This is a genomic window from Lysinibacillus sp. LK3 (genome assembly GCF_001043675.1).
Lineage (GTDB): Bacteria > Bacillota > Bacilli > Bacillales_A > Planococcaceae > Lysinibacillus > Lysinibacillus capsici.
The window spans coordinates 1-57,671 of the sequence record NZ_LDUJ01000035.1 but is presented as its reverse complement, the minus strand read 5'-3'; the positions used below and the strand labels follow the sequence as shown (position 1 = coordinate 57,671).

The following is a 57,671-nucleotide window of genomic DNA, read 5'->3' as shown; positions in this document are numbered from 1 at the left end:
TTCGTTGTGACAGCCAATCCTGAAGTTGTCATGCAGGCAAATGAAAATCCAAATGTCATGAATTACTTAAAGCAGGCAACATACATTTGTGCAGATGGCATTGGTGTCGTTAAGGCTGCACAAATCCTTGGAGATTCACTTCCAGAGCGAGTAACTGGCTATGATACGATGGTACGTCTGTTAGAGGTTGGTCAGCAAAAGCATTTTAAAATCTATTTACTAGGTGCTCAAAAGGAAACTATCGAAAAGACGGTTGCTAATATTCATAAGAACTATCCAAACGTTGATGTCGTTGGCTATCATGATGGCTACTTCGACTGGAATAATAATGATTTTGCAAAAGAAATTGCAACTTTACAGCCTGATCTTGTATTTGTGGCATTAGGTGTACCAAGACAGGAAAAATGGATAACAGAAAATCTTGATAAATTTTCAAAGGGTGTATTTATCGGTGTAGGTGGCTCCTTCGATGTCATCGCTGGTACTGTAAAACGTGCACCAGTAATTTGGCAAAAGTTAAATCTTGAATGGCTCTATCGACTGTTACGCCAGCCGAGTCGGTTTGGAAGAATGCTTGTGCTCCCTCGCTTTGCTTTAAAGGTATTTGCATTAAAGTTTAAAGGTCAGGGCAAAACAAAATGAGTCAGTCAACATTTGTTAAAAGCACACTCATCCTGACGATTGCCACCTTACTTTCCAAAGTAATCGGAAGTATCTTCCGTATACCACTTCAAAATATTGCTGGTGATGAAGTACTTGGTATTTTTAGTCTTGTCTATCCTGTTTATATGGTAGCACTTTATTTATCCGTTGCGGGTATCCCTATCGCTATTTCTAAGCTAATAGCCGAAGCTAGGACGAGTCATGATACTGCTAAAATTAAGAAAATTTATGTGACTGCAAGAATCCTTGCATTATCCTTTGGCGTCATTAGTTTTACAATCATTTACGGCTTTTCAGAGCAGATAGCGAATGCACTTGGTGGACCTTCAACAGAGATTGCCTTAATTATTGTTGCCCTTACATTACTGGTAGCCCCCTATATGGCTGTCTATCGTGGATTTTTCCAAGGATTTGGGGATATGCGACCTACTGCCATTTCTCAAGTGATTGAGCAGTTAGTACGTGTTGCATTAATTTTAATTGTTGCGTATTTCCTAGTAGCAATGGATTATTCAAATGATATCGTAGCTGGTGGAATTATGGCAGGCTCTGTATTAGGAGCCCTCGGTTCACTTTTCTATTTACTCTTTAAATATTTCCGTTCTTCGGTAAAAGTGACGAGTAAGGAAAAATATTCTGGTAAGGATTTCTCTAAATACAGTAAAACCATTTTAAAGATTTCTATTCCCATTGCGATCGGTTCTGTGACAATGGCACTCTTTAACTTTGTAGATTCCTTTACGGTTACATATGGCTTAAGAAGTGCTGGTGCAGATGCAAGTGAAATTAGCTACCTTTATGGTATTTATGGTCGAGGACTTACATTAGTTCAAATTACGACTGTTTTTGCTTCTTCAATTATCTTGCCGCTTGTGCCTTTGATTACAACGAAGCTAGCTGAGCGTAAATTGGATGAAACACGCACTATTATTGAGCAAACTCATCGTATGACACATCTTATTTCATGGCCAGCTGCGATTGGGCTACTAGCCTTAACCTTGCCTTTAAATCTAGCTCTTTTTAAAGACTTAGAGGGAAGCTTAATGTTAGCCATCATCAATCTAAGCTCTGTCTTTACATCACTAACTTTGCTAGGAACAGGTATTCTACAGGGCATGAATGCTGCCAAAACAGGAGCTCTCATTATTTTGAGCGGTGTTGTCCTTAAGGTCTTTTCTAACATCTTCCTTATTCAAGCATTTGGTTTAGATGGTGCTGCCTATGCAACTTTGCTAGTGTATTTTGTGTTATTTATTGTGAATTCTGTCTTTATTTATCGTACGATTCGCTTTACTGTCCTTGGAAAAGATACGGTGAAAATGATTGTGTCTTCCATTGTAATGGGAGCAGCAGTTGGATTACCAACACTTTGGCTTGACTTTACACATTGGTCAAGAATGTCGGCAATGGGCTATCTAACTGTCGCAATCGTAGTTGGTGGAGCTCTTTACTTCCTTCTACTATGGCTGATGAAAGCTATTCATAAACAAGATTTAAAGAAAATCCCTGTTATCGGAAAAAGATTTTCATAAATAAGAGAGGTAGGACACTTATGTCAAAACAGAAATGGCTTTGGGGAATCATTGTTCTTTTACTCGTCGTTTCCTCTACAGGTATTATGAAGAGGTGGAATGCGGAGCAATCGAATGATGCTTATGAGATTGTTATTCCCTATGATGAAATACAAACCGCAGAAAAAAATAGCGACCTAACAATGGATGAAATTCTTTCCTCCTTAAAGGATGCTGGGCTGAATACTGTGAGTCTAGAGCCCTTAACATTAAAGGAAATGGAAAAGCAAAACCTAATTACCGTTTATAAAGAAAGTGAGTTAGCAGCCCAATTATTGTTTACACCTTATAAAGATGCTGTTGATATCACTAATAGCGGCTATTATATTCGAGTGCCTGAAAACGAAAGCTACCAAAAACTGATCATGGAGAGCGTTGAACCAGAGGAAGTACAAATAGGAGAAGAAGCTTTCTATTTCCTTCCTGCTTCTAACCACAATTTTGATTTAAAAACTCCAATTGGCTATGATCAGCCTGCTATTGACATGATTAGTAAGCATGGACTAGCTCACATCTTTAAGGTGGAAAATGCAGATAATGAAGTAGCTAACGAAAAGTTGGTCAATCAATTAGTCGATTTAAAAGAGGCTTCAGCAGGCCGCTTACTTGGTCAAGGTGATGAAGCTATTGGTTTTGGACAAGAAGACGGCAATCAATTAGTTGAAAAATTAAATGATGCTGGCTATTACTTCTACACAATTGAAAGTAACCCACTTAAAGGCGAAAGTAAAATCGCTCAAATGACGGATTACAAGATGATTCGTTTGCATAGCATCAATGTCAATAGAGAGACTAAATTAAAGCTAAATGCAAGTATTGACCGTACAACACGCGCTGTCAAAGAGCGTAATATTCGCTCTATTTTCTATCATATTAAAACATCAGGTAATGCCAAAGAAAATGTAGAAGAAACGATTGATTATCTAAATGGTGTGCATGACACAATGCCAGATCATTTCAAAGCAGGTGAACCAAAGCTATTTGATAAAGTAATAGTGCCAGCTTGGGTCACAGCAACCGTATTAGTAGCAGGTATTTTATTTACCTTTATCATTTCAGAATTAGTAAAATGGATGCCTCTTCGTATCGCAGCTGCTGGCTTTATGGCTATACTAGCGATTGCGTACTTTATCCTGAAAAGTACTCTATTTTTACAAGCATTTGCACTCATTATTGCAGTCCTTGCCCCAACCTATGCAGTCATTAAATCAGCGCAAGGTTCTACGAAGGTGTCTAACATATTGGTCCAATACTTAAAGGCAGTAGCAATTAGCGTTATTGGCATTGTAATTGTTATTGGCTTATTGAATGGTAATGCCTTTATGACAGGCTTTGCTGTATTTAAAGGGGTTAAGCTTGTTTATCTTATTCCAATTATGGGTGTTTTACTATTTACAGTGATTGAGATAAACCGACTAGCTGAACAAAACATTAAGAACTCTTTATCAAATACGGTAACATTGTTAAATAAAGAATTAAAATATTGGCATGTGCTACTACTCGTTGTGTTGGCAGGTGTCGGATTATTTTACATTAGCCGAACAGGTAACTCTGGCTCTGTAAGTGATATGGAATTAGCCTTTAGACAATGGCTAGAAAATACATTGTATGTTCGACCAAGAACAAAGGAATTTTTAATTGGTTTCCCATTCTTCATATTAGCGCTTTATGTAATGGGGATTAATCGCAAATGGGGAAGTATTCTCCTAGTACCAGGTGTTATCGGTTTCTTATCCATCATGAATACATTTACTCATCTACACATCCCAGTAGCTGTTTCTGTATTACGTACACTATACAGTGTATCTCTAGGTCTTGTAGTAGGACTTTTGTTTATCCTAATCTTCAAAATCGGTTATCGTTGGGTTTCTAAGGCAATCGCGAGGTGGTCATAATGCACGTTGTTTTATCTGGCTATTATGGATTTGATAATGTCGGAGATGATGCCATTCTACTGTCCATTATCCAATCTTTAAAAAAGTGGCAAAGTGATATAGAAATCACGGTATTATCTAATAATCCAGCAGCTACTGAGCAAACATATGGTGTCAAAGCCATTAACCGTTGGAAAATGAAAGAAATTCGTCAATTACTTAAAACAGCAGATGGACTGATTAGTGGTGGCGGTAGTCTCATGCAGGATCAAACAGGCATGAAAACGATTCCTTACTATGCGGGCGTTATTCAAATCGCAAAATGGTTGAAGAAGCCAGTATTTGTTTACGCCCAAGGTATGGGCCCGATTAATCACCCACTTAGTAAATTTATTGTTCGTACAGTTTTTAATAAGGTCGAACAAATAACAGTCAGAGATAGAGCCTCTCTAGCTCTTTTAACAGAGATCGGTGTGCGAAAAGAAACAAAGATCGTACCAGATCCTGTTATGGGACTTAACGGTAATGACTTTCATTGTGAGTGGCTAGAAAATGTCTCTTTGTCAGCCGATAGCTATATCTCTGTAAGCGTTCGAGATTGGCCATCCGCTGTTGCCTACAAGGAAAAAATTGCACACAGCCTAGATGAATTAGTACGTCAGGGTGAGCAAATCGTTTTCCTGCCTATGCATGGTGAGCATGATTTTATTACTTCACAGGAAGTAGCAGCACTTATGAAGGAAAAGAGCTTGATTGCTCCTGCTGATTTATCTATTGAAGAAAAAATCGCAGTGATTGGTCAATCTCAACTATTAATAGGTATGCGACTGCACTCCTTAATTTTCTCGGCAATCTATGCGACACCGTTTATTGCCATTTCGTATGATCCGAAAATTGATGCGTTTGCTGATATCGTTGATCAGCCTGTCATCGGTCATGTCGAGGTTGATGATTGGAATGGTGTAACATTGTTTGAACAAGCTGTAGCAATTCTTGAATCCTATACAACAGTTCAAGAAAAAATGCGCCAGGCCGTCATCCCATTGCAAGATGAAGCAACTGCAACTGCTAAATTAGCAATTGATGCTTTGTCAAAATAAACATTAAAAAATGATGAATTTCAATGTTAATTGAAATTCATCATTTTTTTCCTACTTCTAATAATTTTAAAATGGACTGGGCCTGTTGCATATGCATCGCTAAAACATATTGACCTGCTTGCATTAAAATTTGCGCCTTCACCATATTCATCATCTCTTTTGCGATATCTGCATCTCGAATACGAGACTCTGCTGCTTGTAAATTCTCTGCCGTGTTCACATTAGCATTATAGGCATGTTCCAAGCGGTTCTGATAGGCACCAAGACGTGAGCGCTCATTGGAAACACGTTTTAAGGCTTCATCCATCGAAGACATGGCTTTTTCCGCTTCCTCACGAGTAGCAATAGAAGTATCCTTCAACCCAAGTGCCTCGGACCCCATCCCATTGATAAATAATTCTATACTCTGTCCTGCATTGGCGCCTGCTTGAATCTTGATGCCATTTGTTTCATAATCCCCATTAAGTAATGTCTTTGTATTAAATTCTGTATCGGTTGATGTGCGCTGGATTTCCTTTTTTAATTCTTGAAATTCCAAATCTAATTTTTTACGATCATCATCTGTTAATGTATCATTGGCTGCCTCCACTGCTAGCTCACGCATACGCTGAATCATGGCATGTGTCTCATTCAGTGCCCCCTCTGCCGTCTGCACAAGCGAAATACCATCCTGTATATTCTTAGCTGCCATATTCAAGCCACGAATTTGAGCACGCATTTTTTCAGAAATCGCCAGTCCAGCTGGATCGTCTGCTGCACTATTAATTCGATATCCGGAAGAAATTCGTAGCATGGCTTTACTCATCGCCCCATAATGACGATTCATATTATTCAGGATTGCCATCCCTGTTGCTGACCACTTACCAAGCATGATTTCACCACCTTCTTGTTTTTATATCGGTCCAACATCTCATCTATTGACCTTAATACTGGAAATGGTTTCTAATTTTTTTATGTGTTTTTAACATTTTATAGTTGATTAACTACATAATAAAAGCACCTGCTTGTCATTTATGATAAGTAGGTGCTTACTGGACATTCCATCTATTCAATTTTGAAACCCCCAAGTTGATGGCTCTTTTGCTGTAGCAATTCGAAAAAGAGTTCTTTATCATTCTCTAGTAATGCCTGATCAATCAAATGATCCAAATTTTTCTCCTCTAACTCTGCAATAAGCTGATCGATTTCACCAACCGTCACAGTAGAAACCATCGGAATTTGTTGCTTTGGTGTAGCGCTTTCAAGTATTGGTGCTAGATGCTCATGAACATTAGTAATAAGCAATAGTTGATAAAGTGGTAACCGAATAAAGCGATTTCCTTTTTGGAAAACAAAAACCTCAGATAAATTTTCAATCTGCTGTGTCTTCATGTTGATGATCATCTCTTTACCTTCTATGGGAATGAAATGGAAAATCTCATTCTCTTTTAAAATAGAGAAATATTGATAAGCAAATACGAGACGTAATTTATCTCCAGTAACTTTTGTGTAAAACGGCTTCATGTATTGAACTTGCATCATCCTTCATCCCTCCCTAGTTATCTGATTATTCAGATTTTAACACAAATCAAAAGCCTTGTTAACTATCTTTACCTCATTTTTTTCTTTCTGATCATTCAGCTTATCATTACTGCATTTTAATCGTATAATGGAAGGACAGTCTTTTTTTCCTTTTTACAATTAACAATGTTAACTATAGCCATACATGATGAAAGGAGTGAGGTTATGGCATTGTCTATATCGCAATTAGCTAAGGAACATCAAGCATTTGTGCTGACTAAATTAAAAGAAGCTGAACAAGGGTTACATCCTTCCTCTACCGAAGATGAGGAACTAGTGCGCCGTGCTGTCTTTTCAGTAAGGAATAAGTCCATTGTTTTTGAACGATTTAATGGAGCAAGTTCTATATTATATGCAAGTGTTCAAGATGTCAGACCCGCTTCTGTTGAAATTGATTTTTCAAAGGAAGAGCTACATTGTAGCTGTCCTCAAGCAAAATGGTGTCGACATCAAATAGGTGCTTTACTCGCTCTCTACCAATATTTTGATTCGGTTCAAAATTGGTCGAGTGCTTGGCGTGCACAAAAATCTGTTCAATTAAAATCTTTAGCAGATGAACGCAGCCCGCAAAGCTGGTCGATGATGGTGGATGAGGTGATGAAACGATTATTACCACCTGGGCGCATACTAGAAGGCTATGGGCTTTCCGCTGTAAGAACCGATGCTTTGGAGCGTCTTCGTCGACATATACCCTTTGAGCGTGAATGGCAACCTCTTTATAAGCTCTATATGGAGCTAGCCATTTTTAATTCGATATGGCGACATTTAAATGAAACACCTGGACATTCGTTAGATTCACCTTATATGATATATTTTATCGAACAAAGCACGCAATCTTTTGAGAGCATTCTTACAGAGCTTTCTAATCGATCACGACTATTTGCAACAGATCCATTTTATGATGCCATCCAAGAGCTAGTAAGAGAATTTTTATTAGAAAGACAAGGACTTTTTGCCAATCGCCTTCGTCTATATATGCTACTATGGGCAGTACTTTTTTATGAGAAGCCTCGTCGTGAACAGGAATTGGCATTTATAAATAATCTTGTTCACTCTTCAGCAGAAATTTCTCTACAATCACTAAAATTATTATTTTATGTGCTATTACAGAAAGAGGATTTACTGCTTGAAAAGTTGGCACAGGTTGATTTACCACAAATGCAGGATTTGTTTGAACTAGCTACTTTTGCACAACGTGCTGGAGAGTCCAATTCATTAGCAGTCATTTTACGAGCAATTTTACCTTTGACTGAAGTGTTTCTACAGGAGGTCGTTCCAGTCGTTCAGCGTGCCCAATACGTAAGGCAATTCCAACTTTTATTTGACGAGATTCAGCTTTCGGAGGAAGAGGAAGCAACGCTGTATAGTGCCTTTGGTGTGTATGGACTACAGCCGTTCTCAAGTTTTTTAATTAAAAAAGGTCGCTATCGGGAATGGGCAGCTTTGCATCAACTAAACCCATCATCCCTCTCTTACTTAGAAATGTGTGGATTAAAGGATGTATTACAGGTTGAACCTGCAACTGTTTTACCTTTATATCATGTCTATGCAATGGCTGAAATTACGCAAAAATCACGCTTAAATTATAAACAGGCTGTGCGTATTTGGAAAAGTATGCGTAGCGCTGCAAAGCGAGCTGGTAAAGCAGCTTATTTTGAAACATATATGCAAACCATTCGTGCAGAATATAAACGACTACGTGCGTTACAAGAAGAAATTGAGAAAGGAAACTTAGTATGATGACAATAAATGCTCCTTCCCCTTTTTCCAAAACACAACAGCTCCGTATTGAAGTAGCTCGGGAAGGATATTTTACGTTGCAGGGTTTTACTGCAAATGGTACAACAATCGATGTTGATACATTAATTTCTTCGCTATTCTTTACTTATGAGGCAAACGTTTATGGATTATTAACAAATCGAGCTGATTTTACAATTGAAGTTTCTACAGCTGAGTTACTCGATATTTTTTCAACAAGCTTCCAGCACCCTTTCATCAATTGGAGTGGTGCAAATGAAGAAAGTATAGAATGGTTAAAAAAAGTTTACGCATTACAAGCATACTGGCAAGAGCCAGCACTTTGGTCACATGCTGTGATTGCAGATGATTTTTCATCATTAACTTTCCCTATTGATCATATAGATTCAGCATTATTGGAAACAGCTGTACAGCAGAAGCTTTCACAGGTTGGGCTAATACTAGCTGATTTACCAAAGTTATTACCCTTTTTCCTACGTGGAGGCTGGCCATTGGATCAAGCTCGTCAAGCTGGAGCTGTTTCCGTTTCTTTACGGTTAAGTGAGCCAGAAGAAGATGCCGATGTATGGTTATTAGAAACGGTGCTAAGCACTGCTACAACGAAAAACTACTGGACACCTGCTATTCGTAAACAATCCTTACCTATTGAAGAGACACTACCTACAAAGTGGCGAATGTTTGCGACTGAAATTACACAGCAACAACAGCAAATTGTAGAACTTCTATCCATCGATACGATCAATAGTGATATCTTTATTCGTGTGACACTGGAAGATTTAGAAGTTCGCTCTTTTTTACGGGAGGATCTTGCTAGATTGCAGGCACTTGGTTTTGATGTTGTACTGCCAGCATGGCTAAAGGATTTAAAACAATCCAAAATCCGAGTACGTGTTACAACTAGTAATGTTTCCACAAGGAAGGTAGCAGGTTTAGATGATATTTTAACGTTTAAATGGCAGTTTTCTATGAACGGACAAACGATTTCAGCTGAGCAGTTTAAAAAACTTGTGGATGAGAAACGTGAATTTATTCGTATTGGTACTGAATGGTTCCGAGTAGATGCCAATTGGATGCAAGAAATGCGTGAATTGATGCAACAGGCAGAAGATGAAAGTTGGACTGTTCGAGAATTATTATTTAGGGAGTTACCAGAAGACCTGTCTGCACCTCTTGAGGAAGAAGATGCAGATGATGCACTGAGAGATGATCCAATCTTTGCATTGGAAATACAACAATCATTAAAAGCATACATGGAGCAACTTTTGGAGAAGAAAGGCTTACCTGCCGTCTCGATTCCATTGTCCCTACAAACCGAATTACGCCCTTATCAATTAGAAGGCTTTGAATGGTTAGTCTTTATGCGCCAACAAGGTTTCGGTGCATGTCTAGCTGATGATATGGGACTTGGAAAAACGGTTCAATTGATTACCTATTTGCTTCATATTTATGAGTCATCAACTTACACAAAGCCATCCATCATTATTTGTCCCACTTCAGTACTTGGGAACTGGCAAAAAGAACTTGCTCGATTTGCCCCGTCCCTGATTGTGCATACACATTATCAAGCAAATCGAGCAAAGGATGAAGAGTTTAAACAGCTAGTGACAGCAGAAAAGCCACATGTCATTTTATCAACCTATGGTACTGTGTCACAGGATACTGAATTTTTACAGGATATCGAATGGGCAACGGTAGTACTTGATGAAGCACAAAACATAAAAAATATGCAAACATTACAATCGAAAGCCATTCGTAAATTGCTAGGTGACCATCACATAGCTCTTACTGGGACACCTGTAGAAAATCGTTTATCTGAGTTATGGGCTATTTTTGATTTCATTCATAAGGGCTATCTAGGTAGTTTTGGTCGCTTCAATGAAGAATTTATTTTGCCTATTGAACGAGACGAATCAGAGTCGCATAAGCAGAAGCTTCGAGCTAAAATTCAGCCATTCTTATTGCGTCGTACAAAGCGAGATCCACATTTACAGCTTAACTTACCAGATAAGCTAGAATCGAATGAATATTGTCCATTAACAACAGAGCAAGCTTCACTCTATGAGGGCTATATTTTAGAGACGCTTGATCAGTTGGAGCAGTTAACAGGCTTTCAAAAAAAGGGTCGCGTCTTAAAGATGCTCAGTAAATTAAAGCAACTATGTAATCATCCTGCCTTATATTTAAAGGAACCTTTCGAGGATGCCGAAACAATGCTTGCACGTTCGACTAAGCTAGAGCGCATTGTACAAATGGCAGCTGAGATTGTGGACAATGGCGAGCAATGTCTCATCTTTACACAATATATTGGAATGGGACAATTGCTACAACATTGCTTTAGTGAAATATATAATGTAGATGCACCGTTTTTAACTGGTGCCATGCCTAAGCAGCAGCGAGACCGCTTAGTAGAGGCTTTCCAGGCAGGAGATTTCCCTATATTTATCCTTTCTTTGAAAGCTGGTGGAACAGGACTTAATTTAACAGCAGCTAATCATGTTTTACATGCAGATCGCTGGTGGAATCCTGCTGTTGAAAACCAAGCAACAGATCGAGCATATCGCATCGGACAGACACAATTTGTGCAGGTCCATAAATTTGTGACAATTGGCACGATCGAGGAAAAAATTGATAAGATGCTGGTGCAGAAATCTGCATTATCCGAAGAGCTTATTCAATCAAGCCAGTGGTTGACCGAGTTAGAAGATCAAGAACTCCGCGATTTAATAACATTAGATATATAATAATGAGATGCGCCAAGAGCAAATAGTTCTTGGCGCTCTTTTAGTGGAACTTGCTACTTCTTTTCCCTACTTACTTCATAATTCGTATTTAGTTGTGTTGAAAATTCCATTGCTGTGCGGTCTTCAGCAATGTTTATTATAGTGTTACACATCATTCCTTTCTGTTTGTTACGGTGCAAGAAATATAAGGAGAATGGCGGATCAGACAATGAAAGTACTCTTGCCCCGTATGTAAACTATACTTGCTAAGGTAAAACAAAATCCTTTAAGTGTTCCTGTTCATTCGGTGGCTGTGCCGGTACAGTAACTGCTTCGTCACTATCTCTTTGTTTAAGTTGATAAAATCTAACATCCTCAACCACTATCTCTGTCATAAAAATCTTTGTGCTTTCCTCATTTACAAATGACCTTGTTTGAATACGGCCAGTGGCACCGATTAATGAACCTTTTCCACAATATTTAACGATATTCTCTGCAAGCCTTCCCCAAGCTGTACAGAAAACAAAATCTGTATCTACTTCCCCTTGATTGTTTTTAAAATTACGATTAATGGCTAGTGAGAAATGGGTCTGCATACGATTTCCAGATAAGTAACGTAACACCGGGTCTTTTGTAAACCTTCCAACCAATCCGACTTGATTCATTCATTCACCTCCTTTGCTTTTGATTGCTCTCATCTTACAAAATGATTCCGGTATTCGCAAAAATCAATATTGTTAATTTCCTTCAGTTTTTGTGCATAAATTGGGTAAATCGGCATTTTTATTTTTCTATTTTTTATTAATTTTCTAGCTGAATGCTTTAGGCTGTAATGGCAAATGCTATTCCATGAAATCTGCAATCTCGCAGTTTTTGAAAAACCGTCACAGGTGCGCATCACAAACAACAACTGTCTCATGTGTTATACTAAAAGAATGACAGACTTAGGAGGAATATACATATTGAAAACCTTTAAAATGCTTTCCTTTGACCTTGTCACAAAAGATGGCGTGCAACCATTCCCTTTAATCGATGGCATCATTATTAATCAGGAAAATAGCCATCAATCTTGGGTACTTGAATTGTTTATGGAAAAACAATATCGCTCAACCTTTGATGAGCTCTTAGCAAATGCTACAGTCTTCAATGTACGTGCAGTTATTTCATTTCCAGATAATGAACCCGCTCCTTTCCAGGTGATCGTACATACTGTTGAAGAAATCGGTAATCATGTTTCAGTCCTATTAAAAGGTACGCTTAAAATTAAACGATCAAAATATGCAGAACAATTACTTTCCGAGCTACTTGCTGAGGGTGTTTCTTTAGAGGATTTACTGGATCGCTTTACACAAGATATGAAAAAGCGACCAAAATTAAAAAATGACTGACGATGCGAATTTTTGCATCGTTTTTTTATTGGACAAGCAGTAATTTTTTTGTACAATACAATTTGAAAAAGGAGGGTTTCATTTGGTGGTTGCTATGAGGGGGAGACCTTTAAGGCTGTTGGAGATGTTCGTTTTGTCATTATAGGAGTATAGGAATTTTCTCAGGGCCATGCTTGATTAGTGATTAGTTACTCTTCATGAGTACTCTGCTTCTGGCATTTCCCGCTTACATGGGTATAAAAAAGAGTGTTTTCCGCAGAGGAAACACTCTTTTTATGTTATCGGTTATTCATACCATCACGGTATTTTTCAGTGTTGTTTACTTTATCGTCGACAACATCATTATTATTGTTACCGTTCATGTTGTCATTACGTTCAACACCATTTACACCGTTTGCATTTGGTGTGTTGTCATAGCCGTTTGTGCTGTTGATATCGGCATTTGAACCAGGTGTTGTTGCTTCAGGTAATGTTGTATTATCGTTAACAGTACCTCGATCTACACCATTCCCATTTACATTATTGCGATCGTATGCATCGTCACGATTATTCGGATCTAATGCGTCCTCGACATCGTCGACTCCTCGACGTACGTCATTCTCGACTTCTCGAACAGGGTGATCTTCTACTGCATTATTTCCCCAGTTACAACCTCCAAGGAATGCAGTTGCAAGAATGATGGTTAAAAATGACATTTTCCACATAGTAAAAAACCTCCTTTCTTGGGTACTATGTCATCAAATACATCTACTGTATTTGTGATCCTACATAGATTGCCCGAGAAAGGAGGGAACTATCCGATTTTTGTACAAACTATTTTTGTTTTTCTTTTAATAACTGTTCAATATATGCTGCCTCTGCTTTACAGTCGTAGCTATAGTTTGTGCCTAGCTCTTTTTGCAATGCCTCGATTGTTTCGACTTGCTGTGCTGTTGGTTCTTCATTTAAAATTTTGGCAATAACCTCATCGATTTTTTGTGCCATTTCTTCATGAAACTGTGCGCTCATCAATGTATCAGCAGGGATTTTTTCGATCCACGCGGCATTCTCCTGAAAATAAGTCTGCCAGTTTGCAATGAAGTCTTCCATGGAAAAGCGCTCTTCATCCCAACCAATACTTGCTAAGTATGTTTCAAAAGATGTTGAAATCGAACGAGTAATGCTAATTTTAATACCTGAAGACAATTCCTTATACATCTTAATAATCCTCCTACGTTTGTAAAACCTAAAAATTACATCTATTTCAATTCACAATCGCTTATTTACCATCGCAATTTAAGAACCTACTAATCAATTTTTGACTTGACTTTATCTATTTTATATCTTTTGGTCTACAAATGCAAATTAAGCTTGTTTAGGCTGTTCAGGCCCAATTGCAAATAGAATATCGGCTTCACATACAAGTTCTCCATCTACAGTTGCTACACCATGACCTTTACCCATTGCGCCACGAAGTTTTACAAATTCTACTTCCAATTTAAGTTGGTCGCCAGGTACGACTTGACGCTTGAAACGACAATTATCAACACCCGTTAAAAACGCTAAACGACCCTTAAATTCTTCAGCATTTAATAAAGCCACTCCACCTACTTGAGCTAAAGCTTCCACAATTAACACACCTGGCATAACTGGATAACCTGGGAAGTGCCCATTAAAAAAATCTTCGTTAATTGAAACGTTTTTTAATCCTACTGCACGCTTCCCTTCTTCTAATTCAATGATGCGATCGACGAATAAAAAAGGATAGCGGTGTGGTAAAATTGCTTGAATTTGTTCTGCAGTTAACATGTCATTTCCCCCTCAAAAATAAAGTATGTATACACAAAGTAAGGTAAAGAATAATGTTATTCTTTACCATTCATAATATCAAATATATGCTGCCATGTTTCTCGTTTAAAAATATCCATAGCATTGCCTTCTCCAATAACGCTAAAGCCAAACATTGCGCCTAATGCTGCGGCAACAACGACTAAAATGAGAACAATTACAATGCGTAACCAAATCGGAATCAGTCGGATTTGCACCCATCGAACCTCGCGTTGCTCTCCAGTCGAGCGGCGTTCTTTCTTTCTTGGTTGCGGTTGCGTATCGGTTTCTTGTGTCGGCACAGAACGTCGACGTGAATCGTTTGTCATAGATTGTACTCCTCTTCATTCCTTACTATGCGTTTTTGGATAACTTCCTATCGAATGCCATTAATAAGTCCTAGCATTTGATCTGCTAATGTCACCGCTCTTGCGTTGAATTGATAAGAACGTTGTGTTTGAATGAGTTCTGTCATTTCTTTCGAGAGGTTAACATTGGACATTTCTAGTGTACCACTTTGCATGCCAATTTGCTGACGGTTGGCTCCCACAAGCTCTGTCAAAACTTCTGCCTGCGTATAGCCAAGTTCAGCTAAATTATTAGGTAATCCCATATAAGAACCGGCAACATGCTCCATTAATTGCGGTTTTTGGAATTCTGTTACAGCTAAATCCGTACGAATAATATCCCCATTTGGATAAGATGCTTCTAATACGCCACCATCTCGAACAGCAAACTTTTGAACCGTGTCTGGTAATGTAATAGCTTGTCCTGCAGCGTTAGCTACTGGATAACCCTCTGCTGTTACAAGCATAACTGTTCCATTATTCAATGGAGATAAATAAAAGTCACCTTGTCGAGTATACACTGTTTCAGTTCCATTTTCACCATCTGGCATCAAAATATTGAAATATTGTTTCGCTTTTGTGAAAGCTAAGTCTAAATCACGATTAGTTGTTTGTAATGAACCTTGCTTTTCATTGGATTTAATTTGTCCAATCATTGCGCCTGATCCATAGCGAATACCAACAGGTGTTTGTCGTTCTGCACGATCCTGCTTATCATTATTAAATTGCTGATAAAGTAATTCATTAAAGGATGCTTCCTTTGTTTTATAGCCTGTTGTATTACTGTTAGCAATGTTATTACTAATGGTATCCAGTTTGTTTTGTAATTGCCCCATTGTGTTTGTAGCTGTAATCATTGTACGTAGCATTGATAAAAGCCTCCTGTTCGCCCATTAAATTTTTCCGATTTCATTCACAGCCTTCTCCATGCTACGATCATAAGCTTGTAATACTTTTTGATTTGCTTCAAATGCACGGTAGGCAGTCATTAAATCTGTCATTGTGCGACCAGAATCTACGTTTGACCCTTCTAAAAAGTTTTGACGTAGTGTAAAGGAAACACCATTCGCTCCATAAGCTGTTGGCAAGTTCTCACCATTTTCTGTACGAATAAGGCCATTATCTTGTTTTTGTAGCATGTTCGGGTTAGCAGCAAATGATACACCAACACGAGTTACTTGTTGATTATTTACAAAGATAGCGCCACTTTCATCTAATCGGAAATCATCATTTGGTAGCTGGATACGTTGCCCAGCATCATTTAGTACATATAATCCTTGACCATTAACTAAATAGCCTTGCCCATCTAACGTGAAATTACCATTACGTGTGTAAGCCTCACCACCAGCAGGATGCTCTAGTCGGAAGAAAATTGAACCCGTCACACCATCTTCATTTTGTGGTAAGTTTCCATTAATCAATGCCATATCTGTTGTAAAATCAGTGTTATAGATTTGGCCTTGTATGTAATTTGGCAATGTTTCTTGTAAATATGTCCCTGTATTTAAAGCTCCTACTTGACTCATATATTCAGCGCCGGCTTGTTGGTGAGCAGGAGCATTTGTTTTTCCAATGCTAGACATTAGCATATCTGGAAATGAGCGAATCGTAGATTGATCTGCCTTAAATCCTGGTGTATTCGCATTTGATAAATTATTGGTAAGTAATTCTGTTCTTCTTTGTTGCGTGATCATACCTGTTGCAACTGTATAAAATCCTTTAAACAAAGAAATCACCTCATTTTATTTTTATAAGGATGCTGGCACACGATCAATATTTTCAAGCATGATACCTGTACCAATGGCTACACAATCCATAGGTCTCTCTGCAATGAAAACAGGTACCTTCAACTCTTCTATTAATAGCTGGTCCATTCCATGTAACAATGCACCACCACCAGTTATAATCACTCCACGATCAATGATATCGGCTGATAGTTCAGGTGGTGTTTTTTCTAAGACATTTTTAGCTGACTGGACAATCATGGCTACTGACTCATGTAGAGCACGTTCAATTTCTTCAGACTCAATTGTAATTGTACGTGGTAAACCTGTTACCATATCACGGCCACGAATATCCATTGTATCATTGCGACTACCTTTGAAAACTGTACCAATTGTCATTTTGATTGCCTCTGCAGTACGTTCTCCAATCAGCAATTTATATTCTTTTTTAATATATTGCAAAATATCGTTATCAAACACATCGCCTGCTACTTTAATGGATTCACTTGTTACGATATCACCCATTGATAGAACTGCGATATCTGTCGTTCCGCCCCCGATATCGACTACCATATTTCCACTTGGTTGGAAAATATCCATTCCAGCACCTATTGCTGCAACTTTTGGCTCTTCCTCTAAATATACTTTTTTACCACCGGATTTTTCAGCAGCTTCACGAATTGCCTTTTGTTCAACACTTGTAATATTCGTTGGACAACAAATTAATATGCGTGGCTTCGCCAAAAATCCTTTTACGTTTAATTTATTGATGAAATGTCTTAACATCGCCTCTGTCACATCAAAATCTGCAATGACTCCGTCTCTTAGTGGACGAATAGCTGTGATATTACCTGGCGTTCTCCCTACCATTTGGCGGGCTTCTTCCCCAACCGCTAATACTTTATTTGTCTTTTTATCGATCGCCACAACAGATGGTTCATTGAGGACGATCCCTTTCCCCTTAACGTGGATTAATACGTTCGCAGTCCCTAAGTCAATGCCAATATCTTTCGAAAACATTTTATAATTTCTCCTTCCCGCCAGTTCCAACTACATAACGTTCATTTTATCTCTTTATCTAGAATATTTTATCATATTCTATTGGTAATTTCACCTAAATTTAGTGAATAAGACTGTTTTCTTTTTAGGCAGTGAACGGCTATAATATAGAATTACTATTCTTAGAAAATCATCACTTATGCTTGTCCAACACAACAAAAAAGAACGAATCATTCTTGACTCGCTCTTTCTTTCCACTTGTTTTTCGTTGCTTCTCCTCCGCGAATATGACGTACGGCCTTATGGTAGGCGAGTATTTCTTTCACTTGGTCAGCTAATCCTTCATGAATTGTTGGTAATCGCTCTGTTAAATCCTTGTGCACCGTACTTTTTGAATAACCAGTCATTTTCGCGAGGACACGCACAGTCTCACGCGTCTCAATCAGTAATTCACCGAGGCGTATGCAGCGCTTCCGAATGTGCTCATGCACGTTCTTCGTCCTTTCCACACAATTTCACAAAATGCTTTGGCAATCAGATGCACATTTGCGCATTTCTTCACCTTATGTGAGGACAAAGCTATTCAGAACACGTTTTGCATTTTCTTGATAAAATGCTGACTTTTTATGCGTTACTAGCTTTTCTCATTAAAAAGCTAGTAATTTTTTCGGATTGATATATTTTCCGTTTTCAAGAATTTCGAAATGCATGTGGACGCCAGCAGCTTGATTCCACTCGTTGTCAGTCGCTTTTCCTAATGCTTGACCTTGTGTAACCTCATCGCCTTCTTTAACAGCGATATCCTTCACAGAGCTATAATGTGTCTGCATACCATTTGGATGCTCGATCACGATCTTATTGCCTGTAAATGCGTCTAGTTTTACCTCTAGTACTTTACCACTCATAGCAGCTAGTACTTCAAACTCTTCACCATTCATAGCAATAGAGATTCCTGAAGATGTAGTAAATGTTTGATTAAATACCATTAGTGCATTTTCACGAGACTCTTCATTTGCCTCTAACTCGTAAAATTCTTGTAAGACTTGTACTTTACTAAAATTCTCTTCTTTGAATGGATACTTCATGTTTTCAGTTCGTGCATTAGTTTCCACTACAGGACCTGGATCTACTTCAGCTAAATCTGGTAAAGGAGCCTCTTCTACTTTTGATACGAGACTATTGTAACCAAATAACAATCCTGCTAGAACAAGTGCACCACCTGTGTAAACTACTGGCCAAAACCACGGTTTCTTTTGTAATTGGCCATTTTCCTTTTGATTTGGATCTTGGTTTTGAGAAGCTTTGTTATTTTTATCCTCTCTCATTTTCATCACCTCTAGTTGCAGTGTGAACAACTAGAAGTTATTTTAAACATGCATCTATTTTTTTTATTTCAATATCTTGATAATAATAGTGTAAAATTTCGGCAGCTGTTTTTCCTTCATTTGCCATTGCCTCAGCTCCATATTGACTCATGCCCACTCCATGCCCATAACCTTGAGTTTTCACTTGAACTTTTCTTTTATTGGCATTAAAGATGATTGTGAAATCAGTTGATGGTATACCAAGGAGCGTTCTTACCTCTCTCCCTGTCCAGACGTTATTCCCTAGCTGTAAACGTTCTACTCGTCCAGAATCATTATAAAATAACTGGATACGATTAAAATCACTAGGTTGCCATTGTATAGGCCAGAGCTTATTCCATTGAGCTAAAGTCCATTCTTGCTCAGCCTCAAACTTAGGAGATGTTTGATCAGATATACTTGCAACACTTTGCAAATATGGAATATCATTTCCACCATATCCATAAGCACTTTCTGTTTTACCATTGCTTGTTGAATGAAACATGGCTGTAATCAATTCATTATTATAAAGAATAACTTGTCCTTGTGTTTCATTGATAGCTTCGACAATTTTCTTTTCATTTCCCAGGAAATTGCTAGCCCAATTCGCCTTTCTTTGTTCTTCATCATAGAAGACTTGTTTTGCCACAGTTGGGGCGATCGCAATTTTTCCGTAATTTGTCGTTTTCAACGCATATGTGCGTGCTGCAATAGCTTGTGCCTTCAGTGCCTCTTTTTTAAAAGAAACGGGCATTTCTGCAGCGACTACCCCTGTAATATACGTTTCCAAAGGGATTTTTTCTTCTTGCCCCTCCACTTCTATAAATATTTCACAAGCATTCTTATCACTAGTTTGAGGTATGATAGCCTCTTGTCTTTCACTAAACCCTACTATAGGAAGCATATATAATGCCCCAATTAAGCAAATGACACCTATACTAATCATCCATTTTTTCATAAGGAATAATATGCTAGATTTCTTGTAGTTATGAGAAAACAAAAACCCTCTGCATAAAAAGCAAAGGGTTTTAAAATCTATTTAGTTTGTAGGCAATTCAACTGTTACATCTTCAATTGTCACTACTTCTTCTGTAATACGTTCAATATTAGCACCAAGAGATGCTAATTTTCCATGGAAATCAACATAACCACGATCTAAATGATGAAGTTTTGTGACACGTGTCATTCCTTCTGATACAAGACCTGCTAAAATTAATGCAGCCGCAGCTCGTAAATCCGTTGCCATTACCTCAGCTCCCTGAAGATCCACAGGCCCCTCGATAAACACAGAACGTCCCTCTATTTTAGCACCAGCATTCATGCGACGGAATTCCTCAACATGCATAAAACGATTTTCGAATACCGTTTCTGTAATAATACTCGTACCTTCAGCAGTAAGCATTAACGCCATCATTTGTGATTGCATATCTGTTGGGAAACCAGGATGTGGCATTGTTTTGATATCAACTGCTTTTAGTGTTTTAGGAACTCGTACACGGATTCCTTCATCCAACTCAGTAATTTCTACGCCCATCTCACGCATTTTAGCTATTAAAGCAGTCATATGCTCAGGAACTGCGTTTTCAATCACCACATCTCCTCTCGTAATAGCTGCTGCCACCATAAATGTACCAGCTTCAATACGGTCAGGAATAATATGATGCTCTACTCCATATAATGTATCGACTCCTTCGATACGAATTGTATTTGTCCCCGCACCGATTACACGGCCACCCATACTATTAATAAAGTTTGCAAGATCCACGATTTCAGGCTCTTTCGCTGCATTTTCAATTACAGTTGTCCCTTCAGCTAAAGATGCAGCTGTCATGATATTTTCAGTTGCCCCAACACTTGGGAAATCCAAATACACATTAGCCCCTTTTAAGCGACCCTCTGTCTTCGCCTCAACATAGCCATGGCCAAATGAAATTTTTGCACCCATTGCTTCAAAGCCTTTTAAGTGTAATTCAATTGGACGTGATCCAATTGCACAGCCTCCAGGAAGTGCTACACGAGCATAACCATTACGAGCAAGTAGAGATCCCATTACTAAAATAGATGCACGCATTTTACTAACAAATTCAAATTGAGCTTCACTTGAAAGTTCTTTTGTTGCATCTATATATACGGCATTATCTTCAGGTATATATGTAACTGCTGCGTTTAAACTTTTAAGTACTTCATTTATTGTAAAGACGTCTGCTAAATTAGGGACTTCTTTAATTACATTTTCTCCTTTTGAAGCAAGTAAAGCTGCTGCAAGGATTGGTAACACTGCATTTTTTGCGCCCTCTACACGTACTTTTCCCTGTAGTTTTTGGCCGCCAGTCACTATTATTTTATCCACCCTATGTCCCTCCGAATTCAATCTATTAACCTACCAAATTTTTATTTTAATAAAGAAGTATAATGTCATAATCAGTAAACAAACAACTCTATAGTACAACTTTTCTAACGCTCGTTCAAGCGTCCAAATCACTATTTTAAGCCATTATTAGATTTTTTGCTATTTATTTATTGTACGCTGCTAAATTTTTTTTGTGAATGACCAATAACCCGTTCGCTTCTAATACATACCCAAAGATATATGAATAAAAAACAACTTTTCACTTTTTTCTATAAAAAATGAAGTGGCAGGCCCTATTATCGTACATTTATCAATGGGTATCTTGGTAGCTAATAGCGTAAAATTCATAAGAATTTATGTATTAGCGTCTTTTTACATAGTTCAAAGGGCCACACAAATGGTATTATAAAGTCCTTTGAAGTATGTAGACCTATAAATTTATGAAAGAAAGCAACGAATTCTTTAAAATAAATAAGGAAGTTTACCTGACCAGCTAGATATTTGAAGAAAGAAATTAGATACTGCTGAGCCTATCGCAATACTAAGTAAAATATAAATGAGCTGAATTTGAAAAACTCGATTCTTTTTAAATAGTTTTTCGATCATAAAAGCTTGTAATGCGTAAAAAGTAATAGCAATAAAAAATAGGTGAGACAAAATACCCAATAAAGCTTCTTGTCCGATCGCTTCATATATTTCCATGTAGCATCCTCCATTTCTCCTTCAATATGTTTATTCACCTTAAAAAACGGGCAGATGCGATATCTGCCCGTTAAAAATGAATTAGATATTACCCTCATGAACGTTGATACGATTCAACGCACGTTTTAATGCTAGGTCAGCACGTTTGAAATCAATGTTGTCTTGTTTACTTTGAAGACGTCCTTCAGCACGTTTAACGGCTTCTTTAGCACGTTGAACATCGATGCTTTCAGCAATTTCAGCAGACGGCGCTAAAATTGAGATTTTTTCTGGACGAACTTCAATGAAACCACCGCTTACTGCAACAATATCAGTCGAACCGTTTTCTTTTTTAAGCTTCACTGCACCAATTGCAAGTGGAGCAACCATTGGAATATGGCCTGCAAGAACACCGATTTCTCCTGAAGTTGTTTTAGCGATTACCATTGATACTTCAGAATCGTATACTGGGCCGTCGGGAGTGACAATATTGACTAGAACTGTCTTCATATTTTTTCCTCCTCGTCCCTAGTATTAAACCTCTACGCCCATGCTTTTCGCTTTTTCAACTACTTCATCAATTGAACCAACTAGACGGAAAGCATCTTCTGGTAGGTGATCCCATTTGCCATCAAGGATTTCCTTGAATGAACGAACAGTTTCTTTTACAGGTACATAAGAACCTTTTTGACCAGTGAATTGTTCCGCTACGTGGAAGTTTTGTGATAAGAAGAATTGAATACGACGAGCACGTTCTACTGTTTGTTTATCTTCATCAGATAACTCATCCATACCTAAGATTGCAATGATATCTTGTAATTCACGGTAACGTTGGATTGTACGTTGTACACCAGTAGCAATTGCGTAGTGCTCAGCGCCTACGATTTCAGGTGATAATGCACGAGAAGTCGAAGCTAATGGGTCAACCGCAGGGTAGATACCCATTTCAGATAATTTACGCTCAAGGTTAGTTGTTGCATCTAAGTGGGCGAAAGTTGTAGCTGGAGCCGGGTCAGTATAGTCATCGGCTGGTACATAAATCGCTTGAATAGAAGTTACAGATCCTTTGTTCGTAGATGTGATACGCTCTTGTAGTTTACCCATTTCAGTTGCAAGTGTTGGTTGGTAACCTACCGCAGAAGGCATACGACCTAATAGGGCAGAAACCTCAGAACCTGCTTGTGTGAAACGGAAGATATTGTCGATGAATAAAAGTACGTCTTGACCTTGCTCATCACGGAAGTATTCCGCCATTGTAAGACCAGTTAAAGCAACACGCATACGTGCGCCAGGTGGCTCGTTCATTTGACCGAATACCATCGCTGTTTGCTTGATAACGCCTGAATCGCTCATTTCGAAGAATAAGTCGTTCCCTTCACGAGTACGCTCACCTACACCAGCGAATACAGAGATACCAGAGTGCTCTTGTGCGATATTGTTGATTAATTCTTGGATTAATACAGTTTTACCTACACCGGCACCACCGAATAGACCGATTTTACCACCTTTGATATATGGTGCAAGTAAGTCTACTACTTTGATACCTGTTTCAAGAATTTCAACTGTAGTTGAAAGATTCTCGAAAGTTGGTGCTTCACGGTGAATTGAATCACGACGTGCGTCTGCTGGAATCTCTTCACCTAAGTCAATTACTTCTCCAAGTACGTTGAATACACGACCTAGTGTAACTTCACCCACTGGTACTGAGATAGCTTTTCCTAAGTCTGTTACTTCTGCTCCACGTTGTAAGCCATCAGTAGATGACATCGCAATTGTACGAACAGAATCATCACCTAAATGAAGCGCAACTTCTAATGCAAGAATTGTTGGTTCTTCATTAGGACGTTCAATCTTAACTGTTAAAGCGTTATAGATTGCTGGTAATTGGCCATTGTCGAATTTAACGTCAACAACTGGACCCATTACTTGAATAACATGTCCTTTATTCATTACTGTGTACCCTCCTATCGTATTCTTATACGACATTGGGAAGCTGCTTGCCTATTCTAAGGCTGCAGCTCCACCAACGATTTCTGTAATTTCTTGTGTAATCGCCGCTTGACGTGCACGGTTATATTGCAAAGAAAGGTCTGAGATAAGATCAGTTGCATTATCTGTTGCATTTTTCATAGCCGTCATACGAGAAGCATGTTCACTTGCTTTTCCATCTAATAATGCGCCATAAACTAAGCTTTCCGCATATTGTGGAAGTAACACTTCTAGAATTGCTTCACCAGATGGCTCGAATTCATAAGAAGCAGTACCGCTTGCAGGGGCAATATCTGTTAATGGAAGAAGTTTTTTCTCTGTCACTTCGCTAGCAATAGCGCTGACAAAGTGATTATAGTACATATAAAGTTCGTCATACGTACCATCAATGAACATACCAACAGCATTACGAGCGATTTCTTTAATATCAGCAAATGTTGGTTGGTCAGGTAGACCGACAACATTACTGATGACATTATGATCACGTTTCACAAAGTAGTCACGAACAACACGACCTACTGCTAAAATAACGTATTCGTCTTTTGATTTATGACGCTCGTTAATCGTACGTTGTACTTGACGTAGGATACTTGAATTGTAAGCACCTGCAAGACCACGGTCAGAACCAATGACTAAGTAAGCCGTTTTCTTAACAGGACGAGCAGTTAACATTGGATGTCCGCTGTCTTTTGTCCCTGAAGCGATCGCGCCTACTACGTCCTGAATTTTTTCCATGTAAGGAACGTAAGCTTTAGCATTTTGCTCTGCACGACGTAACTTAGAAGAAGAAACCATCTGCATTGCTTTTGTAATTTGCTTCGTACTCTTTGTTGAAGTAATACGACCTTTAATTTCGCGTAAGTTTACCACTGGTATTTCACCACCTTCTGTTTTTTAATCAAGTGACTAGCTAAGACTTATTCTGATTTAGCGAAAGTTTTTTTGAATGCATTGATTGCTGCTTCATAATCCGCATCAGGAGCAAGCTCTTTAGTAGTACGAACATGATCTAAAACGTTTGTGTGGTTTGAATCTAACCAGCTTAAGAATTCTGATTCGAAGCGAACGATATCTTGTACTGGAATATCATCTAAATGACCTTTAGTTAATGCGTAAAGGATTGCAACTTGTTTTTCAACTTTTAGTGGTTTGTTAAGGTCTTGTTTAAGAACTTCAACCGTACGTTTACCACGCTCAAGTTTAGCAAGTGTTACTTTATCTAAATCTGAACCAAATTGAGCAAATGATTCAAGCTCACGGAATGCAGCTAAGTCAAGACGAAGTGTACCCGCAACCTTTTTCATCGCTTTAATTTGAGCAGATCCACCTACACGTGATACAGAAAGACCGGCGTTAATCGCTGGACGTACACCTGAGTTGAATAAGTCAGATTGTAAGAAGATTTGTCCATCAGTGATTGAGATTACGTTAGTTGGGATGTATGCAGAGATATCCCCAGCTTGAGTCTCAACGAATGGAAGAGCTGTAATTGAACCATTTTGATATGTTTCATTTAACTTCGCAGCACGTTCAAGTAAGCGGCTGTGTAAGTAGAAAACGTCACCAGGATATGCTTCACGACCTGGAGGACGGCGAAGAAGAAGTGAAAGTTCACGGTAAGCTGATGCTTGTTTAGAAAGATCATCATACACGATTAATACGTGTTTACCTTGTAACATGAATTCTTCAGCCATAGATACACCAGCAAATGGTGCTAAGAATAATAATGGAGCTGGTTGAGAAGCAGAAGCTGTCACAACGATTGTGTAATCTAAAGCGCCATGTTTACGAAGAGTTTCTACAACACCACGTACAGTAGATTCTTTTTGACCGATTGCTACGTAGATACAAATCATATTTTGGTCATTTTGGTTAAGAATTGTATCGATAGCTACAGATGTTTTACCAGTTTGACGGTCACCGATGATTAACTCACGTTGACCACGACCGATTGGTACTAATGCGTCAATCGCTTTAATACCAGTTTGTAGTGGTTCGTGTACTGATTTACGAGCCATTACACCGAAAGCTGGACTTTCGATAGGACGAGATTTTGTAGTGTTGATAGGACCTTGTCCATCCACTGGTTGTCCAAGTGGGTTTACAACACGACCAATTAGTTCTTCACCAACTGGTACTTCCATGATACGACCTGTACGACGAACTTCATCGCCTTCTTTGATGTCAGTGTATGGACCTAAGATTACGATACCAACGTTACCTTCTTCTAGGTTTTGAGCCATACCCATAACACCATTAGAGAACTCTAGTAGTTCTCCAGCCATGGCGTTGTCGAGGCCATGAGCAAGAGCAATACCGTCACCAATACGGATAACTGTACCAACTTCGCTTACTTTAAGTTCAGATTCATAATTCTCAATCTGTTGTTTAATCAGACTGCTGATTTCTTCAGCCTTGATGCCCATGTATGTCACCTCTCACATTTCTAAATTATTAACCGATTAATTCACGTTTTAGACGCTCAAGTTTATTAGCTACTGAGCTATCATAAATATGGTTACCGATTTGAACACGAATACCACCAAGTAAAGATGGATCAACTTCGTTTGTAATATTTAATGATTGTTTTCCAACAAGTTTCGCGAACGCTGCTGAAATATTAGCGCTTTCTTCTGCAGAAAGTGCACGTGTTGAAAATACTGTTGCATCTGCAGTGCCTTGTGCTTGCGCAGCAAGTTCAGCATATGCCTTAGCAATTTGTGTCATCTCGTTGACACGTTTTTTCTCAACTAGAAGTTGAACAGTGTGTAAAACTTCTGGTGTTGCACCATTAAAGATATCAGCTACCATTTGTTTTTTTCGTTCAACGGAGAACTTAGGTGCATTTAAAAGCGTTAAAAAATCAGGCGATTCTTTTACTACTTTTGTTAGTTCACTTAAGTCTGCTCCTACTTCAGTAAGAATATTTTTTTGTTGCGCCAATTCAAAAAGCGCTTGAGCGTAACGTTTTGCTACAGTTGAATTACTCATCGAGCTTCCCCTGCCTTCGCAATCGTCTCTTCAATTAGAGCACGGTTGTCTGCCTCAGAAATCTCTTTGCTAAGGACTTTAGATGCTGCAAGTACAGATAATGAAACGACTTCATCACGTACAGCTGCAATAGCTTTTTCTTTTTCAGACTCAATTTCACGTAAAGCCGATTCTTTTAAGCGATTTGCTTCATTACGAGCTACAGTAAGAATTTCTTCTTTTTGTAATTCGCCTTGCTTCTTAGCGCCTTCAACAATCGATTGTGCTTCTGTACGAGCTTCCTTAAGAAGGCTCTTTTGTTCTTCTAAAAATTGGTGCGATTCTTTGCGCGCTTTTTCAGCTGCTTCGATTTCACTCGCTACTAATTCTTCACGTTGTTGCATAATGCCCATAAGTGGACCCCAAGCGAATTTCTTAAGTAGTAACATTAATACGATGAAAATAACTAATGTTGCGATGATATCTCCACTATTTAACGAAGCACCGCCTGCACCTAGTACAAGATTATCTAAAAACACGATTGTTTCACTCCCTTCAAGAGCTTTAACTTCAACATAATTTAATGACTAAAAAACTACCTATTTTAAAAAGCTATATTTACACATAGCTTTTATCAGTTCCAAAATGAAGGGCGAAGTTTCATCTGGAGAATCCTGCTTCGCCACTAGTAAAATTCAGTGTTCAACTGAATTATTTGTTCATTACGATGAATGCTACTACTACTGCGATGATCGGTAGGGCCTCAACTAATGCAACCCCGATGAACATTGTAGTTTGAAGAACGCCACGAGCTTCTGGTTGACGAGCGATACCTTCTACTGTTTTTGATACAATAAGACCGTTACCAATACCTGCACCAAGTGCACCTAAACCGATTGCGATTGCTGCTGCTAATAAACCTAATGAACCTGTCATTTGAAAATTTCCTCCTTGGAATTGTTTGTTTTTGTTGTTCAAGCATAGGGTATATGCTTTATATTAATGGTCATCGCTCACTTTATGAGCCATGTAAACCATTGTTAACATTGTGAAGATAAAGGCTTGGATAAAGCCGATGAAAATTGAGAAACCTTGCCATGCCATCATAGGAACGATTGCCCCGATGAATCCCACAGCACCTGATGATGCTAAACCTGCAAGTAAGCCAAGTAAAATCTCACCCGCGTAAATGTTACCGTAAAGACGTAAACCTAATGTTAATGTGTTTGCAAATTCTTCTACTATTTTAAGTGGGAACATGAATGACATTGGTTTGAAGAATGTACCAACATAATGACCTGTACCCTTCATTTTTACACCATAGAAATGCGTTAAGACTAATATCATTGCTGCTAATGTCATCGTTACTGTAGGGTCAGCTGTTGGTGATTTCCACCATAGCTCATGCCCATAGACAATTGAGAAAGGAAGACCTAGTAAGTTAGATACTGCGATAAACATAATTAGTGTGATACCTAGAACGTGGAATCGACCACCAGTTTTCCAATCCATGTTGCTTTTAATGATATTCTTAACGAAATCCATAATCCATTCCATAAAGTTTTGCATACCAGTAGGTTTTAACTTTAGGCTTCTAGTTGAAATAAAGGCAATTAAAAATACGATAATTGCTGCAACTAGTAACATCATAACTGTCGATAAGTTAAATGTTAAAAAACCGACTTCTAGTAACGGAGCTTCATGATTCATTGTTATTTTTCACCTCTCTTTCTAATTTAAAGCACATTAGCGGTTCCTTACATGTGACACAATTCTCTCGACAAAGAGAAAAACGTACGGAATCATTAGCCCTATAACCGTGCTAATTAAGTGAAAATAGTTTGGCAACGAAATGGCTATTGCGACTGCCGCAACACCTGATCCAAAGCGAAGCGCTGTACCAAGTGAGCCTATTTTCTTCCCTTCACTAATGGATCTGTCAAACTTCTCCATACGCCGAACTAAAATCCAAAAATTATACGTACCAAAGAATGCACCGACTGCGATGCCCGCAAAAACAGTTTGATAGGGGGTAAATCCCCAGCCTAATGCGCAGAGTGCAAGCAAAAAAAATAACGCCCTCTTCTGCACAGCAAAAATGTGATGCAAATCTAGCATTGGTTGTAATCTCCTGAATCATTTTTTCGAGTAATGAAAACGTTTGCTGACCACTATGTGAAATCAGAAAAGAGCAGTGAAAAGCACTACTCACAGCGGAATAGTAATGGGAGAGTCATTTCAATTACAGGTGTAAATGCCCAAAAAAATAACTTACACCCCTTACCGACTCGGTAAAAACCGAAACGCACAAAACGTTGCAAATCGACAGTCTTATTTTGAACTGTCAATTTAGTAGAAAGTTGATATAACAAGTGTTTCAACGTCCTATTTATGAACAGAAACCCTTATCATTCTTACCCTTTGTAAGCATACAATAGGTGATATTTGAAGTCAATTGGTAAAGGAGAAAAACTTCACAGCCTCTATACTCTTGTCAAATTGTTGACAAATTTGTGTATGAAATTTCATAGTTTCAAAATTTCTCAACCTTCTCACGCATAAAAAAAGCTAATTTACGACAAGATTATGCTCGTAAATTAGCTTACCCATTTCAACAGGTACATTAGACTTATTTTTAATATAAAATATAGTATTTTAATTAGTTTTTTGCAAAAATCCTAGCAATGCTTCAACAATACGCTTAGATGCATGTCCATCTCCATATGGATTCGATGCTTTAGCCATTGCTTCATAGGCATTATTATCTGTTAGTAATTCCTTTGCTAAGGCGTAAATTGTTTCCTCTTCTGTTCCTGCTAGCTTTAATGTTCCTGCTGCAATCCCCTCTGGACGTTCTGTCGTATCTCTAAGAACAAGCACTGGCTTTCCTAATGAAGGTGCCTCTTCTTGTACACCGCCTGAATCCGTTAAGATCATATATGAATTAGCCGCAAAGTTATGGAAATCAAATACTTCAAGAGGCTCAATTAAATGCACTCGTTTATTATTCCCTAAAATTTCATTAGCAATTTCTCTTACAGCCGGATTCATATGAACTGGATAAACAACTTGAACATCCTCATGTTCTGCGAGTATTCTAGTAATCGCTTTAAACATATGGCGCATTGGTTCACCAAGATTTTCACGACGATGTGCCGTTAATAAAATCATGCGATCCTCGCCAATTTTATCTAATACAGGATGCGTGTAGTGTTCACTGACTGTTGTTGCTAATGCGTCTATTGCTGTATTACCTGTAACAAAAATCGTCGCTGGATTTTTGTTCTCATCTAAAAGATTCTTTTTAGATACTTCAGTTGGCGCAAAATGTAAATCTGCCATCACGCCTGTTAGTTGGCGATTCATTTCCTCTGGATATGGTGAATATTTGTTCCATGTTCGAAGTCCCGCTTCTACATGTCCTATAGCAATTTGGTTATAGAACGCAGCGAGGCTTGCAATGAAAGTCGTTGCTGTATCACCATGTACCAAAACGATATCTGGTTGTGCTTCCTTCATTACTTTATCTAAACCCTGTAATGCGTTTGTCGTTACATCAATTAATGTTTGGCGATCCTTCATTATATTTAAGTCATAGTTTGGTGTAATACTAAACGTTTCTAATACTTGATCGAGCATTTGGCGATGCTGTGCTGTTACAGTTACAATAGATTCTATTTGCTTAGGATACTTTTGTAACTCCAAAACAAGAGGAGCCATTTTAATTGCTTCTGGTCTTGTACCAAAAATCGTCATTACTTTCCATTTCTTTGTCAAAACGATCTGCACCGTCCTTTTTGTTATTGTATGGTAAGATCAATCTCCTGTTGATGAGGGATTACTTACCTACACATACTATGAAACGCCCTTCAATTTGAAGGACGCTTTCACAAATTATTAGTTTCCTAAATGAGGAAATTTCATGTATGGATTTTTATTTTGTACCGAATAGACGGTCTCCTGCATCACCTAAGCCTGGTACAATATAACCATGGTCGTTTAATTTTTCATCAAGTGCAGCAATGTAAATATCTACATCCGAATGTTCTTCTTGAATAGCTTTCACACCCTCTGGTGCAGCGATTAAGCACATGAATTTAATGTTTTTAGCTCCACGTTTTTTCAGTGAATGAATTGCCTCCACTGCAGAACCACCAGTTGCAAGCATTGGATCTACAATGATGAAATCACGTTCTTCAACATCTGCAGGAAGTTTTGCGTAATATTCAACTGGTTTTAATGTTTCTGGATCACGGTAAAGACCAATATGACCAACTTTTGCAGCAGGGATAAGCTTTAATACGCCATCTACCATACCGATACCTGCACGTAAAATCGGTACGATTGCAAGTTTTTTACCAGAAAGTACTTTTGTTTTTGCAATTGTTACAGGTGTTTCAATTTCAATTTCCTCTACTGGCATATCACGTGTAATTTCAAATGCCATTAGTGTTGCCACTTCGTCTACTAGCTCACGAAATTCTTTTGTTCCTGTATTCTTGTCGCGAATATAAGTTAATTTGTGTTGGATTAGTGGATGATCAAATACATAGACTTTGCTCAAAGGGATTCTCTCCTCACCGTTCGGATTCATTTTTATCTCAACTAGTATAACAGAAAAAAGGAGTCGCCTCAAAAATAAATTTAGGACAACTCCATTTATCATCTATTCTTTTGTCAAAACTAAGTTATTGATCAAGGATTATATCTAATTGTTCAATTGGCATTGGCTTGAAATAGAAGTATCCTTGTCCTACTGTGCATCCTAGCGCACGTAGAATCTCAACCTGTTCCTCTGTCTCTATACCCTCTGCCACTGAAATCATCCCTAAATTTAATGCTAACTGAATGATAGAGCGAACAATAGCAAGTGTTGCTGGATCTTCAATAGCATTGATGAAGCTACGATCAATCTTTAGTTCAGCAAACGGTAGTTGTTGTAAATAGCTTAATGAAGAAAAGCCTGTTCCAAAATCATCTACGGATGTTTTAAAGCCATAGCTCTTCAGCTCCTGAATGATCTTATAGGCTGATTGGAAATCTACTAAACCAATATTTTCTGTCACCTCTAAGATAATATAGCTAGGGTCAATATTGTACTTCCGCACAAGTTTCAGTGTATCCTGAACAAAGTGCGTGTAGTAAAAATGGTCAGGTGAAATATTGACAGCTATTTTCACTAATTTCCTTCCCAGGCGTTGTCGTTCTGAAAGCCATGAGAGTACCGTCTCTAAAATAAGCACATCAATTTCTCGAACCTTACCAGCACTCTCAGCTACTGGAATAAAGACTGCCGGCGAAACAAAACCCAATTTTGGAGAAATCCATCTTGCAAGTGCTTCAATACTTTGAATTTCCCCATTGCGTAAATCTACTTTAGGCTGTAAGTGGACTGTTATTTCTTTATTTTTGATGGCTTCTGACAAATGATTTAAAACCGTCATCTTCTGTACAAGCACATCATTTTTCTCTGTTGTAAATATTTCAGTATGTGTGCCTGGCCTATCGATTGCAAAGGATAACGCATTATCTGCAAAACGAATCGCATCATTAATATTTATGTCATCATTATAGGAAGCAATGCCTGTTTTTAATGTAATATAGATTTGCTTTCCTCCTATAATAAAAGGCTGGCGAATCGTTTCTTTTATTCTCATCTCATAATCATTCAAATCTTCATGAAGTGACATTGTAGTCATAATCAAACTAGAGCTAGTGAATCTAGCAACATACTCATTACTTTCTGACTTGTCTTGCTCAAGACGTTTGGCAAGTTGTCTTAAAAGTTCATCACCAATTTCACGGCCATATAATTCAACTACTTGATGAAATTCACTAGGTTTTAATATTTTAATAAAGCCGCTTTGCCCCTGCTGGACTTCCCTTTCAATCGTATTAACAAAGCTGTGACGATTAGGCAGACCTGTTGTAATGTCTGTATAGGCTAAATCCCAAATTTTTTTCTGCGTCCTTGCATATGAATAAGCCAATGCAACAAGAGCACCCATTTTTCGAAACATATTTTTAAGCATCTGGTCACTTTGTGTTTTTTGGCTAAATATCGAGAAAACACCTATTACTTGCCGCTGTTGATTACGTATAGGGATAAACCATCCATGCGGCTTTTTAGCTAGCGAAGCATATTGCTTATGTTCTTTAGGAATATTCACTTCATCTAAATTTTCTATGAAAGTAGACGTTTCTGATTGCATGACCTTATTAAAGAAATCATTGTTTGTACAACATTTTGGTACGCTCTCTGTTTGATTATCTCCTATGAAAACTTGTAATTGGTTTACTTCTGTTTTTATAAGCACCATACTTGCAATATTTGGCATGAAAAATTCATCGAGGCCTTGACAAATAAGCTTCATCTTTTGCTCAAAAGTAAACTCCTTCTCAATTGCCCTGTACATATCATTTTCTAAACGCATTAAGAAGTCTTCCGTATGATAATATGTAACATCCTTCACAAATACTAAAACAAATTGGGTTACATTTGCCTCATTGCAAAAAGGTAATGCTTGTATTTCTGCCCAAAAGGGAGGTTTATCGATGCCATTATGATATAGCTTCGCCTGCACCATTATGCCGTTATGTATTTTTTCTTTTATCATTTCAATGGTTGTCATTTTTTCGTCCATTGATAGCCATGAAAAATAATCAGTATTTAGTATTTGTGAACGTGCAGCATTAGTAAGCATACAAAAAGAATCATTACACTCTACTATGTAATGATGCTTCGTCGCATCAAAAATAACGTAGCTTTCTTTCGAATTATTACCTAATTTGCGAATGCTGTTTAATAATACATCATAATCTGTGTTTAACGATTTAGTGACCATCCAACCCCTCCTTTTCTATCACTTCATCTCATTTCCATTGTACATAAAATTTAATTAAATTTTCACTTTTATTAAAAAAAACTTCTTTTCTAGGACACTATCTGTCCTCTGCCTACTATAATATATCCCTTTATACCGTTTTTATGTAAATTTATTCAAAAATAAGGGGATTATTCTACTTTATTAGAAAAAAGATGTTTTTTACAGTTTAATCCTCTATTTCCAAAACAAAAAGCTGTATTTAAAGTAAATTTTGTACTTTAAATACAGCTATTATTCTATTGATTATACATATAGTGGATGCTTATCAGTTAATGCCTTCACACGATCTTTTGCATCTGCTTTAACTGCCTCATCTTCAGGGCTTTTAAGAACAGCTGCTATAATTGCTCCTACTTCTTTCATATCTTCCTCTTTAAAGCCACGAGAAGTGACCGCTGGAGTACCAATACGAATTCCAGAAGTGACAAATGGAGATTCAGTATCGTAAGGGATTGTATTTTTATTTGTTGTAATCCCTACTTCATCTAGTGCGTGCTCTGCTACTTTACCTGTTAAACCAAGAGATTTAACATTTAGCAGTAATAAATGGTTATCTGTACCACCAGAAACAATTTCAACACCCTCAGCAATTAATACTTCTGCTAATGCCTTTGCATTGGCTTTAATTTGTTTTGCATAGTCTTTAAATTCTGGTTGTAAAGCTTCTCCAAATGCTACAGCTTTTGCAGCGATAACATGCATTAATGGGCCACCTTGAATGCCTGGGAATACAGATTTATTTAGTTTTTGCTCCCATTCTTTTGAAGCAAGAATTAATCCACCACGTGGTCCACGTAATGTTTTATGTGTAGTTGATGTAACAAAATCAGCATATGGCACTGGTGATTGATGTTCGCCAGCAGCTACAAGGCCAGCAATGTGTGCCATATCCACCATGAAATAGGCTCCGACTTCGTCTGCAATTTCACGGAATTTAGAGAAGTCAATTTCACGTGGATAAGCAGATGCACCAGCAACAATCAGTTTCGGTTTATGCTCTAAAGCCTTTTGTCGTACATCTTCATAATCAATCACTTGTGTATCTTGTGTTACACCATACTCTACAAAATTATATAGAATACCAGAGAAGTTTACTGGAGAACCATGTGTTAAGTGACCACCATGTGAAAGGTTCATACCCAGAACTGTGTCACCTGGTTCTAGAATCGTATGATAAACAGCCATGTTTGCTTGTGCACCTGAGTGTGGTTGCACATTTGCATATTCTGCTCCGAAGAGTTCTTTTACACGATCACGTGCAATGTCTTCTACTACGTCTACATGCTCACAGCCACCATAATAGCGTTTACCAGGATAACCTTCAGCGTATTTATTTGTCAGTACTGATCCTTGCGCTTCCATCACTGCTTCGGATACAAAGTTTTCTGATGCAATCAATTCAATATTTGCTTGCTGACGTGTTTTTTCTGCAAGAATTCCATCTAGTACTGCTTTGTCTTGTACTGCTAATTTTTCATATGCCATGTTTGAAAAAGCCTCCTAAAGTATCGTTATTCATCTCTACCACTAAATAGGGTGGTAATTATTTATATACTGCACGTTCTCCGCCAATTAGCTTAGGACGTGTTGTTGCAATCGTCACAACAGCTTCTCCTACCATTTTTACCGATGTTCGAACAGGTACAGCTACTGCTTTCAAATGCATACCGATTAATGTTTGTCCAATATCAATACCTGCATGTGCCTGTATTGTTTCAACAATCACTGGATTATCAAATTGCGTATAGGCATATGCTGACATTGAGCCGCCTGCCGTACGTACTGGGACAACCGCTACTGGATCATAGCCAAATTTTTCAGCTGTTGATGCTTCCATAGTAATGGCGCGATTTATATGCTCACAACCTTGGAATGCTAAAAGCAATTGATGCTTTGCTGCAAATTCTTGTAACGGCTCAAAAATGGCTTCTGCTATCTCCAATGCTCCCGCTGTGCCAATTTTCTGACCAATCACTTCAGATGTAGAGCACCCTACTACAAAAATTGTATGGGGTCGTAATGTTACTTGCTCTTCAAATTCACTGAGTAACTGAGTCAAATGTGTTCGTATTTGTTTTACAACCATTAAGCTCAGCTCCTTCATCTATATCCATTAAAATCATGCCATATATGACATCCTATACGAATGCCATATATGGAATAACAAAACTATTATTGCTCTAGTTCAGTAATTTTTTCAATACGGCGTACATGGCGGCCACCTTCAAAATCGGTTTCTAGCCATGCTTGTACGATTTCACGTGCAAGGCCAGGGCCAATTACACGTTCGCCCATTGCTAAAATATTTGAATCATTATGGCAACGCGTTGCCTTGGCACTAAATACATCATGTACTAATGCACAACGTATGCCCTTGACCTTATTAGCGGCAATGGACATACCGATTCCTGTGCCACAAATTAAAATGCCTTTATCAAATTCTCCGTTAGCAACACCCTCAGATACAGGTTTTGCATAGTCTGGATAGTCTACTGAATCCGCAGATTGTGGACCAAAATCTTCGTAGCTAATTTGAAGTTCATCTAATAGCTGCATAATCTCACGACGTAAGTTATTGCCTCCGTGATCAGAAGAAATTGCTATTCTCACTGGGTTCCCTCTTTTCGAATTATAGTCAACCTTAGTGTACCACTTCTTTCTGAAGAATAACACGATTTTTCTTATGTTTTTACGTTGATTTTTCCTGAAAGACGAACATTAATTGTATGTTAACACAAAATTATTCACTTTTAAACTTATTTTTTTGTGGATAATGTGAATATCATGTTAATAAGTTCGGATAATGGTCTTTTGTTGTAATATTCCATCTACTGAAGTTTTTTTAGCTTTTTACTTACAGTGGACATAAATTGTCCTTTAATAAAAAAGGTTATACATAAATCCGATTTTTCATGGGATTTATGTATAACCTTCAGGACTATGCTTGTCTATCAAATTGTTGGATCATTTTATGCAATGCTTCCGATTGCTTTTTCAAACTTTGAGCCAGATGCTCGACTTGTTCAATTGCATAGGCTTGCTCTTCAGCAGCACTACGAACTTCCTGTGCACCTGCTGACGTTTGTTCCGCAATGGCAGCAACTTCCTGTGATTGTCGAGCTGTCGTTTCAATATTATGCATTTGCTGTTCAATTAAAGAAGAAATCTCAACAATTGATGTTGCCATTTCATGTACATTAGAAGCCATATTTTCTACTGCTGTCGTTGTTTCAGACACTCGATCGGCTTCCTTTGTTGCAAAGGCAACTTGTTCGTTCATTTGTTTCACAACTACCTCTACGTTTTGCTGCATGGTTTGAATTAAAGCTGTAATTCCTTGCACTGCTTTTGCACTTTCATCAGCCAAACCACGGACTTCTTCAGCTACTACTGCAAAGCCTTTTCCATGTTCTCCTGCACGAGCAGCTTCTATAGAGGCGTTTAGTGCCAACAGATTGGTTTGTGCTGCAATGTCACCAACTAAGCTAATTATTCGTTCTACCTGTCCAGCATTCTCTTCTAGCGCATGAATGCTTTTTAATGCCTCATTATTGCCTGTCGCAATTTGTTGAATACTATTCACTAATGTTTCAATGGCTTTTGTTGTTGTCGATAAATTATGTAGAATCTCTTTAGTTTGTGATGCTGATGCTTCTGCCCTACTATTTACCTCTGTTGCAAGCGTTCTTACATCTTCAATCGCTTCAGCAGTATCTTGTACAGCAGTTGCAGATGCTTCTGCTCCTGTAGAAATATGCTTTACGGTAGATGCAATGCCTTCTGCCTTTCTTGTTGCCACTCCTGCTTCATCTGAAAGCTGGATAATCGATTGATTCGTTTGTTGGAAGTTATGATCAATACTTTCCACCATTTGACGTAAGTTTAACACCATTTGTTGGAATGCCTCTGCAACAGATCGAATCTCATCATTTGTATTAGGCATTTGTACATCCTGTCCTATTTTTCCTTCTGCCACAAGTGTTGCTGAGTGTTCAAGCTGCTGCAACGGCTTGATGAGGATTACACTTAAAAAGGCAGCTAATATCCCTGACCAAGTTATGCCTAACGCATACGTAATCACTTCAAAAACTTTTCGATTTGTGTCAGGGAAGAAGGTAGGTTGTAAAAACTCAATGAATATAAAACTGACACTGTAGGTGATTAGTGCAAGAACACTAACAAATAACACCAACTTTAGGCGTAAACCAAATTGTTTTTTCATAGGACCCCTCAATTCTTTTCTAGTTTTTGTATTAATTGATCAACCAGTTCTTTTAATTCTGCAAATGTTGCTTCATAAATTGCTCTATTACCACCATAAGGATCCACTACATTTTCTAAACTGCATTCATTTGTATACTCTTTCAATGTAAATACTTTATGCTCAGCTTCTGGATAATTGGAAATGACGGTATCTTTGTGAGCAGTCGTCATCGTTAAAACTAAGTCTGCCCATGCCATTTCAGCTTGTGATAATTGCGTCGCAAAATGTTGATGGGACATTTGGGCTTCATTTAACACTTGTTGTGCATGTGCTGACATTTGTGCATTAGGCATCGCATAAATACCCGCTGAGCGCACTTCTACATTGTTTATTTGTTTATGTTTTAAAATAGCTTCTGCCATCGGACTGCGACAAGTATTGCCTGTACAAACAAATAATATTTTCACACTTATCACTCTCCAATTTTATCTATTGTTGAATAGCTAGAATACTCATGATTATAAATATAATGCCAGCAATGATTTGAATTTTATTGCCAAAAAAGACTTGGCTCCTACGTGCTATAACTAATGACCCATAAGCACAAATTAATGCACTTAAGCCTGCACTCATAATAAAAATCGTTTTTTCTAAGTTAAGCATACCAAAAGAAACACTAACTGAAAAGGTGTCTAGGCTTGCAGTCACTGCTAAAAGTACAGGTGAAATCGTTACTTTTTCATCTCTGTGCGAAAATAATAATAAATGCATCCCGATACAAAATAATAAAATACTTGAAATCCATTGTCCCCATTCTAATAGAAATCGAACTAAATAGCTTCCTAATTCAAACCCTAATAAAGGAAAAAGCATATGTAATGCAGCCGTCCATAATGATAAAAATAATCGATATCTAACATTTGGCAGCAAAACATATAGACCAATCACATCAACAGACGTTAATATACCTGCAAGAATTCCCTGCAAGAACGCACTCCTTCGCTCCCTAATATTTTATCATTTTATGCTCGAAAATACATTATTATCATAACTGTTTACTATTGTTTTTCATTTTTAACATATAATAATTGGACAAAAAAAGACAAAAAACATGTGGTTTTTCAATGTCTTTTGCCTATAATTGTTCTATTATTATTTACAATGAATACCATTTACCTCCAGAGGCTTTTTCAAGTCTATTCATAATAGCTGCACCTACTCCTTCTATTGAAGTAGTTGTTGCTAATATTACGGTAGCGGTAGTTTTATCACATGCTCTAAGTGCATTATATAAGGCCGCACCCATTTCTTCTTTACTTCCTGCTTCACCAATAGAGAAGTAAAAATCCACTTTAATTTCTTCAAAGTTCTCAGGTGCAAGTAGTGCTACACTATGTCCTTGTCTCTGTAAATGCAGAACAGCTTCGTTGACTTTCTCAACATCACAGTCTATTAAATACACGGGAGCATTTGGTGCATAATGCGTATATTTCATTCCCGGTGCCTTAGGCGTTGCGTCTAGCTTCTGTTCTATTTTAGTTGGTTGAATCACTGGACCAATCTTAGCCTCAAGCATTTCCTTCGTAATGCCACCTGGACGTAAAATTACTGGAGGTTCATGTGTCAAATCTAGTACAGTAGACTCAAGCCCTATGCCTGTAGAACCTCCATCTAAAATATAAGGTATGTACCCTTCTAAATCATCTAATACATGAACGGCTTCTGTAGGACTTGGCTTTCCACTACGATTAGCGCTCGGTGCAGCAAGCGGTTTTTGGAGCTGTTGTAGTAAGGCGAGCGCTACTGGATGATCAGGCATTCGAATCCCAACTGTTGATAACCCAGCTGTGACACTTTTAGCTAATACATCTGGCTTCGCTGGCATCACCAGTGTTAATGGTCCTGGCCAAAATAAATCCATGCATTGTTTAGCTATGTCAGAAATATGTTCGATATAGATCGCTACTTCCTCTTTTGTACCAACATGGACAATTAAAGGATTATCTGAAGGTCGACCTTTTGCTTCAAATATCTTTTTAACTGCCAGATCATTTGTGGCAATCGCTCCTAAGCCATAAACCGTCTCTGTTGGAAATGCGACTACCTCTCCTGCATTTAAGATATCCACAGCTTGTGTATAATTAATCTGACTATTCACATTACTGTCCACAACCTTACAAACAGTTTTCATGATTAATACCTACCTTCAATTATTCGTTTTTACTGAATTATCCACATATTGTTTATAACTTAATAAAAAATGTGTATAAGTTGTCTGAATTTGTGCACAATTCATTCAAAAAGTCCTTTAATCCATTCCCATATAAAGAATGTAACTTGTTCTTTTTCTTTTTCTTCTACTTCTACTTCTTCTTTTACCTCTTCTTTATCAGGCTCACATATCGATGGGAAAATACTGCACCACCAGTTATCTCCACGGGCATCACCAATCTTTACAACAATTGATTGATAGACATTTTGTGGATAAAGTACAGCACCTTGTCTTTTTGGTGGGAATAAATTATCCCCAACAACAACCTGTGCATCCAATTGTGGATAATTTTCGCTCAGTTTAGCTTCAATTTGTTGTTTTAAAGAAAGAATTTGCTCATTCCCAGCAAATCCAGCCGTACCCAGTTGTAGAAAGTATGGCTTTAAATCTTGGACAAGCTGCTGTTTCTCTAGCTGATCTTGTGCAGTATTACTGTTTGCGATAACACGTATACGAAAATCTTTTTCTTGCACATCACCGGAAGATTCCTTCGCCAAACCTACTAATGTTGGAATATATAAAACACATAACTGTAAAACAATCGCAATTAATACTAGTCTAGCAAAAGCTAGAAAGATATTTTGTTTAGGTAATCTAATAATCTTGTATTCGTTCAACATAAAAATCCCTCCTTGCTCAACATTGTTGGCAAGAATAAGAAACTTTATACATGTAGCTCACAAAAAATCATTCGAGGTTTACCGTTAATATCTTTTTCTACTGAAACTGTCGCCTGTGGAAAACTATCTTGAAAGAATTTGGCTACTTTCTCCCCCTGTGTATAACCGATTTCTAATCCAATCAACGCTGGCCTATTCATATAAGCTGGTAATTGTTCGGCTAATTTTCTATATAAAATAAGACCATCTTCCTCGGCAAAGAGGGCACTATGCGGCTCATGCTCTAGCACAACGCTTGACATTGCTTGTGCCTCATCAAATGCGATATACGGTGGGTTCGATAAAACAATATCAAATTTTTCTCCTGCAAGTGGAGCAGCTAAATCTCCCAATCTAAAATCAATATCTGCCTCTAATTGCTTTGCATTTTTTTGAGCAGTTGCTAGTGCAGCTTCTGATAAATCGGTAGCTATGACCGTTAATGCTGGGCATTCCAGCTTCATTGAAATAGCAATGGCTCCACTACCTGTACCGATATCAGCCAGCTTCAATGTTTGCTTTGTAAATAATTTAGGTAGTCGATTAATTGTTCCAAGCACCAATTCCTCTGTTTCAGGTCGTGGTATTAAGACAGATTCATCGACTAAGAATGAACGGCCATAAAACTCCTCATACCCAACACAGTATTGGACAGGGCGTCCATTGACATGTTCTTCTAAGAGCTCATTAAATCTCATTTGCTGCGCTGCTGTTAATTCATCTTGCAAATGCAACATAACTTCTCCATAACTAGTACCAAGCACATGTTGCATAACAATCCGCGCTGCTGTTTGTTCACAACCATTATCCACTAAAAAAGAAGAAGCCCACTCAAGGGCCTCCATCACATTTTTATAAGTCATCATTTAAACGCTCTAACTTCGATGCTTGTTCTTCTAAAATAAGAGCATCGATAATCTCGTCTAGTCTGCCTTCAACGATTTGATCTAGCTTTTGAATCGTTAAGCCGATACGGTGGTCGGTTACGCGGTTTTGTGGATAATTGTATGTGCGAATTCGCTCAGAGCGGTCACCAGATCCGACAGCTGATTTACGTGTAGCATCAATCTCTTTTTGCGCTTCCTGCATATACATATCTGCAACACGAGCACGAAGAATTTTCATTGCTTTTTCACGGTTTTTAATTTGTGAACGTTCATCCTGCATCGAAACCACAACACCTGTCGGTAAATGGGTCATACGAACAGCAGACATTGTTGTATTTACAGATTGACCACCCGCACCAGAAGATGCGAATGTATCTACACGGATATCTTTTTCATGGATTTCAACATCTACTTCCTCAACCTCAGGTAAGCAAGCAACTGTTGCTGTTGATGTATGAATTCGGCCTTGTGATTCTGTAGCAGGGACACGTTGTACACGGTGTGCGCCATTTTCAAATTTGAATTTTGAATAGGCTCCTTGTCCATTAATCATAAAGATTACCTCTTTATAGCCGCCCATTGGGTTTGGTGTAGCTTCCATAATATCAATTTTCCAGCCTTGCGTTTCTGCATAGCGAGAATACATACGGAACAAGTCACCTGCAAAAATATTAGCCTCGTCACCACCAGCTGCCCCACGGATTTCCATAATAACGTTTTTATTATCATTCGGATCTTTTGGAATTAATAAAATACGTAATCGCTCTTCTAGCTCTTCCTGCTGTGCTTTTAATAGGTTAAATTCTTCCTTTACCATTTCGTGCATATCAGGATCTTTTTCGCTATCTAACATTTCTCGTGTATCTACTAGCTGTTCTTTAACACTTTTATATTCACGATAAGTATCTACTGTCTCTTGGATATCTGATTGTTCCTTAGAATATTCGCGTAATTTCTTACTATCATTAACAATATCCGGATCGCTCAAAAGCTCAGTAAGCCTTTCATAACGATCTTCCACTGCTTGTAATCGATCAAACATGGATTTCACCTCTATTTAGTTTTTTAAATTGCTCCTTTTTTACAGAGAAGCCGCTTTCATCAAAATTACGCTAAGGCGTAATGGTTTTTTCATTTCTTATTTCCACTACTTAGTATAAGGAAATTTTCACATGTATGCTACTTTTTCTTAGCGCTTTAACAAGCTACTTAGCTTTAAAGCGGTGGATTTGCATGACATTTTCGGCAAACAGGATAATACGAATCATTGCCACCGATTTGAATTTGATCTCCTGTGTAAACTGGCTTTCCACTTTCATCTACTCGCAAATTCATTGTTGCTTTTTTATGACAGAACCAGCAAATTGTTTTCATTTCCTCAATTTTATCTGCATATGTAAGCATGTACTGGCTACCTTCAAATAGCTCATTTTGAAAATCATTTTTTAAACCAAAGCCCATTACGGGAATGTCCAATTTATCCACAATGTTAGCTAGCTGTAAAACATGTGCTTTTTTTAGAAATTGAACTTCATCCACAAGCACACAATAAGGTTTGACAGCATTAGTTTTCACTATTTCAAAAATATTTGTATCTTCATAAACAGGAATGGCTTGTTGTCGTAAACCTACTCGACTGGAAACGAAGCCCACCTCATCACGCGTATCTAGACCTGAAGTAAACATCATTACAGGTTTTTGTTGTTCTTCATAATTATGGGCAACTTTTAGAATTTCTATTGACTTTCCACTATTCATTGCACCATGTTTAAAATATAGCTGTGCCATTTTGTCTTCTCCCTTTCTTTGTGTCAATCTGGATTTTGAAAAGACTTGCATCAACGTGTATTATTTACTGAAAAAAATACCTGCCAAGCGCATGCTTGGCAGGTATTAAACTAACATTAGTTTTTAAGACCGTATTTTTTGTTGAAACGATCCACGCGACCATCAGCAGACGCGAATTTTTGACGGCCAGTGTAGAATGGGTGACATTCGTTGCAGAACTCGACAACGATGTTTTCTTTTACTGAACCAGTTTTGAAAGTGTTCCCACAAGAGCAAGTTACTGTTGCTTCTTTGTAGTCTGGATGAATTCCTTGTTTCATATTCGTTTTCTCCTCTCGCCCTGAACCATCTGGAACAGAGTATTATCGAACTGTACCTTACATAGCCCGAATATGTCGACTACAAAAGTTGTGTCGAAGTGGAACGTCAGCTACATATGTACACGTTGCATACTTTTGAAGTATAGCATAGACATTTTATCATTTTCAAGTAAAAAATATTAAAAGCAAACCATCCCTAATACCTAACCGCGAACTTCACGATAATCATTGTCTACTAACCCAATTTTCTCATTTCGTTCTTTAAAGCGAATATTATGTGAAGATACATAGGCTACTTTCGGTGCATCTGGCTCCAAGTATAGTTTTGCACTATTTAATGCTAGTATTCCATCAGTAAATGCACCAGATATTAATCTAACTTTACTAGGATGATCAATAAAATCACCAGCTCCATAGATACCGGCTACGTTCGTTTCCCGATTCTCATTAACAATTGCTACGCCATCCTGAATATTTAATCCCCATTCTTCAAGCGCACCGTAATCGCATTTTAAACCATGATTTACAATGACAGCATCTACCTTTACTCGTTCCAATTCATCGGTATCTTTATTGACAATGGATACATATTGAATTAAATCACCGTCCCCATGCAATTGAACCACTTCATAGGGCGTTTTTACATGAACTAAGGATTCTTTCATACGTAAGACATTTTTTTCATGTCCACCAAAATCATCTCGCCGATGAACAATCGTGACGCTTGCGGCAATTGACTCTAGCTCATTAGCCCAATCAACCGCAGAATTACCACCACCTGAAATCAACACATGCTTGTCTCGGAAGATTTCTAATTCCTGAACTGTATAATGTAAATTCGTTACTTCGTAGCGATCCGCTCCTTCAATTTCAAGCTTTTGCATAGAAAGGACGCCATAGCCTACTGCTAAAATAACCGTTTTGGAATAATGCTTTTCTCCTGTAGAGGATGTTAAAATAAATGTTCCATCCTGTTGCTTATCTAACTTTTCCACTTTTTGATTTAAGACAATCGTTGGATCAAAGGTTTCAGCTTGCTCCACAAGTTGTTTAATAAGCTGACCACCTAAAATAGGTGTTACTCCACCTACATCCCAAATCATTTTTTCAGGATATATTAACATACGACCACCTAGTTGTGAGCTATACTCGATAATTTTCGTTTTTAGATCTCGCATTCCACTATAAAAGGCAGTATAAAGCCCTGCTGGACCACCACCAACAATCGTTACATCATATAGTTCCTCTGACATTTCCTCTTCTCCATCCCCTTCTAATCTATTCAAACGTAAATTGTTTGACAAGAATTAATCTAATAACCGTCTATTCTTTCCCCTCATGGCAATACTATTCACACACAAAGGAAAGAGTGCTATTTACTCTTTTAATCGTGCTAGTAAATACAAGAAATAAGGTGCTCCTAAAACTGCTACCACAATCCCTGCTGGAATTTCTGAAGGTTCTAAAATGGAACGACCGATTGTATCAGCCATTAACACTAAAAAACCTCCTAATAAAGCTGCGGTTGGCAATAAAAACTGGTGTTTAGCCCCAACTAGCTGTCGAGCTAAGTGTGGCGCAACAAGGCCAACGAAACCAATTCCACCACTTACTGAAACACTAGCTCCAGCCAAACCAACAGCAGCAGCCAACAACCAGCGTCGCTCTTTTTCTATCGAGGCACCTAGTCCTACTGCTGTTAATTCGCCTAAATTCAATATGTTTAATACACGTGATTTTGAATAGACGAATGGCAATAAGATAACTAACCATGGTAATAACGACAGAACAAATCTCCAATTTGAGCCCCAAATGCTACCCGCTAGCCATGTTGCTACAAATTGATAATTCTCTGGCGATAGACGTAGTGTTAGCACAATCATAGCCGAGCTAATCCCTGCTGCCACAGCTACCCCAGTTAAGATTAAACGCATTGGTGTAATCCCCTCATGGCGTCGATAAGAAAGTGAATAAATCAGTACAGCTGTCAAACCTGCTCCTACAAAAGCCAGTATAGGCAGTAAATAAACAGGTGCTGCTTTCGTAGTTGGAAAAAATGACACATAGAGCATAACCGCTAGTCCTGCTCCTGCATTAATCCCTAAGATTCCTGGGTCTGCTAAGGCATTTTTAGAAATGCCCTGTAAAATAGCGCCTGATATAGCTAACCCCATACCTACTAATACAGCAATCACAATTCTTGGAAGTCTGAATTCATATAAGATAAGCTGCTGTTGTGCATCACCTTGACCAAAAAGAGTCCGAAGAACCTCCATTGGTGTCAGTTTAATGACACCTGTATTCATACTTATGACAAAGGTAATAACAATTAACACAATGAGCGTAGCAAGGATGGAAAAATGTTTCCTTTTCGCCTTTAGCTGACTTGGTGTTAAATAGCTGTTACTCATAGTTCTTTCCCTCCTTTTCGAGCTAAATAAAGGAAGAATGGTACTCCAATAAAGGCTATGAGCGCACCAATGGGTGTTTCATAAGGTGGATTAATAACACGTGCTACTAAATCAGCTAACACAACAAGCAATGCTCCATATACCAAGGAACAAGCAATGATCCAGCGATAATCATGACCAACTATGTATCTGGTTAAATGAGGGATAATTAACCCTACAAAACCAACCGCACCGACAACAGAAACTGCTGCACCCGCTAAAACTAAAACAATGATCATTCCCCATACTTTTACCATAGCAGTACGTTGCCCTAGCCCGACTGCAATTTCTTCACCTAAGCTCAGTACGGTGATGGAGCGTGATAGGATAAGGGCTCCTATCATCGCAACAAGTATCCATGGAGATAAGATTTGTAGATGGCTCCATTTTGTGCCTGAAACCCCACCCGCATACCAAAATGCGAGGTCTTGTCCAATACGAAAATAAAGAGCAATTCCTTCTCCGAGCGCCCCAAGTAACGCACTAACAGCAGCTCCTGCTAAAACTAGTCGCATAGGTGTTAAGCCACCTTTAGAAAGCGAGCCAATACCATAAACGATGGCCACACCAAGACCTGCACCTACAAAGGACCATAAAATTAAATACATATAAGGCAACCCAGGGAAGAAGGCAAAACATACGGCTAACATAAAGGCAGCTCCTGAGTTCAAGCCTAATAACCCTGAGTCTGCTAAAGGGTTACGTGTCATCCCCTGCATAATCGCACCCGCTACCGCAAAGCTTGCACCGACTAATGCTGCTCCAAGTACCCGTGGTAAGCGAATATCATGGATAATTTGATGTGTTGTTAATTCTGGTGAAAAATGGGTAACAGCTGTCCAAACAGTACCCAATGAAATATCTGCTGCACCAAAAGAAATTGATAAGCCAATGGCAACTATTAATCCAATTACTCCTACGATTAAAGCCACTACTCCACGGATCGGATGAGATCGCTTCTGTAGCTCTTCTAAATCGTGGAGCTCTCCTACTCCTGTCGACGTAGTCATTTTATTTCCTCCTCATAACTTCCAACTAGCTTTTATTTTTTCATATCGTACAACTGATAAGATAGGCAGATTGGATTTTCACTATAGGGACATACAGCCATTTCTGCATCGATATTAAATACCCTTTGTAAATTTTCTTTTGTCATCACTTCTTTTGGACTGCCATTCACCATTAAATTGCCGTCTCTCATGGCCATCATAAAATGAGAGAACCGTGATGCATGGTTTAAATCATGTAAAACCATGATAATTGTTCGTCCTTCTTCCTTATTTAATTTTTGTAGCAACAATAAAATATCGAGCTGATGTGCTAAATCTAAATAAGTTGTTGGTTCATCCAGTACTAAAATATCCGTGCCTTGCGCCAATGCCATAGCAATCCATACTCTCTGACGCTGACCACCTGATAATGCTTCGATTGGTCGATCACTAAATTCTCTTAGCCCCGTAACATCAATAGCCCAATGGATATATTCATAGTCTTCCTTTTGCAATGTACCAAACCCTACTTGATGAGGAAAACGACCATAGGATACCAGTTCAAAAACCGTTAATCCTCCTGGTGCTGTTGCTGTTTGAGGTAAAATAGCCATTCTTTTGGCCACTTCTTTTGTTTTTAATTGATGTATAGCTTTGCCATCTAAATAGACAGCTCCATTTTGTGTGCGTAATACACGTGCTACAGCCTTTAATAAAGTAGACTTGCCACAACCATTTGGACCAATAATCGTGGAGATCTCCCCTTTTGGAATCTCCACACTTAAATCATTGACGATGAGCGCTGAAGAGTAACCAATCGCAACATGATCTATTTCAAGTACTGACATCTTTAACTTCCTTTCACTTTTGAGAATGCTTTTACTTTTAAATTTGTAAACCAAATTGGGCTGTATACAAGCCATAGTAAGCATTTTGACGTTCCATTAATTGCTCATGTGTGCCTTCTTCAATAATGCCCTTTTTCGATACCACAACAATTCTGTCTGCATCCTTAATCGTTGCTAAACGGTGGGCAATCACTAATGTAGTACGACCGATAGAAAGCTCGTTTAAGGCTTGCTGGATAGCTTGTTCTGTTTCTGTATCCAATGCAGATGTTGCTTCATCTAGTATTAAGATTTTTGGATTTTTCAAGAAAATACGCGCAATTGATAATCTTTGTTTTTGTCCACCTGATAATTTGACACCACGTTCACCTATGAGAGTATCCATGCCTTCTGGTAAAGCATTGATTACATCCGTCAGTTGTGCTCGTTGTGCGGCATACCAAATATCTTCTTCACTGGCATTTAAATCACCATAGGCTATGTTTTCACGAATGGTACCATCGAATAAAAAGACATCTTGCTGGACAATCCCGATATGCGAACGTAAAGATTGCAGTTTAAAGTCTCGTATATCAACACCATCAATCTTAATGGAACCCTCATTCACCTCATAAAAACGTGGCAATAGGCTACAGATCGTAGATTTCCCTGCACCAGAAGGGCCTACTAAGGCAACCGTTTCACCAGGACGTACCTTTAAATTAATTTGATGTAAGGCACGATTATTGGCAGCGTAGCCAAACGATACATTAGAAAAAGTAATTTCACCATCAATTTCATCGATTGTTTTCGCTTCTGGACGGTCCGCAATTTCGGGCTCCGTTTCGAGGAATTCAATATAGCGCCTAAATCCTGCCATGCCCTTAGGATAGCTTTCTATAAACATATTGATTTTGTTAATTGGGCCTAAGAGAATACCTGAAAGTAAAATAAATGCGATAAAATCGCCATTTGTTAAATGCCCATTTAATACAAAATAAGCCCCAACAAATAAAGTAAAGAGTGATAATACCTTCGTGAGTATGCCTGAAATAGCTTCATTCCAAGCCATTACTTTATAGGAAAACAGCTTTGTCATACGGAATCTTTCATTATTTACTTTAAAGCGTTTAATCTCATGATCTTCATTTGTAAAAGCTTGTACAACACGAATACCACTTACATTGTTTTCAACACGTGCATTAAAATCTGCAATATCTCCAAACATTTGACGGAATGCCTTGGACATTAATTTCCCGAAAATAATGGTTAAGATTAAGATAATCGGAACAAGTAAGAAAATAAGAATCGTAAAGGTTGGATCAATATAGTACATGACACCAAATGTTCCAATAATCGTCATCGCTGCAATAAAGATATCCTCTGGACCATGGTGAGCAAGTTCACCAATATCCATCAAATCATTTGTTAAACGAGAAACAAGATGCCCTGTTTTGTTGTTATCAAAATATCTAAAGGATAGCTTTTGTACATGGCTGAAGGATTCTTTTCTCATATCCGTCTCAATATTAATGCCCAGCATATGTCCCCAATATGAAACGATAAAATGAAGAATGGAGTTAAAAATATATAATCCAAACAGCAATAAACTCGCCATAATAATCCATTTCAATTCCCCATCTGGCAGAATATCATCAATTACTTTATTTAAAACAATTGGAAACGCAAGCTCTATTAGTGCCACTAATATGGCACAGCTAAAATCTAAAATAAATAAGCCTTTATAGGGCTTATAATATGAAAAAAATCGCCGTAATAACATGGTGTAGCCTCCTATCGTGATCTCGTTTTACGTATCTATAAATGAGCTATCTACAATAGCTCTCCTGTTATCTCAGTTATTGTTGATGAGCCTTTGTAAATTCAACTATTTTGTCAGCTAGTTCTTCAGCTTGGTGTAAGCCAGAAAGCGGATCAGAAGCAAAATAATATTCAGATGGAAGCTCTAATACTTGATTACTTTTAACGACATCTAAGTTTGTCCATGTTGCTGGCAACTGGCCATCTTTGTTAAAGAAATTAATCATGAAGTTATAGTCACCTACATAGTTACCTACTACCTCATAGGAAATCTCATAGCGTCCATTACTTGCTTCCTTTGTAACAAAAATCTCCTGCACCTTTTCTTGAGGTTTCATGCCCAAAATTTGATAGAGCGCTCTACCGCCCGATACACTTGATTGCCCTACAATCGTTGCATTTTTTTCAAACATTTCATAAATAGTAAATGTGGCTCCCTCTGGAATCACATCCATGATTTTTTCTTTAGCTTTTACGATCCGATCTTCAAATTCTTTTGTAAAGGCCTTAGCCTCTTCTTGTCTTCCTAAGTAATTCCCCATTGCCTTAATCTCCTCAATCGCTGATTGATGTGCATCTTCAGCGAAGACAATTGTCGGGGCAATTTTTTCATATTTCGCTACATCTTCAATATTCCAAGTAATAATCAAGTCTGGCTTTAACTCTAAAACTTTTTCTAATGACACCTTACCATCTGTACCAATATTCGTAATTTCACCATCCTTATAGTGTTGCTTTAAGAAAGCAGCATAATCAAGGTTAGCCGTTACGCCTCCAACTGGTACAACATCTAACGCTAAAATTTGCCCCAGATACCAATCAGTTACGACTCTCTCTGCCTGCATTGGAATTTCTACTTCGCGTCCACTATCATCTGTTACGGTTCTAGTCTCTGCCTTCTCGGGCGAAGTTGGTTCATCAACCTTAGATTGGCTTGTCTCTTCATTACACGCTGCCAGTAAAACGAACAGGCTTAATAAAAAAGGTAGCTTTATATGGTGAATCATCTTCTTCATCATGATTTCATTTTCTCCATTCTCAAATCGTTTTGCTTGCGCGAGCTGATTATTATTGTATTGAAAATGATTCTCATTTGTAATGGCAATTTCGGACATATTAGATGCATATTTCAGCCTAAAGCTACTTGGAGCCAGTTTTGTTGCTTTTTTAAAAGCACGGCTAAAATAATATTCATCTTCAAACCCAAGAGATATGGCAATTTCTTTTATGCCATATTGATTGGTTAATAAATACTGCTTAGCCTGCTCTATTCTCAATTGTTGTAAATATATTTGTGGACCTATTTCATAGCGAGCTTTAAAAATGCGTAATAAATGTCGTGTACTAATCTGAAGCATATCTGCTAATGTCTGGATAGATAATGGTTGATGAATGTGTTGCTTTATAAATAATCGTGCGGCTTCTGCCTTATCAATTTCATGTGGTTTCCCTTGTCCTTCTGCTAATTCTCGAAAGACATGATAGATAAGCTCATAGAAGGATGCCCTTACAGATAAATGCTCCTGTATAGAGCCAGATTGCCATTTGCTATACATATCCTGAAGGATGCTGTGAATGACTATCGGATTTGCGGGTACACAAGAGAAATGTGTTTGGAATGGTTGATAGTGCATGTGCAAATGCTGCATAAAGGCATCTTTGTACATGACATCTCCTTTATAGCTAATGAGAAAATAGCTAACACTCTGCTGTGCCCTAATGTGAAGAGATTGAGATTTACCTAGATGAAAAATACTGAAGCGCTGCACATGATAAGATTGATCATCAATGACAATCTGTGCACCGCCTGCTGTGACAATAAGAAACGAGCTATATGTTAAAACCTTTGACACATGAATGTCTGATTTATTTATGTAATCGATTTGCTTCAACTGGATAAATGCATTTTGCCAAAGAAGCATATAGGCATCATAATTCATCTTCGTCTCCTTCAGAACACATATTTACTTACCATTATATTGATAATGATTATCAATTTCAATATACATTTATAAAATAAACATATACAAAAAAAAATCACCACTGACAATTTGATTGTCAATGGTGATGCCCTTTATAAAAGTCCCTTACCCTTTGTTGCTTTTTTCATATCTTCGTTTAGCTTTTCAAAAAATTCTTCATTTGATTTTGTTGTACGTATTTTTTTCAGGAAGCGCTCTGCAAAATCAGGTGCATCAGAAAACGTTTTACGAATTGCCCATAGCTTTTCAAGTTGTTCTGGTTCCAGAAGAAGCTCTTCTTTACGTGTACCCGAACGACGAATGTCAAGCGCAGGGAATATACGGCGTTCCGCTAACTGACGATCAAGATGAAGCTCTAAGTTCCCTGTTCCCTTAAATTCTTCATAGATAACTTCATCCATACGAGAACCTGTATCTACTAAAGCCGTCGCTAAAATTGTTAAACTACCGCCTTCTTCAATATTACGAGCCGAACCAAAGAAACGTTTCGGTCTATGGAATGCAGCAGGATCAATACCACCAGATAGTGTACGTCCACTTGGTGGAATTACTAAGTTATAAGCACGAGCTAAACGTGTAATAGAGTCCATTAAAATAATTACATCACGTTTATGTTCCACTAAACGTCGTGCGCGCTCTAATACTATTTCAGCCACTTTGACGTGGTTCTCAGGTACTTCATCAAATGTTGAGCTGACAACATCTGCATTGACAGAACGTTCAATATCTGTCACTTCCTCAGGTCGTTCATCAATCAATAGGACAATTAACTCCGCTTGCGGATGATTGGTTGTAATAGCGTTCGCAATCTCTTTTAATAAAGACGTTTTCCCTGCCTTTGGCGGAGCTACAATTAATCCACGTTGTCCAAAGCCTACTGGTGCCACTAAATCCATTATACGTGTGGATAAATTGCGTTGTGTTGTTTCTAGTTTAATTTGTCGATTTGGATATAAAGGTGTTAGTGCTGGGAAATGAACTCGTTCTTTCGCTACTTCAGGATCTTCGCCATTGACAGCATCTACTTGTAATAGGCCATAATAGCGCTCATTTTCCTTCGGTGGACGCACCTTTCCTGACACCTTGTCCCCATTACGCAAATCAAAGCGACGGATTTGGGATGCAGAAATATAAATATCTTCTTTACTTGGTGAGTAGTTGATTGGTCGAAGGAAGCCGAAGCCCTCTTGCGAAACAATTTCTAGTACGCCTTCCATAAAGAAATAGCCCTCTTGCTCTGAACGCGTTTTCAAAATAGCAAATATCAATTCTTTTTTCGTTAGCTTGCTATAATAAGAAATTTTATATTGGCGTGCAAGGGCGTAAAGCTCTTTTAACGTCATGTTTTCTAATTGAGCGATTGTCAATGCAGACATATGCACAACTCCAGTCTTTTTCAAAATATAATTCAATTTAATGGGGTTATCATTGAAGTTTACGATTGGCTCTGCTAACGCTTATATGGTTGCCTTTAATAATATCTATTGAAATATTTCCACCATATAACTAAACATTGCCTTAAAAATATGGGATGGTTATTTAAAGAAGAAGGTACCTAGCACAATAGATGTACTAGGTATATTTTAGAAGAAAATAACATTAATATCTAGGTTTTTTCTCAAGAGCGTGACGGCCTTCAACAAAGCGAACCGTACCAGATTTAGCACGCATAACTACTGAATGAGTTAAGGCATAAGCACCTTTATATTGAACACCCTTTAAAAGCTCGCAATCTGTTACTGCTGTCGCTGCAAAAATAGCATCGTCACCTTTTACTAGGTCATCTAAATAAAGAACTTTTTCAACATCCACACCCATTTTTGTGCAGCGTTCTAATTGCTCTTCATCTTCTGGTACTAGTTTTGCTTGGAAGTCACCACCAAGGCATTTTAAAGCTACTGCTGCTATAACACCCTCAGGTGCACCACCTGTTCCAAACATAATATCAATGCCTGTTTCATCAAAAGCGGTATTGATTGCTGCACCAACATCGCCATCTTGGATAAATTTAATACGTGCACCAGCCTCACGAATTTCATCAACAATCGCTTGGTGACGTGGTCGATCTAAAAGAGTAGCTACAACATCAGAAATATCTTTATTTTTAGCTTTTGCTACTTGTAATAAGTTATAAGTGACGGAAGCATTGATATCCACTTTGCCCGCCGCTTCTGGTCCTACAGCAATTTTCTCCATGTACATATCTGGTGCATTTAACAGATTCCCTTTATCTGCAATAGCAAGAACTGTCATAGCACCATTTGTACCTTTTGCTACAATGTTTGTACCTTCTAAAGGATCTACTGCAATATCTACTTTAGGACCACCATTTCGTAAACCAAGTTCTTCACCAATATAAAGCATTGGTGCTTCATCCATTTCGCCTTCACCAATTACTACTGTAGCATGCATTGGAATTGTATCGAACATTTTGCGCATCGCTGTTGTTGCTGCATCGTCTGCCTCAATTTTCAAACCGCGCCCCATCCATTTCCCGGATGCGATTGCTGCTGCTTCTGTTACTCGTACTACTTCCATCGATAAACTACGTTCCATTGTTGCTTTGCCTCCCGTTATGGGCACCTTTTCGTGCCAAAACATTCAAATTACCTCTATTGTAACATAATTGGTTGAAAACTTTTAGCTCTCATTATTCCTTTGTCTCAGCTACACGTGCCACAATTGTTTCACGTCGAATATCAGCGCCTAAATCACGTAATTTCTCAATAAGTGAGCTATAACCACGTTCGATATGATAGATGTCCTGAATCTCAGTTTCTCCTTCTGCTAAGAGTCCAGCTAACACTAAAGCTGCTCCAGCACGAAGATCTGTTGCTGTGACAGTTGAGCCATGTAATCTACTTGGCCCTTTAATAATTGCTGTGTTTCCTTCTACACGAGCATCTGCATTCATACGACGAAGCTCATCAATATGCTTGAAACGAGCTGTGTAAATAGTATCTGTTACTTTTGAGGAACCGAATGCTTGTGACATTAACACGGCAAGCGGTTGTTGAATATCCGTTGGGAATCCAGGGTATACCAATGTTTTGACATCCACTGCCTGTAATGTTGAGAGGTCTGTTTTTGGTACATAAATACTTTCTTCACCAATCTCAATTTTCACACCCATTTCACGAAGCTTGGCGATAATTGCTTCTAAGTGAAGTGGAATAACGTTATCGATTGTTATACCATCACCAACTGCTGCAGCCATAATCAAAAATGTAGAGGCCTCAATGCGATCAGGTATAATCGTATGTTCAGTACCATGTAGCTCTTCTACGCCTTCGATACGAATGACACTTGTACCTGCACCTTTAATATTGGCACCCATATTTGTTAGAAGTGTCGCCACATCAATTATCTCAGGTTCTTTTGCAGCATTTTCAATGACAGTACGTCCCTTAGCAAGGACAGCAGCAAGCATGATATTAATCGTAGCCCCAACACTTGCCACATCTAAATAAATTTTTGCCCCTATCAATTCATCTGCACGTAAATAAATGGCTCCGTGTTCATTAGTAATTTTAGCTCCTAAAGCCTCAAAGCCCTTTATATGTTGATCAATAGGTCGAGGTCCTAAAAAACAGCCTCCAGGTAAACCAATAACTGCTTTTTTGAAACGTCCAAGCATAGCCCCCATTAAATAATAAGAAGCACGTAACTTTTTAACGTTGCCGTTTGGTAAGGGCAATGCAATCATCTCTGTTGGATCGATTGTCATTTTCCCATTCTCAAATGAAACTTCTCCACCAATTTCCTCTAATAGAGCCTTTAACGTCCAAGCATCTGAAATTTCGGGTATCCCTCCAATAGTCACTGGAGAGTTCGCCAAAATTGATGCAGGAATTAAGGCGACTGCACTATTTTTTGCGCCACTAACTTTAATTGTACCTTGTAGACGATTTTCGCCAGTAATTTTATAAACATCCATTTTGCGTTCTCCCTCATGATTGGAAAGTAGTATTTTTGCAATTTGCACACTTTATAATCTTATTATTCGCCTTTTCTCTTATTCCAATCCGCTAAAAATCCTTCAATTCCTTTTTCAGTTAATGGATGGTGGAAAAGCTGCTTTAATACTTTAAACGGAGTAGTTGAAATATGTGCACCTGCTAAAGCCGCTGCTGTAACGTGTTGCGGGTGACGGACAGAGGCAGCGATAATTTGTGTATCGATATTATGGATTGTAAAAATATCTGCAATTGTTTCAATTAACTCAACACCATTTTGACCAATGTCATCTAAACGGCCGATAAATGGTGATACGTATGTAGCACCTGCACGCGCAGCCATTAATGCTTGGTTAGCACTAAAAATTAATGTCACGTTTGTTTTAATTCCTTTGTTTGCAAAGAATCGACATGCCTCTAATCCAGCTGGTGTCATAGGAAGCTTTACTGTGATGTTTGGCGCAATCGCAGCTAATTCCAAACCTTCTTTAATCATACCTTCTGCATCAAGTGCAATAACTTCCCCACTTACAGAGCCATCAACAAGCTCAGCGATTTCGCGAAGACGATCATGGAAAGAAACATTCTCTTCTTTAGCCACTAACGATGGGTTTGTCGTTACTCCTGATAAAATACCCCATGCATGTGCCTCTTTAATCTCTTCAAAGTTTGCTGTATCAATGAAAAATTTCATATTATTTCCTCCTGATCATTTTTCTTATATTATTAAATATTTTCCAAAATTTCTTTATTTCAAAAACAAGAGAAGGTCGATTGAAAGCATCAACACTTCTCTTATTATGTGTATTTATCTATGCTTTTGTAACATATTAAATGCAAAAATTATGCTTTTTGTGCACTTCCAAATTCACGAATTTTACCAATAACCGTAGCTTTGATGGCTTCACGTGCTGGACCAAGGAATTTACGTGGGTCGTAAACAACTTTGTCGTTGTCCAGAATTTCACGAATTACTTTTGTTGCTTCAATTTGATTTTCAGTATTGACGTTAATTTTAGCCGTACCTAACGAAATAGAACGTTGGATATCTTTTGTTGGGATACCTGTACCACCATGTAAAACAAGTGGAAGGTTTGCCAATTTAGAGATTTCCTCCATTTCTTTAAAGCCTAAGTTTGGCTCTCCTTTGTAAGGACCATGTACAGAGCCAAGTGCTGGCGCTAAGCAGTCAATGTCAGTTAGTTCAACCATTTTGCGACATTCTTCTGGATCAGCGTAAATAATACCACCGATTACGCCATCTTCATCTCCACCAACTGTCCCTAATTCTGCTTCCACAGAAACGCCTTTAGCATGTGCGTATTCTACTACTTCTGAAGTAATTTTCACATTTTCCTCAAATGGGTGATGTGATGCATCAATCATCACGGAAGTAAAGCCTGCATCAATTGCTTCTTTACATTTTGCAAAGCTAGAACCATGGTCAAGGTGAATTGCTACAGGAACTGTAGTACCGTAAGATTCCATTAAACCTTTTACCATATGAACAACAGAAATAAATCCGCCCATATATTTACCTGCACCTTCAGAAACACCAAGAATCACTGGAGACTTTTCTTCTTCAGCTGCTTGTAAAATTGCTTGAGTCCATTCAAGGTTATTAATGTTGAATTGACCAACAGCATAACCTTCTGCTTTTGCTTTAATTAACATCTCTTTCATAGATACTAATGCCATACTAAAAATCCTCCTCATAGGACTATTCTTTCTACATAAACATGCTCCTCAATCATAGCAAAAATAATAGCCCCTGAAAAGCAGGGGC

The 57,671-nt window shown here is 38.2% G+C and carries 57 protein-coding genes (1 of these 57 running past the window's edge); 7 read left to right on the top strand and 50 right to left on the bottom strand.

Translation table 11 applies throughout. The annotated features are described in order from the left end of the window. The 4 genes in view from VK91_RS21230 to csaB are tightly spaced (at most 20 nt apart) and all read left to right on the top strand, a layout consistent with a single transcriptional unit that may run on beyond the window. Positions 1-642: the 3' portion of a WecB/TagA/CpsF family glycosyltransferase gene (locus tag VK91_RS21230; RefSeq protein ID WP_231595756.1), read on the top strand. 99 nt of this gene lie to the left of the window's left edge; only the last 642 of its 741 coding nucleotides appear in the window; the start codon falls outside the window, past its left edge; it ends in the stop codon at positions 640-642. Then, the gene (locus VK91_RS21225) at positions 639-2,195 is read left to right on the top strand and encodes a polysaccharide biosynthesis protein (RefSeq protein ID WP_048395656.1); all 1,557 of its coding nucleotides are present in this window, start codon (positions 639-641) and stop codon (positions 2,193-2,195) included. The genes VK91_RS21230 and VK91_RS21225 overlap by 4 nt, the downstream gene beginning before the upstream one ends. 20 nt (positions 2,196-2,215) lie before the next feature. Next, complete coding sequence (locus VK91_RS21220; protein ID WP_048395655.1) at positions 2,216-4,129, top strand: DUF5693 family protein; 1,914 nt, start codon at positions 2,216-2,218, stop codon at positions 4,127-4,129. Next, entirely contained in the window at positions 4,129-5,208 is a 1,080-nt protein-coding gene (gene csaB, locus VK91_RS21215; RefSeq protein WP_048395654.1) for a polysaccharide pyruvyl transferase CsaB, read from the top strand. The genes VK91_RS21220 and csaB overlap by 1 nt, the downstream gene beginning before the upstream one ends. Positions 5,209-5,248: 40 nt before the next feature. Here csaB and VK91_RS21210 read toward each other — a convergent pair whose 3' ends face one another. Both VK91_RS21210 and VK91_RS21205 read right to left on the bottom strand, forming a co-directional pair. Next, on the bottom strand, positions 5,249-6,079 hold the full coding sequence (locus VK91_RS21210) for a flagellin (RefSeq protein ID WP_048395652.1): 831 nt from the start codon (positions 6,077-6,079) through the stop codon (positions 5,249-5,251). 173 nt (positions 6,080-6,252) lie between these two features. Further along, the gene (locus VK91_RS21205) at positions 6,253-6,729 is read right to left on the bottom strand and encodes an IDEAL domain-containing protein (protein ID WP_004269498.1); all 477 of its coding nucleotides are present in this window, start codon (positions 6,727-6,729) and stop codon (positions 6,253-6,255) included. 204 nt (positions 6,730-6,933) lie between these two features. Between VK91_RS21205 and VK91_RS21200 the strand changes: the two genes are divergently transcribed. Together VK91_RS21200 and VK91_RS21195 are read left to right on the top strand one after the other, a co-directional pair. Continuing rightward, positions 6,934-8,508 (top strand): hypothetical protein, encoded by a 1,575-nt coding sequence (locus VK91_RS21200; protein WP_048395648.1) that lies wholly within the window; start codon positions 6,934-6,936, stop codon positions 8,506-8,508. Beyond that, complete coding sequence (locus VK91_RS21195) at positions 8,505-11,267, top strand: DEAD/DEAH box helicase (RefSeq protein ID WP_082148189.1); 2,763 nt, start codon at positions 8,505-8,507, stop codon at positions 11,265-11,267. The genes VK91_RS21200 and VK91_RS21195 overlap by 4 nt, the downstream gene beginning before the upstream one ends. A gap of 245 nt (positions 11,268-11,512) precedes the next feature. On the opposite strand, the gene VK91_RS21190 is transcribed toward VK91_RS21195, so the two are convergent. Beyond that, on the bottom strand, positions 11,513-11,911 hold the full coding sequence (locus tag VK91_RS21190) for a single-stranded DNA-binding protein (RefSeq protein ID WP_048395646.1): 399 nt from the start codon (positions 11,909-11,911) through the stop codon (positions 11,513-11,515). 297 nt (positions 11,912-12,208) lie between these two features. Here VK91_RS21190 and VK91_RS21185 point away from each other — a divergent pair, with 297 nt between their 5' ends. Next, positions 12,209-12,634, top strand: a complete 426-nt coding sequence (locus VK91_RS21185; RefSeq protein ID WP_048395644.1) for a YwpF family protein — start codon at positions 12,209-12,211, stop codon at positions 12,632-12,634. 278 nt (positions 12,635-12,912) lie between these two features. Here the strand turns inward: VK91_RS21185 and VK91_RS21180 are convergent, their stop codons facing one another. From VK91_RS21180 to VK91_RS20950, 47 genes are all read right to left on the bottom strand, one after another. After that, a complete protein-coding gene (locus VK91_RS21180) occupies positions 12,913-13,338 on the bottom strand; it encodes a hypothetical protein (RefSeq protein ID WP_048395642.1) in 426 nt (141 codons plus the stop codon). A 109-nt stretch (positions 13,339-13,447) separates the two neighbouring features. After that, a complete protein-coding gene (locus VK91_RS21175; RefSeq protein ID WP_048395640.1) occupies positions 13,448-13,831 on the bottom strand; it encodes a hypothetical protein in 384 nt (127 codons plus the stop codon). A gap of 147 nt (positions 13,832-13,978) precedes the next feature. Continuing rightward, on the bottom strand, positions 13,979-14,422 hold the full coding sequence (gene fabZ, locus VK91_RS21170; protein WP_016991806.1) for a 3-hydroxyacyl-ACP dehydratase FabZ: 444 nt from the start codon (positions 14,420-14,422) through the stop codon (positions 13,979-13,981). Between the two features lie 56 nt (positions 14,423-14,478). Continuing rightward, the gene (locus tag VK91_RS21165; protein ID WP_048395639.1) at positions 14,479-14,769 is read right to left on the bottom strand and encodes a DNA-directed RNA polymerase subunit beta; all 291 of its coding nucleotides are present in this window, start codon (positions 14,767-14,769) and stop codon (positions 14,479-14,481) included. Positions 14,770-14,816: 47 nt separating this feature from the next. After that, positions 14,817-15,656, bottom strand: coding sequence for a flagellar hook-basal body protein (locus tag VK91_RS21160; RefSeq protein ID WP_048395638.1), 840 nt, complete (start codon positions 15,654-15,656; stop codon positions 14,817-14,819). Between the two features lie 24 nt (positions 15,657-15,680). Further along, complete coding sequence (locus VK91_RS21155) at positions 15,681-16,514, bottom strand: flagellar hook-basal body protein (RefSeq protein ID WP_048395637.1); 834 nt, start codon at positions 16,512-16,514, stop codon at positions 15,681-15,683. Between the two features lie 21 nt (positions 16,515-16,535). Further along, complete coding sequence (locus VK91_RS21150) at positions 16,536-17,531, bottom strand: rod shape-determining protein (protein ID WP_004269486.1); 996 nt, start codon at positions 17,529-17,531, stop codon at positions 16,536-16,538. Positions 17,532-17,740: 209 nt separating this feature from the next. Then, a complete protein-coding gene (locus tag VK91_RS21145) occupies positions 17,741-18,001 on the bottom strand; it encodes a sporulation transcriptional regulator SpoIIID (protein ID WP_004269485.1) in 261 nt (86 codons plus the stop codon). Between the two features lie 156 nt (positions 18,002-18,157). Beyond that, positions 18,158-18,835 carry a M23 family metallopeptidase gene (locus VK91_RS21140; RefSeq protein WP_048395635.1) on the bottom strand — a complete coding sequence of 226 codons (678 nt, stop codon included), beginning with the start codon at positions 18,833-18,835 and terminating at the stop codon, positions 18,158-18,160. A gap of 37 nt (positions 18,836-18,872) precedes the next feature. Further along, on the bottom strand, positions 18,873-19,811 hold the full coding sequence (gene spoIID, locus VK91_RS21135; RefSeq protein WP_048395630.1) for a stage II sporulation protein D: 939 nt from the start codon (positions 19,809-19,811) through the stop codon (positions 18,873-18,875). Positions 19,812-19,892: 81 nt separating this feature from the next. Next, on the bottom strand, positions 19,893-21,203 hold the full coding sequence (gene murA, locus VK91_RS21130; protein ID WP_048395622.1) for a UDP-N-acetylglucosamine 1-carboxyvinyltransferase: 1,311 nt from the start codon (positions 21,201-21,203) through the stop codon (positions 19,893-19,895). Positions 21,204-21,665: 462 nt separating this feature from the next. Then, the gene (locus VK91_RS21125; RefSeq protein WP_004269481.1) at positions 21,666-21,905 is read right to left on the bottom strand and encodes a DUF1146 family protein; all 240 of its coding nucleotides are present in this window, start codon (positions 21,903-21,905) and stop codon (positions 21,666-21,668) included. 81 nt (positions 21,906-21,986) lie between these two features. After that, on the bottom strand, positions 21,987-22,394 hold the full coding sequence (locus tag VK91_RS21120) for a F0F1 ATP synthase subunit epsilon (protein WP_004269480.1): 408 nt from the start codon (positions 22,392-22,394) through the stop codon (positions 21,987-21,989). Between the two features lie 24 nt (positions 22,395-22,418). Continuing rightward, positions 22,419-23,834 carry a F0F1 ATP synthase subunit beta gene (atpD, locus tag VK91_RS21115; RefSeq protein WP_004269479.1) on the bottom strand — a complete coding sequence of 472 codons (1,416 nt, stop codon included), beginning with the start codon at positions 23,832-23,834 and terminating at the stop codon, positions 22,419-22,421. Positions 23,835-23,885: 51 nt separating this feature from the next. After that, positions 23,886-24,743, bottom strand: coding sequence for an ATP synthase F1 subunit gamma (gene atpG, locus VK91_RS21110; RefSeq protein WP_004269478.1), 858 nt, complete (start codon positions 24,741-24,743; stop codon positions 23,886-23,888). A gap of 47 nt (positions 24,744-24,790) precedes the next feature. Next, a complete protein-coding gene (gene atpA / locus VK91_RS21105; protein WP_004269477.1) occupies positions 24,791-26,299 on the bottom strand; it encodes a F0F1 ATP synthase subunit alpha in 1,509 nt (502 codons plus the stop codon). A 28-nt stretch (positions 26,300-26,327) separates the two neighbouring features. Next, positions 26,328-26,864 (bottom strand): F0F1 ATP synthase subunit delta, encoded by a 537-nt coding sequence (locus VK91_RS21100; protein WP_036076089.1) that lies wholly within the window; start codon positions 26,862-26,864, stop codon positions 26,328-26,330. After that, positions 26,861-27,382, bottom strand: coding sequence for a F0F1 ATP synthase subunit B (atpF, locus tag VK91_RS21095; protein WP_016992759.1), 522 nt, complete (start codon positions 27,380-27,382; stop codon positions 26,861-26,863). The genes VK91_RS21100 and atpF overlap by 4 nt, the downstream gene beginning before the upstream one ends. A gap of 172 nt (positions 27,383-27,554) precedes the next feature. Continuing rightward, a complete protein-coding gene (atpE, locus tag VK91_RS21090; RefSeq protein ID WP_004269474.1) occupies positions 27,555-27,779 on the bottom strand; it encodes a F0F1 ATP synthase subunit C in 225 nt (74 codons plus the stop codon). 63 nt (positions 27,780-27,842) lie between these two features. Beyond that, positions 27,843-28,553, bottom strand: a complete 711-nt coding sequence (atpB, locus tag VK91_RS21085; protein WP_004269473.1) for a F0F1 ATP synthase subunit A — start codon at positions 28,551-28,553, stop codon at positions 27,843-27,845. 36 nt (positions 28,554-28,589) lie between these two features. Beyond that, entirely contained in the window at positions 28,590-28,961 is a 372-nt protein-coding gene (locus VK91_RS21080; RefSeq protein WP_004269472.1) for an ATP synthase subunit I, read from the bottom strand. A 537-nt stretch (positions 28,962-29,498) separates the two neighbouring features. Then, positions 29,499-30,620 (bottom strand): non-hydrolyzing UDP-N-acetylglucosamine 2-epimerase, encoded by a 1,122-nt coding sequence (gene wecB, locus VK91_RS21075; RefSeq protein ID WP_004269471.1) that lies wholly within the window; start codon positions 30,618-30,620, stop codon positions 29,499-29,501. Between the two features lie 157 nt (positions 30,621-30,777). Next, the gene (gene upp, locus VK91_RS21070; protein ID WP_004269470.1) at positions 30,778-31,407 is read right to left on the bottom strand and encodes a uracil phosphoribosyltransferase; all 630 of its coding nucleotides are present in this window, start codon (positions 31,405-31,407) and stop codon (positions 30,778-30,780) included. A 124-nt stretch (positions 31,408-31,531) separates the two neighbouring features. Then, positions 31,532-33,688 (bottom strand): EAL domain-containing protein, encoded by a 2,157-nt coding sequence (locus VK91_RS21065; protein WP_048395621.1) that lies wholly within the window; start codon positions 33,686-33,688, stop codon positions 31,532-31,534. Positions 33,689-33,973: 285 nt separating this feature from the next. Then, positions 33,974-35,215: a serine hydroxymethyltransferase gene (glyA, locus tag VK91_RS21060; protein ID WP_048395620.1), complete on the bottom strand. Its 1,242-nt coding sequence runs from the start codon at positions 35,213-35,215 to the stop codon at positions 33,974-33,976. Positions 35,216-35,273: 58 nt separating this feature from the next. Continuing rightward, positions 35,274-35,816, bottom strand: coding sequence for a TIGR01440 family protein (locus VK91_RS21055; RefSeq protein WP_016992753.1), 543 nt, complete (start codon positions 35,814-35,816; stop codon positions 35,274-35,276). 86 nt (positions 35,817-35,902) lie between these two features. Then, positions 35,903-36,340, bottom strand: coding sequence for a ribose 5-phosphate isomerase B (gene rpiB / locus VK91_RS21050; RefSeq protein WP_004269466.1), 438 nt, complete (start codon positions 36,338-36,340; stop codon positions 35,903-35,905). 328 nt (positions 36,341-36,668) lie between these two features. Next, the gene (locus VK91_RS21045) at positions 36,669-37,952 is read right to left on the bottom strand and encodes a methyl-accepting chemotaxis protein (protein WP_004269465.1); all 1,284 of its coding nucleotides are present in this window, start codon (positions 37,950-37,952) and stop codon (positions 36,669-36,671) included. An 8-nt stretch (positions 37,953-37,960) separates the two neighbouring features. Further along, on the bottom strand, positions 37,961-38,401 hold the full coding sequence (locus VK91_RS21040) for a low molecular weight protein arginine phosphatase (protein ID WP_048395618.1): 441 nt from the start codon (positions 38,399-38,401) through the stop codon (positions 37,961-37,963). A 22-nt stretch (positions 38,402-38,423) separates the two neighbouring features. Further along, positions 38,424-38,921 (bottom strand): manganese efflux pump, encoded by a 498-nt coding sequence (locus tag VK91_RS21035; protein ID WP_048395616.1) that lies wholly within the window; start codon positions 38,919-38,921, stop codon positions 38,424-38,426. 169 nt (positions 38,922-39,090) lie between these two features. Continuing rightward, complete coding sequence (locus VK91_RS21030; protein WP_048395614.1) at positions 39,091-40,125, bottom strand: L-threonylcarbamoyladenylate synthase; 1,035 nt, start codon at positions 40,123-40,125, stop codon at positions 39,091-39,093. 101 nt (positions 40,126-40,226) lie between these two features. Continuing rightward, positions 40,227-40,826 carry a stage II sporulation protein R gene (locus VK91_RS21025; RefSeq protein ID WP_048395612.1) on the bottom strand — a complete coding sequence of 200 codons (600 nt, stop codon included), beginning with the start codon at positions 40,824-40,826 and terminating at the stop codon, positions 40,227-40,229. 44 nt (positions 40,827-40,870) lie between these two features. Beyond that, positions 40,871-41,731, bottom strand: a complete 861-nt coding sequence (prmC, locus tag VK91_RS21020) for a peptide chain release factor N(5)-glutamine methyltransferase (protein ID WP_048395610.1) — start codon at positions 41,729-41,731, stop codon at positions 40,871-40,873. Continuing rightward, positions 41,718-42,794: a peptide chain release factor 1 gene (gene prfA, locus VK91_RS21015; protein ID WP_004269459.1), complete on the bottom strand. Its 1,077-nt coding sequence runs from the start codon at positions 42,792-42,794 to the stop codon at positions 41,718-41,720. Before prfA ends, prmC begins: the two co-directional genes overlap by 14 nt. Positions 42,795-42,967: 173 nt before the next feature. After that, positions 42,968-43,540, bottom strand: a complete 573-nt coding sequence (locus VK91_RS21010; RefSeq protein ID WP_048395608.1) for a thymidine kinase — start codon at positions 43,538-43,540, stop codon at positions 42,968-42,970. Positions 43,541-43,656: 116 nt separating this feature from the next. Beyond that, positions 43,657-43,860, bottom strand: coding sequence for a 50S ribosomal protein L31 (rpmE, locus tag VK91_RS21005; RefSeq protein ID WP_004269457.1), 204 nt, complete (start codon positions 43,858-43,860; stop codon positions 43,657-43,659). A gap of 203 nt (positions 43,861-44,063) precedes the next feature. After that, on the bottom strand, positions 44,064-45,113 hold the full coding sequence (locus tag VK91_RS21000) for an NAD(P)/FAD-dependent oxidoreductase (RefSeq protein ID WP_048395663.1): 1,050 nt from the start codon (positions 45,111-45,113) through the stop codon (positions 44,064-44,066). A gap of 123 nt (positions 45,114-45,236) precedes the next feature. Continuing rightward, positions 45,237-46,271, bottom strand: a complete 1,035-nt coding sequence (locus VK91_RS20995; RefSeq protein WP_009371943.1) for an iron ABC transporter permease — start codon at positions 46,269-46,271, stop codon at positions 45,237-45,239. Continuing rightward, positions 46,268-47,320, bottom strand: a complete 1,053-nt coding sequence (locus tag VK91_RS20990) for an iron ABC transporter permease (RefSeq protein WP_048395607.1) — start codon at positions 47,318-47,320, stop codon at positions 46,268-46,270. The genes VK91_RS20995 and VK91_RS20990 overlap by 4 nt, the downstream gene beginning before the upstream one ends. A 32-nt stretch (positions 47,321-47,352) precedes the next feature. Beyond that, positions 47,353-48,147, bottom strand: a complete 795-nt coding sequence (locus VK91_RS20985; protein ID WP_048395606.1) for an ABC transporter ATP-binding protein — start codon at positions 48,145-48,147, stop codon at positions 47,353-47,355. A gap of 37 nt (positions 48,148-48,184) precedes the next feature. Then, positions 48,185-49,909 carry an ABC transporter ATP-binding protein gene (locus VK91_RS20980; protein WP_048395605.1) on the bottom strand — a complete coding sequence of 575 codons (1,725 nt, stop codon included), beginning with the start codon at positions 49,907-49,909 and terminating at the stop codon, positions 48,185-48,187. 76 nt (positions 49,910-49,985) lie between these two features. Then, positions 49,986-51,887 (bottom strand): AraC family transcriptional regulator, encoded by a 1,902-nt coding sequence (locus VK91_RS20975; protein WP_048395604.1) that lies wholly within the window; start codon positions 51,885-51,887, stop codon positions 49,986-49,988. A gap of 134 nt (positions 51,888-52,021) precedes the next feature. Then, the gene (gene rho, locus VK91_RS20970) at positions 52,022-53,305 is read right to left on the bottom strand and encodes a transcription termination factor Rho (protein ID WP_016992739.1); all 1,284 of its coding nucleotides are present in this window, start codon (positions 53,303-53,305) and stop codon (positions 52,022-52,024) included. A gap of 223 nt (positions 53,306-53,528) precedes the next feature. After that, positions 53,529-54,485, bottom strand: coding sequence for a class II fructose-bisphosphatase (gene glpX / locus VK91_RS20965; RefSeq protein WP_004269449.1), 957 nt, complete (start codon positions 54,483-54,485; stop codon positions 53,529-53,531). A gap of 94 nt (positions 54,486-54,579) precedes the next feature. Beyond that, positions 54,580-55,866, bottom strand: a complete 1,287-nt coding sequence (locus VK91_RS20960; RefSeq protein WP_048395599.1) for a UDP-N-acetylglucosamine 1-carboxyvinyltransferase — start codon at positions 55,864-55,866, stop codon at positions 54,580-54,582. A gap of 62 nt (positions 55,867-55,928) precedes the next feature. After that, positions 55,929-56,579, bottom strand: a complete 651-nt coding sequence (fsa, locus tag VK91_RS20955; RefSeq protein ID WP_004269447.1) for a fructose-6-phosphate aldolase — start codon at positions 56,577-56,579, stop codon at positions 55,929-55,931. Between the two features lie 149 nt (positions 56,580-56,728). Then, positions 56,729-57,583 (bottom strand): class II fructose-bisphosphate aldolase, encoded by an 855-nt coding sequence (locus VK91_RS20950; RefSeq protein WP_048395593.1) that lies wholly within the window; start codon positions 57,581-57,583, stop codon positions 56,729-56,731. Between the last annotated feature and the right edge of the window lie 88 nt (positions 57,584-57,671).

Bases quoted from the DNA above. Each gene is read 5' to 3' on its own strand.
- VK91_RS21025 (WP_048395612.1), bottom strand. From the start codon at position 40,826: ATGTTGAACGAATACAAGATTATTAGATTACCTAAACAAAATATCTTT.
- VK91_RS21055 (WP_016992753.1), bottom strand. From the start codon at position 35,816: ATGGTTGTAAAACAAATACGAACACATTTGACTCAGTTACTCAGTGAA.
- VK91_RS21210 (WP_048395652.1), bottom strand. From the start codon at position 6,079: ATGCTTGGTAAGTGGTCAGCAACAGGGATGGCAATCCTGAATAATATG.
- fsa (WP_004269447.1), bottom strand. From the start codon at position 56,579: ATGAAATTTTTCATTGATACAGCAAACTTTGAAGAGATTAAAGAGGCA.
- VK91_RS21220 (WP_048395655.1), top strand. From the start codon at position 2,216: ATGTCAAAACAGAAATGGCTTTGGGGAATCATTGTTCTTTTACTCGTC.
- VK91_RS21010 (WP_048395608.1), bottom strand. From the start codon at position 43,540: ATGGCACAGCTATATTTTAAACATGGTGCAATGAATAGTGGAAAGTCA.
- spoIID (WP_048395630.1), bottom strand. From the start codon at position 19,811: ATGAAAAAATGGATGATTAGTATAGGTGTCATTTGCTTAATTGGGGCA.
- rpmE (WP_004269457.1), bottom strand. From the start codon at position 43,860: ATGAAACAAGGAATTCATCCAGACTACAAAGAAGCAACAGTAACTTGC.
- VK91_RS21000 (WP_048395663.1), bottom strand. From the start codon at position 45,113: ATGTCAGAGGAACTATATGATGTAACGATTGTTGGTGGTGGTCCAGCA.
- glyA (WP_048395620.1), bottom strand. From the start codon at position 35,215: ATGGCATATGAAAAATTAGCAGTACAAGACAAAGCAGTACTAGATGGA.
- csaB (WP_048395654.1), top strand. From the start codon at position 4,129: ATGCACGTTGTTTTATCTGGCTATTATGGATTTGATAATGTCGGAGAT.
- prfA (WP_004269459.1), bottom strand. From the start codon at position 42,794: ATGTTTGATCGATTACAAGCAGTGGAAGATCGTTATGAAAGGCTTACT.
- VK91_RS20950 (WP_048395593.1), bottom strand. From the start codon at position 57,583: ATGGCATTAGTATCTATGAAAGAGATGTTAATTAAAGCAAAAGCAGAA.
- VK91_RS21190 (WP_048395646.1), bottom strand. From the start codon at position 11,911: ATGAATCAAGTCGGATTGGTTGGAAGGTTTACAAAAGACCCGGTGTTA.
- VK91_RS20990 (WP_048395607.1), bottom strand. From the start codon at position 47,320: ATGACTACGTCGACAGGAGTAGGAGAGCTCCACGATTTAGAAGAGCTA.
- atpB (WP_004269473.1), bottom strand. From the start codon at position 28,553: ATGAATCATGAAGCTCCGTTACTAGAAGTCGGTTTTTTAACATTTAAC.
- fabZ (WP_016991806.1), bottom strand. From the start codon at position 14,422: ATGTTAACTGCAGAACAAATTCAAGCAATTTTACCACACCGCTATCCT.
- VK91_RS21120 (WP_004269480.1), bottom strand. From the start codon at position 22,394: ATGAAGACAGTTCTAGTCAATATTGTCACTCCCGACGGCCCAGTATAC.
- VK91_RS21045 (WP_004269465.1), bottom strand. From the start codon at position 37,952: ATGAAAAAACAATTTGGTTTACGCCTAAAGTTGGTGTTATTTGTTAGT.
- VK91_RS21065 (WP_048395621.1), bottom strand. From the start codon at position 33,688: ATGGTCACTAAATCGTTAAACACAGATTATGATGTATTATTAAACAGC.
- VK91_RS20975 (WP_048395604.1), bottom strand. From the start codon at position 51,887: ATGAATTATGATGCCTATATGCTTCTTTGGCAAAATGCATTTATCCAG.
- atpD (WP_004269479.1), bottom strand. From the start codon at position 23,834: ATGAATAAAGGACATGTTATTCAAGTAATGGGTCCAGTTGTTGACGTT.
- VK91_RS21030 (WP_048395614.1), bottom strand. From the start codon at position 40,125: ATGAAAACTGTTTGTAAGGTTGTGGACAGTAATGTGAATAGTCAGATT.
- VK91_RS21205 (WP_004269498.1), bottom strand. From the start codon at position 6,729: ATGATGCAAGTTCAATACATGAAGCCGTTTTACACAAAAGTTACTGGA.
- VK91_RS20995 (WP_009371943.1), bottom strand. From the start codon at position 46,271: ATGAGTAACAGCTATTTAACACCAAGTCAGCTAAAGGCGAAAAGGAAA.
- VK91_RS21195 (WP_082148189.1), top strand. From the start codon at position 8,505: ATGATGACAATAAATGCTCCTTCCCCTTTTTCCAAAACACAACAGCTC.
- glpX (WP_004269449.1), bottom strand. From the start codon at position 54,485: ATGGAACGTAGTTTATCGATGGAAGTAGTACGAGTAACAGAAGCAGCA.
- VK91_RS21165 (WP_048395639.1), bottom strand. From the start codon at position 14,769: ATGACAAACGATTCACGTCGACGTTCTGTGCCGACACAAGAAACCGAT.
- VK91_RS21140 (WP_048395635.1), bottom strand. From the start codon at position 18,835: ATGAGAGAGGATAAAAATAACAAAGCTTCTCAAAACCAAGATCCAAAT.
- atpA (WP_004269477.1), bottom strand. From the start codon at position 26,299: ATGGGCATCAAGGCTGAAGAAATCAGCAGTCTGATTAAACAACAGATT.
- VK91_RS21150 (WP_004269486.1), bottom strand. From the start codon at position 17,531: ATGTTTTCGAAAGATATTGGCATTGACTTAGGGACTGCGAACGTATTA.
- VK91_RS21225 (WP_048395656.1), top strand. From the start codon at position 639: ATGAGTCAGTCAACATTTGTTAAAAGCACACTCATCCTGACGATTGCC.
- atpE (WP_004269474.1), bottom strand. From the start codon at position 27,779: ATGACAGGTTCATTAGGTTTATTAGCAGCAGCAATCGCAATCGGTTTA.
- VK91_RS20985 (WP_048395606.1), bottom strand. From the start codon at position 48,147: ATGTCAGTACTTGAAATAGATCATGTTGCGATTGGTTACTCTTCAGCG.
- VK91_RS20980 (WP_048395605.1), bottom strand. From the start codon at position 49,909: ATGTTATTACGGCGATTTTTTTCATATTATAAGCCCTATAAAGGCTTA.
- VK91_RS21100 (WP_036076089.1), bottom strand. From the start codon at position 26,864: ATGAGTAATTCAACTGTAGCAAAACGTTACGCTCAAGCGCTTTTTGAA.
- VK91_RS21175 (WP_048395640.1), bottom strand. From the start codon at position 13,831: ATGTATAAGGAATTGTCTTCAGGTATTAAAATTAGCATTACTCGTTCG.
- VK91_RS21080 (WP_004269472.1), bottom strand. From the start codon at position 28,961: ATGCTAGATTTGCATCACATTTTTGCTGTGCAGAAGAGGGCGTTATTT.
- VK91_RS21125 (WP_004269481.1), bottom strand. From the start codon at position 21,905: ATGGAAATATATGAAGCGATCGGACAAGAAGCTTTATTGGGTATTTTG.
- VK91_RS20960 (WP_048395599.1), bottom strand. From the start codon at position 55,866: ATGGATGTTTATAAAATTACTGGCGAAAATCGTCTACAAGGTACAATT.
- rho (WP_016992739.1), bottom strand. From the start codon at position 53,305: ATGTCTGCATTGACAATCGCTCAATTAGAAAACATGACGTTAAAAGAG.
- prmC (WP_048395610.1), bottom strand. From the start codon at position 41,731: ATGATGACTTATAAAAATGTGATGGAGGCCCTTGAGTGGGCTTCTTCT.
- VK91_RS21200 (WP_048395648.1), top strand. From the start codon at position 6,934: ATGGCATTGTCTATATCGCAATTAGCTAAGGAACATCAAGCATTTGTG.
- VK91_RS21160 (WP_048395638.1), bottom strand. From the start codon at position 15,656: ATGCTACGTACAATGATTACAGCTACAAACACAATGGGGCAATTACAA.
- VK91_RS21180 (WP_048395642.1), bottom strand. From the start codon at position 13,338: ATGTGGAAAATGTCATTTTTAACCATCATTCTTGCAACTGCATTCCTT.